A 56,579-nucleotide genomic window follows, 5' to 3' on the forward strand; every position below is an offset into this window, starting at 1 on the left:
AATCCACCCCTATTTAATCAAATTGTTCCCGTATTTCGCCTGAGCATGCTTGCATTGTTCAAACAAGCGCTTGGGGAAAGCAACAGCACTAGGTATTTTTCTAAATCGCTATGCAAATGAAGCACATACGTAACTTTTCTATCATCGCCCACATTGATCACGGTAAATCAACCCTCTCAGACAGACTTATTCAGCACTGCGGTGGCCTTCAGGCTCGTGAAATGGCTGAGCAAGTGCTCGATTCAATGGATATTGAACGAGAACGCGGTATTACTATTAAGGCACAAAGCGTTACGCTTAACTATGTCGCAAAAGATGGTGAAACCTATCAGTTGAATTTTATCGACACGCCGGGGCACGTCGACTTTACCTACGAGGTTTCTCGTTCTCTAGCGGCCTGTGAGGGTGCCTTATTGGTGGTTGATGCTGGTCAAGGTGTTGAAGCGCAAACCCTTGCAAATTGCTATACCGCCATCGAGCTCGAGATGGAAGTGGTTCCAATTATTAATAAAATTGACTTACCTCAAGCAGAGCCCGATCGCGTTGCTGCTGAGATTGAAGACATTGTCGGTATTTCAGCGATGAACGCAGTACGTTGTTCGGCCAAAACCGGTATCGGTATCGAAGATGTACTTGAGGTTATTGTTAATCAAGTCCCCCCTCCCGAGGGCGATGTAAATAAGCCATTAAAAGCCTTAATTGTTGATTCATGGTTTGACAACTACCAAGGCGTTGTATCGTTGGTGAGAATCATTGATGGGAAGTTGCGTAAAAACGACAAAATGAAAATCATGTCAAATGGCGTGGTGCATCAAGTTGATAAGGTTGGGATTTTCACACCTAAAGCCACCGATACTGGAGTATTAAGTGCCGGAGAAGTGGGTTTTATCATCGCCGGTATTAAAGAAATCCATGGCGCTCCCGTTGGCGATACCATCACTCTTGCTAAGGATCCTGCGGCTCAGGCTCTGCCTGGCTTTAAGAAAATTAAACCGCAAGTTTATGCCGGTATGTTTCCAATTAGCTCAGACGATTACGAAGACTTCAGAGACGCATTAAACAAATTAAGTTTAAATGATGCTTCTTTATTTTTTGAACCAGAAAGTTCATCTGCCTTGGGCTTTGGTTTCCGCATAGGTTTCCTCGGCATGTTACACATGGAAATTGTTCAAGAAAGATTAGAACGAGAATATAATCTCGATTTGATCACTACTGCGCCTACCGTTGTTTATGAAGTTGTGGATTCATCAGGTGAGATTATCTATGTTGATAATCCTTCAAAATTGCCGCCAGTTAATAATATTCAAGAAATTCGTGAGCCTATCGTTGAAGCCAATATACTGGTGCCACAAGAATATTTAGGTAACGTGATAACTCTATGTGTAGAAAAACGCGGCACACAAAATAACATGACCTATCATGGTAAACAGGTTGCTTTGAGTTATGACTTACCTATGGCCGAAGTCGTGGTGGATTTCTTTGACAGACTGAAATCTACCAGCCGTGGTTTTGCCTCTTTGGACTACAATTTTAAACGCTTCCAGGCGGCCAACATGGCACGCTTAGATATCCTAATTAACGCTGAAAAAGTCGACGCCTTGGCAATGATTACACACCGTGATAATGCACAAGGCCGGGGGCGCGATATCGTTGAAAAGTTGCGTGAAATTATTCCAAGACAGATGTTTGATATTGCTATTCAAGCAGCGATCGGCAACCAAATAATCGCCAGAAGTACCATTAAACAATTACGCAAAAACGTTATTGCAAAGTGTTACGGTGGTGATGTGAGCCGTAAGAAAAAGTTATTGCAGAAGCAAAAAGAAGGTAAAAAACGGATGAAACAAGTAGGGAACGTTGAACTACCTCAAGACGCATTTATGGCAATATTGAAGGTGGGTAAATAAATGGCAAATTATTTTTCTATCTTTTTAGTCGTATTAACTATTGGCTCTGGCTTAATCTGGTTACTCGACAGTTTGCTGTTTGCCGCTAAAAGACGTGAACGTATGGCGCTAGCTGGCACAATGCAAGGAGATAATGCAGGCCTTAAAGCCGATGAACAATTGCCGTGGCTGGTAGATACTGCACAACAGATATTTCCTGTAATAGCCTTTGTCTTAGTGCTGCGTTCATTTTTATACGAACCCTTTCAAATCCCATCAGGTTCAATGATGCCTACTTTGCTAGTGGGGGACTTTATCTTAGTTGAAAAGTTTACCTATGGCCTTAAAGATCCTGTCATGCGTAAAAAATTTGTGGATATTGGTGAGCCAAAAAGAGGGGATGTAGTGGTATTTAAATACCCCGTTGATACTCGTTTGGATTACATTAAACGTGTAGTGGGTTTGCCCGGTGATACGGTAATTTATCGTAACAAACAACTACAGATTAAACCTGCATGCAGTACCCCTGATAATTGCCCTGCTTTGCAAACGGTGGAGTTAAAATTTGAAAGTGTTGGTGAAGAATTCCAAAATTTTGCACCTCTTGAAAAGTTAACTGAACAATTAGGTGAAGTCAGTCATCAGATTTATCGCACCACCAGTAAAAGCAATCGGTCTAGCGAATACTACCAACAGCCAGGCACGCAGGTTGACGAATGGTTAGTGCCAGAAGGGCACTATTTTGTGATGGGCGACAACCGTGACAACAGTCTAGATGGTCGTTTTTGGGGATTTGTACCTGAAGAAAACCTAGTTGGTAAAGCAGTGGCTATTTGGATTAGTTTTGAGTTTGACCGTGTGCCAAGTAGTTGGGTACCGGGTTGGATCCCTACTGGTGTTAGATTTGAACGAGTGGGTGGCATTCAATAAATGCAACTTGTCGATCCTTATGTCAGTTTATATAAAAAGATTGGATACACGTTTAACGACCCCGCTAATTTAAAATTAGCGCTTACGCATCGCAGTGCTAATAAAAAGCACAATGAACGACTGGAGTTTCTGGGTGATGCCATACTGGGTATGGTTATCGCCAAAGAACTTTTTGAACGTTTTCCTTCGCAACCTGAAGGTAAATTGACACGCATGCGCTCTAACTTGGTCAAAGGTGATACGCTTGCCGCCTTAGCTAGAGAATTTGATTTAGGCGATTTGCTATTATTAGGTCCCGGTGAATTAAAAAGTGGTGGTTTTAGGCGAGACTCTATTTTAGCTGATGCAATAGAAGCTATTATTGGCGCTATTTATTTAGAGAGTGGTTTATCACAATGTGAACCTATCGTTTTGCAATGGTTTGCGACGCGCTTAGCTGAACTTGACCCGCAACTGGTTTCTAAAGATGATAAAACCCGTTTACAAGAATATTTGCAGGCCAGAAAATTACCTTTGCCTTTATACGAGGTAACTGAAATCGCAGGCCAATCCCATGAACAAATTTTTCACGTCGAATGCTCGGTAGTAGGATTAAGTCAAGCTACTGTAGGTAAAGGCAACAGTCGTCGAAAAGCAGAACAAAAGGCTGCTAGACAAGCCTTCGAGAAATTATCAAATGCAGGATAATACCTATTGCGGCATGATTGCTATTGTAGGCCGACCTAATGTAGGTAAGTCGACTTTACTCAATAAATTATTGGGACAAAAAGTCAGTATTACCTCACGTAAGCCACAAACCACAAGACACAGAATTATGGGCATCGACAGCGAAGAGCAATACCAAGCTGTCTATGTTGATACCCCCGGCTTACATATTGAAGAAAAACGGGCGATTAACCGTTTTATGAACCGTGCGGCCTCTAGTTCTATTGGAGACGTTGGGTTGGTGTTGTTTTTGGTCGAAGGCACAAAGTGGACGGATGACGACCAAATGGTCCTGACAAAAATACAACAGAGTAATGCGCCTTGTTGGTTGATCGTAAATAAGTCCGACAACGTTAAAGATAAAGAAACAATGCTGCCCCACCTAAAGTGGTTGGGCGAACAGCACACATTTCAAAAAATTATGCCTGTTTCAGCTAAAACTGGCAAAAATGTGGAAGAGTTACGCAAGCTAGTGCAACACAGTTTGCCTCCTAGTGAGTTTTATTTTCCAGAGGATTACATAACCGATCGCTCAAGCCGTTTCATGGCATCAGAGATCATTCGTGAAAAACTCATGCGTTTCACCGGTGACGAATTACCTTACTCAGTAACAGTCGAGATAGAGCAATTTTTACTGAGTGAAAATGGGATGTACCGGATAAACGGCCTAATTCTGGTAGAACGAGACAGCCAGAAAAGCATGGTAATAGGGAAGGGCGGTCAACGACTTAAGACCATCGGCGCCGAAGCGCGCAAAGATATGGAAACGCTGTTTGATGCTAAAGTATTTTTAGAGCTATGGGTCAAAGTCAAATCAGGTTGGGCCGATGACGAGCGCGCATTGCGGAGTCTTGGTTATGGTTTAGATAATTAATTAAAACAATTCCAAGAGGCATAACATGCAATCTATCAGTGATATCAGGCGAGACTACACCAAGTCTGGATTAGATACGGAAAATTTAACTGCTGACCCCTTGGAATTGTTCGATATCTGGTTACAAAATGCAGTAGATGCAAAATTAGATGATCCGACGGCAATGACGGTGGCTACCGTTGACCCCTCTGGACAACCATCACAACGCATAGTGCTACTTAAAGACGTTAACCAAGGTGGTTTTGTTTTTTATACCAACTTGGGAAGCAAAAAAGCGGATGACCTAAAACACAACAGTAAGATTTCCTTGCACTTTCCTTGGCACATGCTCGACAGACAAGTCAAAATATCCGGGACGGCAGAGCAGTTAAGTGTCGGTGATGTTGCTAAGTATTTTGTCTCACGTCCCAAACCAAGCCAAATTGCTGCTTGGGTATCAAAGCAAAGTCGACCTATCGCTACAAGACAATTACTAATGTCTCAATTCAATGAAGCGAAACAAAAGTTTATGCATGGTGAAGTGCCACTTCCAAGTTTTTGGGGGGGATACCGTGTCATTCCTCATAAAATCGAATTTTGGCAAGGGGGTGAGCACCGCATGCATGATCGCTTCGTTTACACCTTGGACAGTAATAAACAGTGGCAAACGCAACGTTTAATGCCCTAGCGCTCTCAATCATGCCAGCAATTATTAGCCAGTTAACTAGTCCCGATGTTAATTGACTCTCATTGCCACCTCGACTTTCCTTGTTTTGATTACGACCGTCAGAACGTGATTGAAAAATGTTCTGGTTTAGGCATCGATACCATTGTGGTGCCGGGCACTGAGGCTAGTTCGTGGCAAAACATTATCGCACTAAGCCGACAATTTACTGCTTTAAAACCAGCATTTGGTTTACATCCTTACTTTTTAGCTGGTTTTGAGGAATCTCACTTAGATGAGTTAGTCGTTTATTTAGACAAGTATAAAAGTACTGTCGTGGCCGTGGGGGAGATAGGCTTAGATAGGGCAATCTCGGTTGATATTTCATTACAAAAGAGGGTGTTTGAACGGCAACTCGATATTGCCCATGAGGCTGACCTGCCAGTCATTATTCATCATAGACGGTCTCACAATGATATTATTAAAACCCTTAAGCACCTGAAATTTAGCGGTGGCGGTATTATTCACGCTTTTTCAGGAAGTCTACATGAGGCGCTAACTTACCAAGATTTAGGTTTTAAATTAGGAGTTGGAGGGCTGATCACTTATCCCCGTGGTCAAAAAACCAGAAAGGTAGTGGGGCAAGTGCCACTTGATTTATTAGTATTAGAAACTGATGCGCCAGACATGCCTGTATTTGGCCAACAGGGCAAGCGAAATACGCCGGAAAACATTCCTATGATATTGGCTGAACTGGCGAGTTTGCGAGAAGAAAGTGCAGATGTTATTGCCTTACAATGTCGTCAGAATGTATTAGCCGTATTACAAAATATCACTACTGTGTAGTTTTTCTTTGAGTTTACGCCGGTATTGGCGGTACCTGATTGTGTAAAAAGCCCGAGTCAAAATGCCGCCGGCCACTGCTGCCAACAAAACTAAGACTTCAAATTGCTCGATCAATTGTTGTTGATAGTCAAAATGAAACTGCATGACCTTTTTTTCTGAAAGTATAGTTCGAAGATAACCTATCACTGCATTGTTAGTGGCGCGTATCTCTTGAACAAAAATAAGTGCTTGAGAGGATGGGTCACGAAAACGCAACACGGTGTTAGATTCACTGCCTTGCTGTTGTAATAACTGGCCTTTGAAATTATAGACGGCTACACCTTCAATGTAGGGGTCCTGCATTAGCGCCGCTATTTGAAGATTTAGTCCATTATCATCTTGTTCCGAAATGTTAACAGCCATTGCGTGCGCACTCAGTACTGTTAAACTTCTCCCTAGTTGATTGGCTTGTTGATGATACCAGTCAGCTTGTTGTTTGTGATGAACCAACCACAAGTTAATACAAATGATGATGCCAATAATGACCAAACTTAAGTTAAGCAAACGTTTGAAAATAGAAAAGTTACTAGCACGGCTTACATAAGGCTTTTGAACCGCTTGGCTTGTTTCTTCATTAGAATAAACAAGTTGAAAAAGTGAGGAGGCTTTAGGAATGTTCATGCTCTGACAATAATGCAGTTTGGTTAAATTGCCAAGGCAAATTCAATTACTTGCTGATTGTTACTGCCTACCTTAGTAAGGTGCGGCTCGTAAAATAGGATACCCACTGTTTGGTGCAAGCTTCTGTGGTACTGCATTTGAAATAGTTTTTTTATATGTTCTATCGTTTTTAAACGTAGTAGGCGAATTAAAATAACTGCCTTTGGTAACGATATAATGGCTTTTAACTTTCAGACCTATTGAAAATACGAGCGTTATCACCATATTTTGCTCAGTGTTTTCGATCATTTTAGGATAGTTATGATCTCGGTAAAAAACTTATACAAGTCCTTCGGTGATATGATGGCCGTTGATGATCTTAGTTTCGAAATAAAACCTGGAGATGTTGTTGGTTTCTTAGGGCCAAACGGGGCAGGGAAATCTACTACTATGAAAATGCTCACTGGCTTTTTACCCCAAAGCTCAGGTGAAATTTCGATTTTTGATATGTCGTTGAGTCAGCATCCCATCGCTATCAAAAAGAGAATTGGCTATCTACCAGAGGGTGCTCCCGCATATGGTGATATGACGACGCTTCAGTTCTTGAATTTTATTGCTCAAATTAGGGATTATTCGGGTAAAGAAAAACAAGAGCGTATTCAAGATGTAATTGAAAAAGTAGAGCTGCAAGATGTGCTCGATAAACCCATTGAAAATCTATCAAAAGGGTTCAAACGACGTGTGGGTTTGGCCCAAGCTTTACTTCATGACCCTCAAATTCTTATTTTAGATGAGCCTACAGACGGTTTAGACCCCAATCAAAAACATCAAGTTCGGCAACTAATTCAAAATCTTGCAAAAGATAAAATTGTGATTATCTCCACTCATATCCTCGAAGAAGTCAGCGCAGTGTGCAATCGAGTCATGATTATTGCCAATGGTAAATTGATGTTTAATGGCACGCCTGAGGAGCTAAATCGTAAATCCCGTTATTACGGAGCGATTACGCTGCGTTTTAGCTATAAAGCAGATACTTCAGAATTAGAGGAATTAGAAGGGGTTGCTGGCATGGAGGTTAATCCAGAAAATGGCGACATAACTCTGTTTGCTGAGCCTGACAAACAAATTTTACATTTGGTGACGGCTCTAATTCAGCGCTGTAAATTACCTGTTGATAGTCTGATGATTGAGCAGGGCAGGCTAGACGAAGTTTTTAGGGAAATTACTCAAATGGAGAAAGCAGAATGAGTAATGTGTTAATTCTACTCAAGCGAGAGTTTGCAAGTTTTTTTGCTACCCCAGTAGCGTATGTATTTATTGCTATATTTTTAATTTTATCCGGTGTTTTTGCGTTTTTTGTAGGTGGTCTGTACGAACGAGGTCAGGCCGATTTATTGGCCTTTTTTAATTTCCATCCTTGGCTATACCTTTTTTTAGTGCCAGCGATGGCGATGCGAACATGGTCAGAAGAGAGGAAAAGTGGCAGTATCGAACTGCTAATGACCCTTCCTATTAGCACTTGGCAGGCAATGATAGCTAAGTATCTAGCTGCTTGGTTGGTACTAGGCTTGGCATTGGTTTTGACTTTTCCGCTGTGGTTAACCGTAAACTATCTAGGCAATCCTGATAATGGCATTATATTGGCCGCCTATATTGGGAGTTGGTTTATGGCTGGTGCTTTTTTAGCGATTGGGATTTGCATGTCTGCCATGACTAAAAACCAAGTTATAGCTTTTATATTGTCGGTTGTGGTGTGCTTTTTGTTTGTGGTGAGCGGCAGTAATATCGTATTAGATATATTCAAAAATTGGGCTCCCAATCTTGTGATTGATACCATCGCATCTTTCAGTTTTTTAACGCACTTTGAGGCAATGTCTAAAGGCGTTATTGCATTAAACGACATAGGGTATTTTTTGTTGGTCACCCTGACATGGCTTTTTGCGGGTTTAATTATCATTGATCAAAAGAAGGCGGATTAGTCATGCTAAATAAAGTAACCGCAACGTTCAGTTTATTGCTTATCGCTATCGTTTTTTTTGCATTGGTGTTGATTAATAATCAATTATTGTCGCCTTTACGCTTAGATCTCACACAAAATCAAGTGTATTCGCTATCTACGGGCAGCAAAGAAGTCTTAGCTGAAATTGACGAGCCTATTAACTTGTACTTTTTCTTTTCAGACAAAGCCTCAAAAAATATGACCAGTTTGCGTAATTACGCTAATCGGGTAGAAAGTCTATTGAGGGAATACCAGACTATGGCTAATGGCAAACTAAGCCTTCAGGTAATTGATCCTCAACCGTTTTCTGAACAAGAAGATCAAGCTAACCAGTACGGTCTTACTGGGGCGACAATTGGTGCTGCTGGTGAAGCTATTTATTTGGGGGTAGCGGCAACAAATTCGATTGGTGAACATAAGGTCATTGCGTTTTTTGACCCTAAACAAGAGAGTTTTTTGGAGTACGAGATCAGTAAGCTTATTCACCAATTAAGCGATACTAAAGCAATTAAAGTAACGTTATTGACCGACTTAAATATTGCTGGTGGACAAAATCCAATGACTGGGCAAATGGAACCTGCGTGGACATTTTTTACTCAGTTACAGCAACTTAACGAAGTTGAGTTAGTCGGAAGTGACATCGTAACCCTACCGACTGATACCGACCTATTGGTGCTCGTTCACCCTCAACATTTAAGTGATGAGCTACTCTTTGCTATCGATCAATACGCGATGCAGGGAGGCAAAGTATTAGCCTTTGTCGACCCGCACAATGAGTCTGACCAACTGGCCATGATGGCCGGCTCAATGGGGCCGAATAGTTCTTCGCTTGACAAACTCCTGAGCGCTTGGGGTGTAGATTTTGACGGTGAACATGTATTGCTTGATGCGATGGCAGGCTTAGATATTCGTACTCAATCTGGCGGAGTGACACGTCATTTTGGCTTTGTAGGGCTTGGGGCTGAACAGTTAGACAGGGAAGATATCACAACTTCGAATTTAGACGTCATTAATGGCGCATCGTTTGGTACCTTTACTAAAAAAGCGGACAGCCAAGCGCGCTGGTTGCCACTGATGAAATCCACCGTAAATGCAGATCTTATCGACTCGGCTAGCTATGCGATGACCAGAGATCCCGATGAATTAGCAAGAAAATACCAAAGTAAAAATCGTCAATATACTCTTGCAGGGCGATTAACTGGGAAAGCCAATTCAGCATTTGATCAAGGACTCGATGCTGAACAAAGCACGGTTTTTATAGATTCAACCAAGAATTTGAATGTGATTGTAGTCGGTGATACTGACATACTCGCAGACCGGTTTTGGGTGCAGCAAGCTAATTTCTTTGGCCAAACGATTTTCACTCCTTTTGCCAATAATGGAGACTTTGTTACTAATGCAGTTGAAAACTTAAGTGGCAGTGACGCATTAATTAGTGTCCGTAGTCGTGGTACCTTTGTTCGTCCTTTCATTAAAGTGGATGAGCTAACCGTTCTAGCGGAGAAGAAATTCAGGGAGCAAGAATTAATCTTGCAACAGCAACTCGATGAGACTGAAGCGCAATTAATGCAACTGCAATCACAACAAGATGATGGAACTGCTTTAGTCATTTCTCCTGAGCAGCAGCAGACAATTGATAACTTCATGCAGAAAAAAATTGAAATTAGAAAAGCACTTCGTGAAGTTCGTCACCAATTAGACAAAGACATAGAGCAATTAGGCAATTGGATTAAATTTATTAATATCGCTGTTGCTCCCCTTATTTTGGTGATGTTATTGGCATTATTAGCAGCAATGTTGCGAACTCGCTCTAATGCATCACAACGTGAGCACGTTAAGGAGGCAAAATGAACAGGCAGATTAGCCTCTTAATTTTACTCGCTATAGCCGCGGTGGGTGGTGGAGTATGGTTAACCATGACTTCACAAACCAGTGATTTTTCAGTAGAAAAACTTTTCAGCTCAGGTGCATCTGATGCAGAATCTGTTGTAGAAATTACCTTAGAAAATAGTCAAAAAGTGATCTTGCAAGCGAGCTTAGAGGATGGAAACTGGCTAGCTAAGTTGCCTGATACGTATACAAGTTATCCCTTAGATAAACGAAAATTAGCAGGGTTTATACAAGCCATTGTAAACGCTAAATTAATAGAGGCTAAAACCTCGAAGCAGGAAAATTATCATCACCTAGGCGTTGAATCCATCGAAAATGTCGACAGTTTGGCCACGTTAGTGTCACTGAAAATGGCTCGCTCTGCCAAACCATGGCAAGTACTACTGGGGAATCGAGCTACTATGGGAGAAGGCATGTATGTTCGCTTTCCAACATCCTTGCAAAGTTGGTTAATTGACCATGAAATAGATGTGCCCAGTGATGAATTTGAATGGTTGCAGCGCCCACTGCTCACTGTTGAATCGGCAGAGATCGAATCTTTAAGTCGTACTGATGGCAAAGCGTGGCGTATTGTTAAAGCCAAGGACAATGACTTTAGTCTCAGCGATGTCGCTGATAATAGAGAGGTGCGTTATCCGGGCATCGAGAGTGCTTATGTCACGAGTCTTTTAGAACTTGATTTTGAACGAGTTTTGCCTCTAGATTCTGCACAGTGGCAACAAGCTCAAATTGTGGCAAAGTTTGACTATGTGCTCACAGATGCCAGACAGCTGCATATTGATATAGCGAAGCTCGAAACCGATTATTACCTGCAGGTCAGTTCTCAAACAATAGACGCCTATTATTTGCAATGGACCTATAAAATTAGCGCTTTTAGTGCGCAGCAATTATTGAAAACGAAGGAAGAATTCCTAGTTGAGCTTGCGCCGGTTAATGCAGCTAAAAGCGTGAAACAAAAAACAGATGAAGGTGAGGCCCCTTTTTAAAAGGCGGGTCGTGAGGGCTGTTACAACCCCCTTGTTTGCGGCGTTTATAACATTAAATTTTGTAGATAAGTCAATCCGAGCTCTCGCGCTTTATCGATGTTTCGTTGAGGGATTAATTCAGGATGCGGAAAATGACTTAATACGGATTCAAGACTTGATTCTCGCAGAAGATGTAGCATAGGGAAGGGAGAGCGATTAGTAAAATTCGCCGGATCACTTAATTCTTCCCCTTCAAAACAATACTCAGGATGAAAACTTGCGACTTGATAGATCCCCCGATACGCACTTTGTTCCACAAGTGAAGTGGCTAACTCGAGTAAATCAAGGTAATCATCAAATTTTTCAAAGGCGTTATCATAAATAATCAGGGTTGTCTCAACCTCGTGGTTAGCATCGAGTAAGCTTAATTCATCAATTAAACTGGCAAGAGCTTCAGTAGGCGAATTAGCTGAATCAATTACATAACGAATGCGTTGACGATCATATTCTCTTTTTGCAAAGGGACAGAAATTCAAACCGATGACCACTTTTTCAAGCCAGTGCTGTGTTCGTGCAACAATGGCTTTCTGTTGCGCTTGGCTACTCACTGTGCATCACTCAACACTGAAGCCACTTAAGAGTGATACTTAACATACGCTTCTAAGGTGTTCTCGATCAAACTTGCCACTGTCATGGGGCCAACACCACCTGGAACAGGAGTAATCCATCCAGCGCGCTCTTGTGCACTAGCAAAATCCACATCACCTCCCAAGCTACCATCAGCTTGGCGATTGATGCCTACATCAATAATAATTGCACCGGGCTTGATCCAATTACCCGGTATAAAATTCGCTTTACCCACCGCAACCACCAATAAATCAGCGCGTTCAACATGAGATTGCAAATTCTTAGTAAATTTATGACAACTTGTTACTGTGCACCCCGCGAGTAATAATTCCATAAACATAGGGCGACCTACGATATTAGATGCACCTACAATTACTGCGTCTAAACCTTTGATAGGACGTTTGGTTGATTCAATTAGCGTCATGATGCCTTTTGGCGTACAGGGTCTCAAAGCTGGGATCCGTTGGGCTAAGCGGCCGATATTATAAGGATGAAAACCATCAACATCTTTATGAGGGTGAATACGCTCTAAAACTTGTTCTTTATCTAGTCCCGCAGGTAGAGGCAATTGAACTAAAATACCATCAATTTCAACGTCCGCATTTAAGGTATCAATAACAGATAACAGTTCTTCTTGAGTCGTATGGGCTGGAAGGTCAAAAGATTTTGACAAAAATCCCACTTCTTCACAGGCTTTGCGCTTATTATTCACATAGACATGTGATGCTGCATCACTGCCAACTAATACCACAGCCAAACCGGGCGGACGTTTACCAGCGGAAACGATTGCACTGACTTGAGTGGCAACATTTTGGCGTATATGTTTGGCGATAAGACCGCCGTCGATTTTTTGTGCAGGCATAATGGCTAACATTTAGATAATGAGAAGGCTATTGTCACATAGCCTAATGTTACCAAGCAATTAACTTGCGTTAAAAAAACAAAATCGCCACTATTCTACTTTATTAATCTAAAAAATAACTAGGGCTACATTGTGCAACTATCTGGTGTTGAGATTTTCGGTTATTGTGCGTCTGCACTGATTGCTTTTTCGTTAACAAGAAGCTCTATTGTTAAATTGCGTTGGTTTAATCTGTTTGGTGCGTCGTCTTTTTGTGTGTACGGCATCATTATCAACGCGTATCCGGTAGCTATACTCAATGGCTTTATTGCATTAACCAATATCTTTTTTTTAACTCGGCTGCTGCTAAATACCCAGCAGCATTTCAATATATTAAAGGCTGCTCGCCCTTCAAATTATGTTGATTTTTTTCTGGATTATCATCAAAAAGAAATAAAACAGCTCTTCCCCCGATTTATGCGAGGCGCCATGAATGCTGAAAGAGAATATTATTTTTTAACTGAGCATACCGAGGTCATCGGCGTTTTAAGTGGCTATCGTTCCGAGCCTGGCACCTTTGTAGTTGATTTCGATTTTGTAATTCCTGCCTACAGAGATTGTCGACTCGGCCATTTCACTCTGGGCAAAGGGCAAGAATTGAAGAAAAAATTTGGTTTTGAGCACGTTATTGCATTAGCTGACAGCTACGAGCATGAAAATTACTTAACTAATATAGGTTTTAGTCCGAAAAAAAATGGGCGCTGGACCTATGATCAACCCAGTACCTAATACTTTTTTTAAAAATTGTGAGTAGTGTAAAAGCTATTTTTACTGATAGTTTGGGACGAATTAGCCTTAAAAATAGCCACATTGTTTTAAAAGTAGGCGCTTGAAATTTTTGTTTTAAAAAGTGTTTGACGAGCTTAAATCTAGTATGTAACATGCGCCTCCCGTAACAGATGAGAATGAAGTTACGGTTTAAGTCGGTGAGTAGCGCAGCTTGGTAGCGCACTTGGTTTGGGTCCAAGGGGTCGTAGGTTCGAATCCTATCTCACCGACCACTTTCTCATTATTACTTAAGATTCGTCAAGCGTTCGTAGCTCAGCTGGATAGAGCAACGGCCTTCTAAGCCGTGGGTCGCAGGTTCGAGTCCTGCCGAGCGCGCCATGCGATTCGGAAGGACAGAGTAATAAGTTGTATAGCACTGCATTAATACTGTGGTGGGCGTAGCTCAGTTGGTAGAGCCCCGGATTGTGATTCCGGTTGTCGTGGGTTCGAGCCCCATCGTCCACCCCACTCTCAGCGGAAGTGGTGAAATTGGTAGACACGCTGGATTTAGGTTCCAGTGCTTTACGGCGTGAGAGTTCGAGTCTCTCCTTCCGCACCATCATTAAGTTCTAGTCAGATATAATTCTTATTTTATTCTAATGTAAATTAAATCGATGTTTTAATCGTACAACGCTTTTTTAACTTTCGGCTCGACTTGCAATAAAGCTATCGCTATACTACTGCGTCTTTTTTATCTGGCATTTTTAAGTTGATCAGTTAGATCCGCGTTTGTTAGTGTTATTGCGGCAACATACAACTGATTGTTGCTACCAATATCCCGCCGATAAAAACTCCTTTGGTATTAATAAATGAGCGCGAGTAAGCGCCAAATTGAGGTAGAAGAATGCAAGTTTCCGTTGAGACGACTACAGGTTTAGAACGCCGTCTTACTATCACCCTTCCTGCTGCATCTATTGATTCTGCAGTTAAATCGCGCTTACAGCAATTGTCTAAAACCCAACGAATCAATGGATTTCGTCCTGGTAAAGTACCAGTGAACGTTATTCAAAAGCGTTATGGTCAAGCGGTTCGCGAAGAAATTGCTGGTGAAGCAATGCAGCGTAGTTTTTATCAAGCGATTACCCAAGAAAAAATTACGCCAGCTGGCGCCCCAAATTTTGAAGTAAAAACAGATGTGTTGGGTAAAGACCTTGAGTTTGTTGCTTCTTTTGAAGTTTATCCAGAAATTGAAGTTAAAGATAACGACAAGATTGAGGTTGAAAAAGCGGTTGTTGAAATTACAGATGCAGATCTTGATACCATGATGGATACGCTGCGCAAGCAACACGCTAGCTGGAAGGAAGTTAAACGTAAGTCTAAAAAAGATGACAAGTTAACAATGGATTTTGTTGGCACTATTGACGGTGAAGAATTTGAAGGTGGAAAAGCTGAAGACTTCGCACTGGAAATGGGTAAAGATCGCATGATCCCAGGCTTTGAAAAACCATTAGTGGGTGCCAAGGCTGGTGATGAAGTGATTGTTGACGTGACGTTCCCTGAAGATTACCACGCTGAAAAGCTAAAAGGTAAGGCCGCTCAATTCACAGTAAATGTTAAAAAAGTAGAAGCTTTAGATTTACCTAAGGTTGACGAAGAGTTTGCTAAATTGTTCGGTATTGAAGACGGCAGTATTGACGCCTTAAAACAAGAAGTTCGCAAGAACATGCAGCGTGAATTAGATCAAACCTTGAAAGCCAGCTTAAAAGAGCAAGTGATAAACGGTTTGTTAGCTAATAACTCAGTTGATTTACCGAAAGCCTTAGTTGACCAAGAAATCAATGCATTGCGTGAACAAGCAAAGCAGCGCTTCAGTCAACAACAAGGTGGTAACATAGACAACTTGCCTGAATTACCTGCCGATTTGTTTGCTGAAAACGCTCGTAAACGTGTTTCTATCGGTTTGTTGTTGGGCGAAATTATTCGCACTAACGAATTAAAAGTAGACAATGCTAAAGTTGACAGCTTGATCGAAACAGCCGCTTCAGCGTATGAAGATCCGCAAGAAGTAGTTGAATACTACAAATCGAATAAAGAGCTAATGCAACAAATGCAAAACGTAGCAATGGAAGAACAAGCCGTTGAACTACTGTTAACCCAAGCTAAAGTAACTGAAGTTACTAAAGCATTTGATGAGATCATGAACAAACAGGCTTAATTTGCTGATTGTTATTTGACTTGTCTAGTCTGCAACTGCTTAAATGCTCGGTATTCCCCGAGCATTTTTATTTGTGAAGAATTCTAAAATATGATTATAACTCCAAACGATACCAGTAATGCCCTAGTGCCTATGGTTGTTGAACAAACTGCTAAAGGCGAACGTTCGTACGATATTTATTCTCGTTTATTAAAAGAAAATGTCATTTTTCTAGTTGGCCAAGTAGAAGATCACATGGCCAACCTAATCGTTGCGCAAATGCTTTTCTTAGAAGCTGAAAATCCAGAGAAAGATATTTTTCTTTATATCAATTCACCTGGTGGGTCTGTAACGGCGGGAATGGCTATTTATGATACAATGAACTTCATTAAGCCTGATGTCAGTACAGTGTGTATTGGCCAAGCTGCGAGTATGGGGGCATTTTTGTTATCAGCAGGCGCTAAAGGTAAACGTTATTGTTTACCGAATTCGCGAGTAATGATTCACCAACCTTTGGGCGGTTTTCAAGGTCAAGCTTCTGATTTTGAAATTCATGCGAGAGAAATTTTGTCTATCAAAGAAAAGATGAATCGCCTTATGGCCAAACATACTGGCCAAGATTATGAAAAAGTTGCCAAGGACACGGATCGTGACAATTTCTTATCGGCAGCAGAAGCAATGGAATATGGTTTGGTTGATCAAGTTTTATCAAGCAGACCTGATGCAAGCCACAGCGATGTTAAATCAGGCAAGTAAACAATATTCTTGATATCGATCTAAAATTGATTGAAGTGAATCCTTCAACTCAGGTATGGTTCAGTTGAAGGGTTGTCTCGAAATAGGAAAAGACATCAGATGAGTGAGAAAAAGAGCGGAAGCGACGATAGTAAACTTCTCTATTGTTCGTTTTGTGGCAAGAGCCAACACGAAGTTAGAAAACTGATCGCTGGACCTTCAGTGTTTATTTGTGATGAGTGTGTCGATTTGTGCAACGATATTATTCGTGAAGAAATTAAAGAGATCGCACCGAAGAAAAAGAAAGACCACTTACCAACACCAAAAGAAATTCATACCCATTTAGATGATTATGTGATTGGCCAAGAACACGCTAAAAAAGTGTTAGCGGTGGCTGTGTATAACCATTATAAGCGTTTACGTAACGGCGATGTGCATGAAGGCGTAGAATTAGGTAAGAGTAATATCTTATTGATAGGTCCCACTGGTAGCGGTAAAACATTACTCGCTGAAACTTTAGCGCGTCTATTAGACGTGCCGTTTACAATGGCAGACGCTACCACGCTAACAGAAGCAGGTTATGTGGGTGAAGATGTTGAAAACATCATTCAAAAGTTATTGCAGAAGTGTGATTATGATGTAGAGAAAGCTCAGCGCGGCATTGTTTACATTGATGAAATAGATAAAATTTCACGTAAGTCCGACAATCCCTCAATTACCAGGGATGTGTCTGGCGAAGGTGTGCAGCAAGCGTTGTTGAAATTGATAGAAGGCACAGTTGCATCCGTTCCGCCACAAGGTGGTCGCAAACATCCGCAGCAAGAATTTTTGCAAGTTGATACCTCAAAAATTTTGTTTATATGTGGCGGTGCTTTTTCAGGTTTAGATAAAGTCATTGCACAACGTGCTCATACCGGTACAGGTATAGGTTTTGGCTCTGAAATTAAAAATGTCAATAACAAAGCCAAAGAGGGTGAGCTGTTCAAAAAGGTTGAGCCAGAAGATTTAGTTAAATATGGTCTTATTCCTGAATTTATTGGCCGTTTACCTGTTCTTACCAGCTTAGAAGAGTTAAGCGAAGAGGCCCTTGTACAAATTTTACGTGAACCTAAAAATGCGTTAACTAAACAATACTCTGCACTATTTGGTATGGAAAATACTGAATTAGAGTTTAGAGAAGATGCACTTCAGGCCATAGCTAAAAAGGCAATGAAGCGTAAAACTGGTGCACGTGGTTTGCGGTCAATTGTAGAAGCAGTGCTACTAGATACCATGTACGACTTACCGTCGATGACGAATGTTAGCAAAGTGGTAATTGATGAGGCTGTTATTAAAGGCGAGTCAAAACCTATTTTGATTTACGACAATTCATCTGATAAAAAAGCCGCGTCTGAGTAAAACGAATCAAGGTCCCTGCATGGGGCCTTTTTTATGGACCCGAATAACTCTTTGAGTTGCCATCTTTGTGTTTACTGAGTAATTTTTATTTGAACTTTATCTGACCATCCCCATATAGATTTAAATTACTCATCATTCATTATTAGTACGAGATTAAATATGACAAAAACGCGAGAAAATACCATTGAAATGCCGGTGCTAGCATTACGCGATGTCGTTGTATACCCGCATATGGTGATCCCGCTGTTTGTTGGGCGCGAAAAATCTATTCGTTGTTTAGAAGCGGCAATGGATAAAGACAAACAAATATTTTTAGTTGCACAAAAGGATGCTGGTGTTGATGAGCCAAGTACGAAAGACATTTATACCTTTGGTACGGTAGCCACTATTCTGCAATTACTGAAATTACCTGATGGTACTGTCAAGGTGTTAGTCGAAGGTAATCAGCGCGGTGAAATTGACGTATTTACCTCCACTGAAGATTTTTTTGTTGCAGAAGTTGTTAGTAAAATTGATGAAGAGTTGGCAGAGAACGAACAAGAAGTGTTAGTTCGTTCAGCAATTTCTCAGTTCGAAGGTTATGTAAAACTCAATAAAAAGATCCCGCCTGAAGTATTGACCTCATTGAGCGGTATAGAACAAGCCGCGCGCTTAGCTGATACGATGGCCGCTCATATGCCGCTTAAATTGGTAGAGAAGCAAAAAGTATTAGAAATGCTCAGTGTGACTGAACGTTTAGAATATTTAATGGCTTTGATGGAAAGCGAAATTGATTTACTGCAAGTGGAACGAAAAATTCGTACCCGTGTTAAAAAGCAGATGGAGAAAAGTCAACGTGAGTACTATCTCAATGAGCAAATGAAAGCCATTCAGAAAGAATTAGGTGAGTTAGATGACGCACCTGACGAATTCGAAACGCTTAGTAAAAAGATCGAAGATGCCAAAATGCCAGAAGAGGCCAAGAAAAAAGCCACTACTGAGCTCAATAAATTAAAAATGATGTCTCCAATGTCAGCTGAAGCAACAGTTGTGAGAAGCTATATCGATTGGTTGACCAATGTACCTTGGGTAAAAAGAAGCGTCGTTAAAAAAGACTTAGCCTTAGCTGACGAGGTCTTAAATGCAGATCATTATGGTTTAGATAAAGTCAAAGAACGAATTATAGAGTATTTGGCGGTGCAACAGCGGGTAAAAAAATTAAAAGGTCCCATTTTGTGTTTAGTAGGCCCTCCCGGTGTAGGTAAAACCTCATTAGGTCAATCCATCGCTAAAGCGACGGGGCGGAAATACGTACGCATGGCCTTAGGTGGAGTGCGAGACGAAGCGGAAATCCGCGGTCACAGACGTACTTATATTGGTTCTATGCCCGGTAAGATAGTGCAAAAGATGGCCAAGGTAGGGGTGAAAAATCCGCTATTTTTGTTAGATGAAATAGATAAAATGTCATCCGATATGCGTGGAGACCCGTCCTCAGCGTTATTAGAAGTACTCGATCCAGAGCAAAATGGCGCGTTTAGTGATCACTATTTAGAAGTCGACTATGACTTATCTGATGTCATGTTTGTGGCGACTTCAAATAGCATGGATATCCCAGGACCCTTGCTTGATCGTATGGAAGTGATTCGTTTATCAGGTTACACCGAAGATGAAAAACTAAACATTGCAAAAGGTCACTTAATAGACAAACAAATATCGCGTAATGGTTTGAAAGCGTCAGAATTAACCATAGAAGAAGACGCGATAGTGGGGATAATCCGCTATTACACCCGTGAAGCTGGCGTGCGAAGTCTTGAACGCGAAATATCCAAAATTTGCCGCAAGGCAGTGAAAAAGATATTACTTGAGAAAGACACTAAAAAAGTGGTCGTAAACCAAAGAAATCTTAATAAATTTTTAGGTGTACAGCGCTTTGACTATGGCAAGGCTGACAGTGAAAATCAAATTGGCCAAGTTACGGGTTTAGCGTGGACACAGGTCGGTGGGGAGTTACTGACCATTGAAACTCAATCCGTGGTTGGTAAAGGTAAAACAACTTTTACTGGTTCATTGGGTGAGGTGATGCAAGAGTCAATTCAGACCGCCATGACAGTGGTTCGTAGTCGAGCTGATAAACTGCGAATTAACCCTGATTTTCATGAGAAACGAGACATTCACGTACACGTGCCAGAAGGTGCGACACCCAAAGACGGCCCAAGTGCGGGTATTGGAATGTGTACTGCCCTTGTTTCGGCGTTAACGGGTAATCCTGTACGCTGTAATGTAGCGATGACGGGTGAGATTACCTTGCGCGGTGAAGTGTTAGCCATTGGTGGCTTGAAAGAGAAATTATTAGCCGCGCACCGTGGTGGTATAACAACCGTCATTATTCCTAAAGACAATGAAAGAGACTTGGAAGAGATTCCAGATAACGTCAAAAAAGATTTATCCATTCATCCAGTGCGCTGGATTGATGAAGTCTTATCTTTAGCGCTGGCTGAAGATCCGGAGAGATTTTCACCAGTAATCTCGGAAGAGGCGAAAAAGTAACCGCTAAAGCTAAGTTTTTTTAATTTTTTTAGGTGAAAGGGCTTCACTATGTAAAAAGTTATGGTAGCCTTTCAAACAGATTCGCTTTAAGCCTTATCACAAAAGGGATGGAGACGATTCATAAAAGTTAATTATTTGTAAATATATGCTTGAAGTTAGAATTCAAGCTTGCTATAACACTTCGGCTTCGTAATTTGCGAGCCAACAGTATAATAACAATTGAAGGGGTTCATATTGTGAATAAGTCTCAACTTATTGATTCTATCGCTGCAAGTGCAGACATTTCTAAAGCCGCAGCAGGACGTGCACTTGACGCACTAACTGATGCAATTACATCAGCACTTAAAGACGGTGACCAAGTAGCATTGGTTGGTTTCGGAACTTTCGCTGTTCGTGAGCGCGCTGCTCGTAGCGGTCGTAATCCGCAAACTGGTGAGACTATCCAGATTTCTGCAGCTAAAGTACCTTCGTTTAAAGCAGGTAAAGCATTGAAAGACGCTTGCAACTAAGCGACACAAAAATCAGAAAAGGCGATGATTTATCATCGCCTTTTGTTTATCTGCGGTTTGTCAGCAATAACTTCTTATTTTTATCTGAACGGGGCTAATCCCGTGTTAATAAATCTAATTGATTGATATATAATCCCGCGCGTTTGTCATTAAGTCGGTTTTTGGATGGTAGCTATCCAAAACGTCCGCTTCAAAGAGAACAGCCTTACAGTATGAACTCTTAAGCAACCCGTCGGGTTTAAACAGTAGTTGCTACACTGCCTTATCAATAACAACTCATTTTGGAGTTTGGAACATATTATGTTGGAAAGAATTAGAGAAGGATCACAAGGCACTTGGGCCACCGTTATCCTAGGATTAGTCATATTTAGTTTTATTTTTGCCGGTGTTGGCAGCTATATAAATTCGTCGATTAATTCTGCTGCTGCCACCGTGAATGGCCAAGATATTAGTCGTGATGCTTTAGAAAAAGCATATCAAAATGAGCGTTCGCGGATGGAGTCTCAATATGGTGAAGCCTTCGCTGCATTAGCAGGTGACGAAGCCTATTTAAAAGAATTTAGAAAAGGTGTGCTTGACCGCTTAATCAGTGAAAAGCTTATTGATCAAGCGGCTTTAGAACTTGGCTTAAGGGTAAGTGATGCTCAGATCAAACAAGCCATTGTACAAATGAGCGAGTTTCAAGTTGACGGTAAGTTTGATAACGACAGATATCTTATTGTATTGCGTACCGCAGGCTTTCAACCAAATGGTTTTAGAGATTATATGCGCATTGATATGGTACGCAGACAATTGTCTCAAGCGTTGATTGGAACTGAGTTCGCTTTAAGCGGCGAAACTAAACGAATTTATGATCTTCAAGCGCAAACCCGAGATGCAAAATATCTTACTGTTAAAACAGATGATTTTGCTGAGCAGGTGAGTGTTACTGATGAAGAAATCAATGCCTATTATCAAACCAATATAGCGAGCTTTGACACCGAACAAAAAGTCAGTGTGGCCTATGTAGAGTTGACATTAAACGACTTACTCCCCGCCATTGAAGTGACAGAGCAAGAATTAGAAGATGAGTATCAAGCGTCTTTAGCGGATTTTAAAACGGATGAAGAGCGCAGAGTTTCTCATATATTAATCGAATTTGGTGATGATGAAGCAGGCGCAGAACAGCAAGCTGAGGATATTCTTACCCAAGTAAAAGCCGGAAAAGACTTTGCTGAACTTGCAAAAGAATACTCTGCTGATACTTTCAGTGCAGAAAAGGGTGGCGATATTGATTGGTTTGGTAAAGGTATGATGGATCCAGCGTTTGAAGATTCTGCATACTCCTTAGCTACTGTTGGTGAAGTAAGTGATGTAGTCAAAAGTGATTTTGGTTTTCATATTATTAAATTAACTGATATCAAGCCTGAAAACGTGACACCTTATAATGATGTCAAAGAGCAATTAACAACGACGGTAAAAATACGTAAAGCGGAAACCGAGTTATATGCATTACAACAACGTATGGCTGAAGTTGCGTTTGAAATTCCTGATCATTTGGATGAAGTTGCTGCAGTAGCCAATAAACCCATCGTTACCACTGAACTATTTTCGCGAAACGACGTGCCAGTGGCTTTATCATCTGCCAAAGCAACGAATGCTGCTTTTGACGCTGATTTGATAGAGCAAGGCGTTAACAGTGATGTACTAGACTTAGGTGACAACCGGTTAATGGTATTACGTGTCGTTAACAGTGAAGCAGAAAGAACCAAGGAGCTGGCAGAAGTGTCTGACTCAATTAAACAAATCTTGGTTAAAGAAGCCGCTGTTGTTGCCGCACGACAGTGGACTCAAACGCTTGCGAATAGTTTAAAATCAGGCGCAGATATTACTGAAGAATTGGCGAGTCAGAACATTGCTTGGCAAGAAAAGCAAGCGATTGCGCGCACTGACGCCCAATTAGGCCAAAATGTACTTACTGAGCTGTTTAAGCTTGGAGAAGGTGAGAGTAATAATACTGCGGTAGTCGATACTATTTCTGGTGACGTAACCTTAGTGCAACTTCTCAAAATTAACTCTCCAGTAGAACCTGAATCAATGCTTTTGGACAACTTCCAACGCCGTTTAGCGTCAAATAAAGCACAAGTCTTGTACAGTGAGTTATTAGATTCATTAAAAGCCTCTGCGGATATTGAAATCTATAATTAGATTGGCTGTAAATTAATAGTTAAAAAAGGGAGTCTATGACTCCCTTTTTTTATAAACGAGTCAACCACATCATCAATGTATAAAATACCGCAATAACGCTAGAAACCATGAGAATGTAAACAAACCCTTTTCTGCCTTGAGCGAGGCTGTAACCTCTTATTTTTAGGTAGCCAAACCAAAGTGAACACAGACATAAAGGCAATAAAAATAAAAATTTGATCAATGGGTTTCTCCTATTAACAGCTAAAAGTAGCGGTGAGTACTTTTGGCATAATATTTAACAGATTTTGCCGCAAGTATAGAATTTTCACTACAAATCCTACCAGCGGACGGTAAGTTTCAGAATAAATTACCAAGTTATTGAATGACTTATTAAAAATCCGTGTGATTCATTAGGCATTTAAGCACATTTTGCATATAATCCGCGCGAAAATTTTGTCTACCTCCTTTACGAGGTACTTTTACTTATTATGGAGTCCAGAAAATGGCTTTAGAGCGCACTTTCTCAATTATCAAACCAGATGCTGTTGCAAAAAATGTTATCGGCGCAATATACAATCGTTTCGAGTCTGCAGGTTTACGCATTGTTGCAGCGAAAATGTTACATTTAAGCAAAGAGCAAGCAGAAGGCTTTTATGCTGAGCACAGTGCTCGTCCATTTTTCGGTGCATTAGTCAGTTTCATGACGTCGGGTCCTGTCATGATACAGGTGCTAGAAGGTGAAAACGCCGTACGTAAAAATCGTGAGATCATGGGCGCAACGAATCCTGCTGAAGCTTTTGCTGGTACACTACGTGCTGACTATGCAGCATCAATTGATGAAAACGCTTGTCACGGTTCAGATGCAGCAGAGTCTGCAGCTCGTGAGATTAATTACTTTTTTACTGACGAAGAGTTGTGCCCACGCACTCGTTAATTCTTTTTAAGTACTAAGTTAAAAGGGAGCATTGGCTCCCTTTTTTGTATTATGTATCGGTATAAATCAATATCGACTTCGACTCGCTCGAAATGTATGGGCCAACTGTTATACAATTGGAACCATACAAAATCACTTTATAGAGGTTGCTTGTGTCTGCTGAATTACAGTCTGTTAAATCCAATAAGATAAATTTGCTCGATTTTGATCGCGCTGGTTTACGTGCTTATTTTAGCGAAATAGGTGAAAAGCCGTTTCGAGCTGATCAAGTCATGAAGTGGATTTACCAGCAAGGTATTGCTGATTTCGAGCAGATGACTAACCTGAATAAAGTGTTACGTGCAAAACTTATTGAAAATTGCGAAGTACGTGCACCTGAAATTGCCTATCAGCAAAATGCGACCGATGGCACGATTAAATTTGCATTGCGTTTGGATGGTGGGCAAGAAGTTGAAACGGTTTGGATCCCTGAAACCGATCGAGCCACGCTTTGCGTCTCGTCTCAAGTAGGCTGTGCATTAGAATGCACTTTTTGTTCTACCGCTCAGCAGGGCTTTAACCGTAATTTAAAAGTATCCGAAATTATTGGTCAAGTATGGCGAGTTGCCACAACGATTGGTTTGACAAATGATTCTGCTCGCAGACCTATTACTAACGTCGTCATGATGGGCATGGGTGAGCCGCTATTAAATTTAAAAAATGTTGTTCCAGCAATGAACTTGATGATGGATGACTTAGCATTTGGTTTGTCTAAACGTCGAGTCACCTTAAGTACTTCCGGGGTGGTGCCGGCTCTGGATTTATTAGGTGATCAAATTGATGTAGCTTTAGCTATATCTTTACATGCTCCAACCAACGAGCTTCGTGATGAAATTGTCCCCGTTAATAAAAAGTATCCTATAGAGGTATTTTTAGCCGGAGTTCGTCGCTATTTGAGTAAGTCCAATGCCAATCAAGGCAAGGTTACTGTTGAATACGTCATGTTAAATGGCATAAACGACAGTACTGATCAGGCGCATCAATTAGCTAAAGTGTTGGCCGATACCCCAAGTAAAATTAATCTAATTCCGTTTAATCCGTATCCTGGATCGCCTTATACTTGTTCTAGCAATTCACGTATCGATCGCTTTGCAAAAGTGCTCATCGGATACGGCTTTGTGGTAGTTGTGCGTAAAACTCGAGGTGATGATATTGACGCGGCGTGTGGTCAGTTAGTCGGCGATGTTGTTGATAGAACAAAAAGAATGTTGAAAAAACAACTTAAGGGCGAGAATATTTCAGTAAAGATGGCACAATAGCTTTTTGATAAAACGAATGAGCACCATGAAATATACCATTACTCTTTTTTGTTTTTTAGTCATTACCCTCAGTGCATGTACCAGCCAGACAAGTCATCCCAGTTTTGGGGATAACTTTGATCAACAAAAAGCAGCCAAAACGCGGGTTTCCCTTGGTTTAACGTATCTAAAAAACGGTAATTTCAGTCAGGCCAAGTTTAATTTAGATAAAGCATTAGAGTTTGCCCCTCGCTCTGCGGATGCCCATTATGGTGTAGCGTATTATTATCAGACTGTTGGTGAGTTTGCTTCGGCAGAAAAGGCTTATCAAGCGGCAATGGATTTTGCACCTAATAATGCCGATATTGCGAATAGTTATGGTGCGTTTTTGTGCCAGCAAGGCAATTATCCCAAGGCAAAAGAGTATTTTTTAAAAGCGATTAATAATAATAGTTATATTTCGAGTGCAGAGACTTACGAAAACTTGGCGTTATGTAGTCAGAGTCAAGGGTTTCAAGCAGAGGCCACCGAGTATCTCCGCAGTGCCGTTAATCATCAACCTGGTCGAGCTAAAAGTCTATTTTTGCTCACTCAATCTCTGGTAAAAGAAAACAATTGGCTAGAAGCCCGCGATGCATTGCGAAGGTACGAAAAAGTCGCACAGGTGAGTGCCGATACCTTGTTGATGTCGAGTCAAATTGAGCGGAAGCTAGGGAACATGGCCGTCGCGGCAAGTTATGGCGATATGCTGTTAAAAATTTATCCTGATTCTGCAGCAAGTTTGGAATACAGAGAGTCTTTATTAGCAGAAAATAAAACCCAAGCTATTGCGCGTAAATCTTATAAGGTTGAAGAGATACAAAAACCAGTGGAGCCAGACCAAGCTACATTACCCGATACCATGCCAAAGGCCCTAGGGGAGAGCATGCAGCAACAAGAGGATAAAGAGCCTCTTTCAGGGCCAGTCAAAGCTTCACCTGTTCCTGTTTTTCATGAAGTTATGGCGGGTGAAAATTTGTATCGTATTTCATTGCAATACAACATTAAAATGCAACGTCTGATAGAATGGAACGACTTGAAAAACGCATCTGATATCTATGCAGGTAAAAAGTTGCGACTTGTGGCGCCTGCCCCCGATACTGCCAGCATTGAAGAGTAAAACAATAATATGAGTGAAGAAATCCAAGAGCAGCCACAGATTAGTCCAGGCTTGTTACTAAAAACAGCGCGAGAAGCGCTTAATCTGAGTACGCAAAACATTGCGGACAGACTCTGTCTCAAAAATAGTATGGTAATCGATATTGAAAATGATATTTATGATCAGAATATCTCCCTAACCTTCATCAAGGGGTATTTAAAGTCCTATGCTAAGTTTGTGGGAGTGCAAGAACAGACGGTAATAAGCGCATTTGATGAGCTTAAAACGCAGAAAAAAGAACCCGCTAAATTACAGAGCTTTTCAAAACGCTTAGCGCATCAAGCCCATGATGACAAATTGATGTTAGTTACTTACTTAATTGTCGCATTAGTCATTGCCTTAGTGGTAATTTGGTGGTTGCAACAAAGTGAATCGACTAGCGCAAGTACCCCTGTGAAAGCGCAAGTCAATACATCGACAGGTGACAATACCAGCACGAAAATGCCATTTACCAACGACTCCGTCGAGAGTGCTTTGGCTTCTGAACCCGAACCTGAACCCAGTCCACAAGTTGAAACAAATCTGCAAACCCTGAATGAACTTGATACCCAAGCACCATCGATAAGTGAAGAGAAGGGCGAAGAGCCAGAGACTCAGGCCGACTTTGAATTGTCTCCAAGCCGTCAACAAAGCTTAACTGAAGAGGTATTACCCCTTGCAGTGGTAGAAATTGTGTTTACCTTTAAGAGTCAGTGCTGGATGAAGCTGACGGATTCTACTGGTGAAGATGTTGCTTACGGCACGAAAGCAAAAGACAGAGTGATGACTGTATCTGGAGTACCGCCTTTTTCAGTCATTCTGTGCGCGCCTGAAGCCGCTGATATTCTTTTTGCTGGACAGTCTGTGGATTTATCCGGCATGCGAGCCGGTAGCACCGCCAAATTCACCCTACCTATTACAGAATGATTGAGGTTTAATAAATCTAATTATGTTTGCTGAATCACCGATTAAACGTCGTAAGTCGACCCGTATTTATGTTGGTAACGTGCCCATTGGCGACGGTGCACCGATTGCTGTTCAATCAATGACTAATACCTTAACGACAGATGTTGCAGCCACTGTTGCACAAATCAAGCGTATCCAAGCTGTTGGGGGCGAGATTGTCAGAGTATCAGTGCCAACCATGGATGCCGCCGAAGCATTCAAACTGATAAAAAAACAAGTCGATATTCCGTTAATTGCGGACATACACTTTGACTATCGGATTGCCTTAAAAGTGGCTGAGTACGGGGTTGATTGCTTGCGCATTAATCCCGGCAATATTGGTAGTATGGATCGAGTTAAGTCGGTAGTCGACTGTGCCCGTGATAAAGGCATTCCCATTCGAATTGGGGTTAATGGCGGTTCTTTAGAAAAAGATCTTCAAGAAAAATATGGTGAGCCCACACCGGCAGCCCTGGTTGAATCAGCCATGCGCCACGTTGACATTTTAGATAAGCTTAATTTTAACCAATTTAAAGTGAGTGTAAAAGCGTCTGATGTATTTTTAGCCGTAGGGGCGTATCGTGAGTTAGCTAAGCGTATCGACCAGCCTTTACATTTAGGTATTACTGAAGCCGGCGGTTTGCGTGCGGGCGCGGTTAAAAGTTCAGTGGGCCTTGGTATGTTATTAGCTGAAGGCATAGGCGATACAATCCGGATCTCATTAGCCGCAGATCCCGTTGAAGAAATCAAAGTGGGTTTCGATATTCTTAAGTCGTTAAGAATTCGTTCAAGAGGGATTAATTTTATTGCTTGTCCAAGTTGTTCTCGCCAAGAGTTCGATGTAATCAGTACCGTAAACGCGTTAGAGCAACGTCTGGAAGATCTCCTCACGCCGATGGATGTGTCAATAATTGGCTGTGTTGTTAATGGCCCAGGTGAAGCTGAAGTATCTGATATCGGTTTGACGGGGGCGCGTAATATGAGTGGATACTATGTCGATGGTCAGCGTCAAAAAGAGCGTCTTGCTAACGATGATCTTGTTGAACAGTTAGAAAAACGAATCAGAGCGAAAGCCGCGCAAATCGACGAAAAGAATCAAATAAACGTCAAAGTACTCAGTTAATTCCAAAACCTCGCTTAATAAGGCAATTAGCGTACCTTTTTTACGCCGCATTATTTTACGTTTGAATCCAAAGCCCCTATAATGCGGGGCTTTTTTGTTATAAGGGGTTTTATAAAGTTGTTATTTATCAGTTGGTTAATTAGTTTTTGTGGATGATTTTTAATTAATCCTTAAATTTGGGAACGTTTCGAGAACGATAAGCCTAAAAATTTAAAACCGTTTAATTTCTTGTGAATGTTGTCCAATGCCATTAGCTTTAATAGACTGTAACCACCAGTTAATAATCATTAACTCATAAACAAGGAAAGTACATGGGAACGTTTAACACTAAAGTTGCTGGCGTTAAGCAGAAAAACCAAGATGGAACTGAGCGACAAAAATACATAATAAAATATTGTAAAGAGGGGATGCCCTTAACGCTCATACCTGAGCCAGACAATGCTTATGATCCAAATGCTATTAGTGTCTGGATAACAGCTAAAAGCTTTTTCTCAAGCAAGAGTTATCAAATAGGTTATATATCTGCTGAAATTGCCGATCGCTTATCCGGTGAAATGCAAAGAGGCAAAAAAGTACAAGCGTTTATCAAAGATATTACTGGCGGTAATTCTGACAAAGCATATGGTGTAAACATTACCATTCACGCCTAACACAATAGCATGAAATAAAATTGGTAACGTTACGGGAATAGTAAAGGCTAAGGTTTGTTCTTGATAAAATAATTGTGATTTATAGAGGACATTAATTGCTAATAATACGCGCGGCTTCATTAAAAAGTCTGTCACACGTTTTGAAGATATCTTCATAAGTGATTTGATTATTTTCACAAAGGTCAAAAACATTTTGTGCTTTTATCTCATAACCTTTGCCATGATCAGGATATTTACCAGCCCAATAAATAAAGTGGGACAAACATTCCAGTACTGCACTTTCTTTTTTATTTACTGGAATATGCTGCTCAACTAGCCAAGTTAATTTGTGATTGTGATAACTTCTTTCCTTTTCGGTGTATCTTTCAATACCAAGTTTATTTATTGCTAATGCTTTAAATAACACTTCCACACTATAACCAACAAGCAGCAACGCACCGCTAAAATATTGTCTGTGTAAAATTGATATTAAACTAGAGGGCATACTAGAAAAATCAGGATCTGATTTAGTAAGTGTTACTGCAGCAACAGACAATGCCTTTGCTTGGCAAAGCCAAAGAATAGGGTCTTTTAATTCATTAGATGTTGGATTTAGCTCAGCTACATAATCAAGACAATTAGCAGCTTGTATGTTCGACCATTCATGCCAAGCCGTTAAACAATATCTAAAAGGGTCTTTCGAAAACTTCTTTTTTTCTAATAATAACAAAGTTAATTCCTTTTTAATTTAATCCATCTCGTTTCCTGCATTATGGATAATATTAAAAATTAATTAAAGCCCGTATTTTTTAGTGGAACTTATTTTTGTTCACTTTCTACTAATTTGGCTTTTATTCTGCTTTCAGGTGTCAATCATAGATCTGACGCAATACTTTTTAATTGCTCGAGTATTGGTTGTCGACGGTTGTTGCTTTATCGCCTTATAAAATCACACTTTCGTTAATTTTAAACAACAACCTTGATCGAAAATGGGTCATAAATAGTGAAGCCTTGCGCTGCTGCGTACCCTCCTGGCTCGATATGGCTGGGAAGTACCTTTTTTGTTTTAACTGTGGATAAAATAAGCCGTGACTGCGCATCAACGTTCTGTAAGGGTGGCAGCTAACATACTAATGCCGGAGTAAACCAATAGTATTAAAAGCGTTAAATACTGTTGGTCCATTAGCCGTTAGCCGCCATTGTTTACAAAAGGTTATTATTCATGTATCGCCGTAAATACTGCTGTGGTCATTTTTCTAGACTCAAAGTCCTCTTCTCTTTTACGAACTGATAAGTAATATTCTTGATCTGGAATGGTGTTTATTTTGATATCCGCTATCTCTTCAATGCTGAACTCTTCAGGTAATTCGATCGTTTTACTTTGAATCGTTATTGTTCCAACGTTGACAAGCTCCTCTACCAAAATACTTAACTGCTTTGATTTGGCTTTAATTTTAATTCCGCCATCTTTACGATGGAAAGGTCTTGGCTCTAACGTCTCCATGTTTCTTACTATTCCTGTACCGAAAGTAGAAATAACTTTTCTTGCCTTAGCTCTGGGGGAAAATACGTACATAGTATTTATGCTCTCTTTTTAATTGTCAGTAAGCGATTAAACATGAACCGCGGTAAATATGACTTTAATGTCTTTGTAAGCTACTGATTCACAATCTCTCTTTTTTACCGTAGCGTGGTAAAATTGATTAGGTATTGTGTCAATATGGATCTCGGGTATGTCGTTTACATCAACATTTTCAGCCAACTCAATGGTTTGACCTTCAATCGTTATACTTCCAACGTTTTCTACATCTTCAACTAACAGCCTTAACTTATTAGTCATAGCTTTGATTCTTACATCGGTCTGTTTATGGTGAATCGGACTAGGTGCTATTGTTTCCATGTTCTTACCTGAGTAAATTCCAAAAATAGACTCCTTCTTACCTTCTGCAATTAATTTGCTTGCCTTGGGCATGGGTGAAAATACGTTCATAGGGTTTGTTCCTCGTTGTTGGTTAAATAAGATTTTATAATTTGTCCGACTGGGACAAAGATATGTTGTTTAGAACATGGCTGAGCGGCCTTTGTAGCGCTTTCAAAGAATTTACAGCTCTTACCCTTCCCGAGTTCACTTATGACGATAACGGCTTGCTGGTTAAGTTTTCCAGCGTGTTTTAATCGTTCAAACAAATGCGTTAACGTTTGAATGTAAAGTTTGCGATTCTGCCCGGTGTGATATGCAAGCAAGCGGCAAAAAGCGACCACTAAAATTGAATATTTAGCCTTGGTTTGTTTCACCAATTTAAACCCTAAGTCACTTCTAGGTATCAAGCCTCTTACCATCCAGTTATTAAACTGAGCGCTTGAAATCCCCGACATTTTCAAGACTTGGCTTTTTGAATATTTGGGCTCTGTTAGCGTCATAATTTCTAGTGATTGTAAATTTATATTCACTTTATAGCGCTATTAAATAACTACGTCAAACACTTAAATCATTGATTTTAAACGACTTGTTTCTACTTAGTGCTACTAGTTGCTATATGTTCTACCAGACATAAAAAAGCCGGAAACTAATCCGGCCATTTAAATAATTATTGAGGTTTAAACCAATTCACTGAATGTTTGATGTGATTCATTGACCAAATCAAATGCGATTGAAGTGACATTATCAACATCGTGAGCGAACAAAGTTTGATCATCTGCTTCATGGTAACTTGATAGCATTAAAAGCAAGCTCTTTGCCTTAATAAGTTGCAGTTTTGCATTTTCAATTCTGGCTGAGTTTGAATTATCTTTTTCCATAATTACATTCCTGAGGTGAGTGGTTCTGGCTCAATGCTTTGAACAGGTACTATGCCTTTAAACCCTGCTCTAAGTTTTTCTTTTGCTTCTTGTACCATTTGGCGAGACGCGTATATTACTTGTACGACTTCTTCATGCGATTGAAATTCCGTTTTACCTTCTCCGGTTTCAGCAAGTATGTTCAACATTGCTGATACTTGGCTAAGGTTAATTGATGCTTGCTCGAAAGCTTCACTGTCTAATTTATAAATGCTTTCGCTCATTGGCTTTTCTCCATTCTTTCTTCTTCTAAAAATTCTTCCAATGTATCAACGAAGATCGCTTCTTCTTTCGATAGCTCATTACAAGCTCTCAGCACATCGTGAAGCAAACCTTCAGCCGCCCACAATGCATTGTCATATTCTTTCAATAGGTCGTCTGTAGAGCCTATCTTGATGCTCTCTTTAACCATCGCAATAATACCAAGCGCTTTGGGTATGTTGTTGTCAGCGGTATCAATAACGCTTAATGTTTTCTTTGTATAAAGTCTTTTACGTGATGCCATGTTGTAAATCTCCGGTTTTAAATTTAAAGGTTTGGCAAGATCGTCATCTTGGTTTAACATGGTGCGCACCGAACAACAACAATATAGTACGGGTGCGCACCCAAATGCAAGAAGATAATAAAAATAATTCTCCAAGGTCTGATAAGCGAACTACTTCGACTAAAAAAAATATGCGTTTTGAAAATGATTTAGTTGAACAAATCGACGCAGACAGGAAAGAACAACCTTTCGCTGAGTGGGTAAAAGATGCTTGTAAGAAGAAGCTAGGAAAATAAAACATTATGCCGCTCTTTGGCGGTAGCTTGGCCAGTCAAAGACAATCGTACCTGCTCGACCCTCTTTCACCCGGTCAATTACTCTTTCACCGATTAAATGCGTGATCTCGTTTTCTGGTAAGTTTGAAATAAGAATGGTCGGGTGCTGATATTCATATCGAGCATTAATTATTTCAAATATGATATTGCGCTCGTTCTCGGTTCCTGCCTGAACACCAACTTCATCGATGATTAATAATTTAGGCTTAGTCAGTTTCCAATAAAGCTCTGATTCGTCAATATCTCTGTCATTCCAAGAGGCGCGGATCGCTTTAATAACCTTTGCCAAGTTTACATACATAGCTGGTATTTTGTTTGTAACTAACGTTTTGCCGATTGATATTGCTAGGTGCGTTTTACCAGTGCCTAAGCCACCAACTAACAATAAACCACCTCCAGCCTTGGATAGTTCGTTAAAGTTGTCTGCGTAGTTCCTACAAGCTTTTAGCGCTGCCTTTTGCCCGGCATTAATTGCCTTGTAAGTCGTGAAGTCCTCATTTTCATATCTCTGCGGAACTTGTAAAGCTCTTAATAATATTTGCGCTTGCCTTTTCTCCTCCTCGATTCTTTCTAATCGCTCCTCCTCTGTTCGCTTGGCTTGGTCTATTTCTCTTTTACACTCAATGCAAGAGTGGGCGCTTGCAGGTCCATAAGTTCCATCGTCTGAGTGAGTCCATCTAACGAGGCTTTTTACTTCACCATGTTTTTCACAATTAAAAATTTCTTCTTCAAAATACATAATCAGTTACCCCATAAAAGTGCTTTTGCCATAATCTTTCTGGGCAAAGTTTTCAGGTTTTAAATTTGGTTTTTTAGTGTTTGGTGTAAACTTGCCTGTCATCCAGTTTTGCCATGCTCGCTCTGGTTCTGCGAATCTTGAATCTTTGGCTATGTGGTGATTAATGAATCTTTGTGTTTCATCAGTGATTGAAAATTGAAATCCTTTTTTACTAAACCAATCCTTCATTGATTGAGTTATTTCAAAGTCATCAGAAATAGGTTTTTTAGACTTACTTTTTGGTGATTTTTTACCAACAGGTTTAATGACAGGTTCATTGACAGGTTGAATGACAGGTTTAATACCGTCTCGCGGTACTTGATGATACCGTCTAACGGTATGACAGTTACCGTCTGGCGGTATATCAGATACCGTCTTACGGTAATTGATAGAATCATCTAATTTGTTTAAATTGATAATGTAATCGTTCGAACCGTAAAGAGATCCGCCTAACTTCCTTGTCCGGGCTTTCTCAATAAAACCATTAGCGATCAACCCATCAATACAGTTTTGAACAACGCTTCTACTAACCTGTGCTCGCTTGGCTATTTCATCAAGTGAAGGAAAACATTGCTGCCCGTCCTCACTGGCACGATCAAGCAACAAGCAATAAACAAGTTTCATTATTGAAGTAGTTACACCTTTGTGCGGCGGTATCTCCGTATTGAAACCACGCACAACTAATCTGACAGCCATATAGCCCCCTTAAAAAGCCCCGAAGGGCTAAGCTATTAAGCTATCAATTAGGTAAGGATTGCCGCCTAAGTATGGTGGTAAGCCTCTTTTTTGGCGTAGGTGGTTTAAGCTGTCTACGGCTCTCAGAATGGCTTCGTCATCGGCCAACCAGTAAAGAGAGAATGCAGTTTTCCCACCATCAGAATTTAAATGCATGATTGTTTTTCTAGCAAACATGATCCCCTCATTCTGAAAGTTGCTTACAACCGTATGAAGGCAAGTAGTTTGAAAGGTTTTGTAAGCCGTAATTTGATAAAAACCTGATTCACCAGCTAATAAAAAAGCCTCGAGGGTTTTTTCCTTTTGCGTCTTACGTTTGTTGCTGCTAACCTTTTTCGTGTCTAGTGAAATAGGGTCGTTGCTTGATTGAGTGACGGCCTTATCCATTACGCAGCCTCCGCTTCATTCTTGTTGTTCGTCTCCATCCATTCGACTATATCCTCAAGCGTATATTTGACTGTATAGCCTAGTTTGATATGGCGCGGGGCAGGGAGACCAAAAAGATAACCTGTTGATCTAGATTTTCTTAGCGTGTCCTCAGTACATCCAAAAATATAGGCCGCTTCCTTTGAGCCGCTACGAGGTTTTATTCCATAGGTGTCTTGATAATATCTTAGCGTTGCTGGTGCGATTTTTGTGATATGACTCAATAATTTGGTTGCAGTTGATACTTTGGTTGTTGCTTGCTTGATGTTTGTATTTGCTCTCATTTGCGAATCTCCGTGGTTAGTTGAGGTTCCCAAGATAGAGCATTAAAAAACACTAAAAAATAATGAAAGCGCGCTTTAACTAGTAAGAGCGCGCTTTTATTACTTAAATTTAACTAGAAAATCAAGGTTGCTATTTTTGCCCGGTCCCCTTCTGGGCTTGTTAGAATCAGGCTTATATTTTCTCAACCAAGTTTTAATAGTATCAGCCGGCGGCATTTCATAGTCCCCCCTAGCGATTGCATCGTTAGAGTATTTAGCCTCAAGGTATTTGGCAATATCTGTTAATGAGGGGTTAAATCCATCATCGTCTTTTAGGTTAAATAATGAACAAGCTATTTTCTCTGTTTCAGAAATACAAATAGGGAATTTTTGCGCGTTTTTAATGTTTCTTTCTTTTAACTTCAGAAGTTCATTTCTTAAATTCTCGTAATCTTGCATAGAAGTTTCATCATTGGCAGACATCAAAAGGCCGAATGTCAAATGTGCTGCTGCGGATCCTCCTCCCGCGTACGCTAACTCCTTTAGCTCTAATTCATCACCCGTTGTTCTGTTAATAATCAAGGTTCCAGCATTTAAAAACATTGAGGAAATCGAATAAATAAAAGACAGGGTTAATATCCTGCATGTAACTGATTCTGATAAATTACGAGTTTTTATCAACTCCTCATCTACTGGATTGTCGGAGGATGAAGGATCTACTCCATAAAAATGCAGCTCTCTAAGACAGAACATTCTAATAGACATGTAATCATCGCTTGGTTCCCAAGTTTTTAAATTTAATACAAGTTCTTTAACTCTTTGCTTGTAGTCTTTACTCATTTGGCAACCTCATTTTTTTATGTGCATTATTAGCAAAGTCACCGGCTATCAGTGATAAGGCTTCGGCCGCGGCTTTAGGCAACATATGATGATAATGCTTTTCTATCATCCTAGTTGTCTTATGGCCCGCAAGTTTGGCAACTGTTGAAAGTGGAACATTGGCCTGTAATAGCTTGCTTATGAAATTGTGACGCAATGAGTAAAAATCTAATTCACCATCAAAACCACCAAGTTCTAATACTCTTTTCCAGTGCTGTAGGTGAAGTGTGTTTGTTATTTCTCTGCCAGTTTTAGGGGAGGGGAACACTAGCCCTGTTTGCGGCTTACCTATACTGCTATGCCATTCTTTGAGCAATTCAGTAATATCATTATCCAAAGGTAAAACCACTTCTACAGGGTCGTTGTGGTGCCTTGTTTTATTTGGATGCTTTCTAATTACTTTGAAATTAAGGTTTAACTCTTGCCAAGTCATCGAGTAAATATCACCGGGTCGCAAACCTGAATATTCAGCAATGCGGAAAAACGGAAAAAACCAGCCCGGTGCTTCACTATCTAAAGCATAACGCTCCAATCCAAGCTTAATACATTGCTTTTCTTCATCGGTTAGCATTCTGCGTTTGGCTATTTCTTCGCTGCTCAAATCTCTGTCTGTTTCTTGTGCGCTTCGTTTTGGTATTTTGAAGCCCTTAGTCTTAACCTCGCTAATAACGCCATTGTCTTTAGCATGGTAGAGCATAGCCCTAAGTGCTGTAAAAGAACGCTCAACTGTTGTCGTTGCTCTGTTCTCAGAATAGCGCTTACACCACGTTTTAAGCTCGTTAACGGTTATCTCGTCCATTGGCAAGACTTCAAGCTCTTTAAAGGCTGAATGTAGCGTTGCGAGTGTCTTTTTACCGCCTCGCTTGGTCATTTGGTAAGGTGTGTAAAGTTCTTCTAGGTAGGTTTTAAATAGACGCGAATTTCTAGAGGCTTCTTTTTCTGCGTAGTCTTTCTTTTGTTGCTGAATATTAGCTGCGGGATCAATACCGGCTTTTAATTCGTTGCGGTATTTAATAGCTAATTCAAAAGCATCTGTGCGGTCCTTAGTACCATCAACAAACTTTCCAAGAGGTAATTTTCTACGCTTTCCAGCAAAATCGGTATAGCGTAAACGCCATGTACCGCCCTTATTAGTTTTTATAAGATGGAAGCCAATAATCTTCTCGCAAGTCAACTCTGACGTTGCTTTGGCTACCCGTAAATGGTTTAATGCGTCCGTTTTTGAAATCGTCGTTTCACTTGTCTTTGCCATAACTAGATCCGTTTTGTAATAGGGAACGTTTCGAGAACATTATGGGGTAACAAGAGAACACAAACAAGCACAAGAAAGCACACAAGTAAAAGCTGCTTTATTGATAAAATCCCTTAAAAAACAAAGATCTTTAGTGTTTTTCTGTGGTTTATTGTGCTTAGATTAATTAGCTATTTGCCCCTATAATGCGGGGCTTTTTTAAATCAGTTCAAAGAGATTACTGTCAGTGTCAAAACAAATTCAGGCTATTCGAGGAATGAATGATTGTCTGCCGAGTCAAACCGGTTTGTGGCAATTTGTTGAATCCGTCATTCGTCAGGTGGTAGCGAGCTATGGCTATCAAGAAATTCGTACGCCTATTGTTGAAAGTACCTATTTGTTTAAGCGCTCAATCGGTGAAGTGACCGACATTGTTGAAAAAGAAATGTACACCTTTGAAGACCGCAATGATGAAAGTGTTACTTTGCGCCCTGAAGGGACAGCTAGTGTTGTGCGAGCAGGTAATGAGCATGGTCTTTTATACAACCAACAACAACGCTTGTGGTATATGGGGCCGATGTTTCGCTATGAAAAACCTCAGAAAGGGCGTTATCGCCAATTTCATCAATTTGGTTTAGAGGCGTTTGGCTTGGCTGGACCTGATATTGATGCTGAAATTATCTTATTAAGTCATCGTCTATGGCAACGCTTTGGTATCAATGAACACGTTACCTTAGAAATCAATTCATTGGGCTCAAACCAAGCTCGCGCTGATTATAAAGAAAAACTGGTGGCATTTTTACGTACTCATGAATCACTACTTGATGAAGATAGTTTACGACGTTTAGACAGTAATCCATTGCGCATACTTGATAGCAAAAATCCACAGGTACAAGAAATTGTTAAAGATGCGCCCAAATTGATAGATTGTTTAGACGAAGAATCTGCGCAACATTTTGCTGCATTGTGTGAACGATTAGACAGTTTTGGTATCGAATACCGAGTTAATCCAAGCCTAGTACGTGGATTAGACTATTACAATCGTACTGTGTTTGAATGGGTGACCCAAAGTTTAGGCGCCCAAGGTACGGTATGTGCTGGCGGCCGCTATGATGGATTAGTCGAACAGTTGGGTGGTAAATCAACGCAGGGAGTTGGATTTGCGATTGGTTTAGAGCGTTTAGTCTTAATGTTACAAACGTTGGAACTCGATAAAACCATCGCTTCGCCAGTTGATATTTATGTCACTGCGCTTGAAGCCTCGGTCGAGACTTATGCGTGGCAGATTTCTGAACAGTTAAGAGATGTACTACCCGATATTAGGATAATGAATCACTGTGGTGGCGGAAATATCAAAAAACAGATGAAAAGAGCCGATGCCAGTGGCGCTAAACTCGCTCTCGTGATCGGTGGTGGTGAAATGCAAGAACAGACGGTGACAATTAAATATTTGCGTGAGCAACAAGAACAGGTATCTGTGGCTCGCGCCGACATTATTGAATTTATACAACAGACTTTTTAAGTCCGTTGTGCAAAATGACGTATTAAAATAACAAGGCTTTTAATGAGCCCGCGTAGTAAGAGGAATTTTTGATGGAACGTTACGAAACAGAAGAACAACAAGTCGAAGCAATCAAACGTTTTTGGAAAGAGAATGGTATGGCCTTGGCAATAGGCGCCATTATCGGCTTGGGTGGCTTATACGGTTGGCGTTATTACAACGAGCAACAAATTAGCGCACAAGAAAGCGCTTCATTAGCTTACGAGGAAGCTGCTACTCAATTATCTTCTGACGAAAAAGGCTTCAGCAAAGCACAAAATTACGTCTCAGAACATGCTGACACAGGGTACGCCTATTTAATGTCTTTAGAACTGGCGCAAAAAGCCATTGAACGTAAAGATTTGGATGAAGCGAATAAACAATTAAGTTTTGTTGCAAACAATGCAGACGTTGCGGCTATTAAGGCCATTGCTAGTATTCGTTTAGCTCGCGTACAAATTGAACAAGGTCAATTGGCTGAAGCATTAAAAAGTGCTGAGCTAGTCTCTGATGATGCGTTTTCTGGCCAAGTCAATGAAGTAAAAGGTGACGTGTATTTAGCCCAGCAATTATTTGATAAAGCGCGCGCAGCCTACAGTGCCGCTCTTGAAAAAAACAGTAATGATGGTGCATTAAAAATGAAATTAGACAATTTGGCGCAGGCTACCGCCCCAGCGGCAAACGGATAAGGTGAATACATTGAAAATGCGTATTTATTCATTGGCTGTTGTGTGTACCGTTCTGTTGTCTGGTTGCTCGACTATTTCAGATTGGTTTTCAGATGAAGAAGAAATAGCAGTTCGTCGTTTACAGCCTATTGAACCCTTATTTACTCCCACTATATTATGGGAGGATGACCTCGGCAGTGGTGTGGGTCATTATTACTCAAGACTGGAGCCTGCCTTGGCCTACGGCAATGTTTATGCTGCCAATAGACAAGGTTTAGTGGCTGCCTATGATCAAAAGACAGGCAAAGAAGTATGGTCACGGAACTTCGCAATTTATCCTGATACTGGCTTAACTTCTGGCCTAAAAAAACTATGGTCAAATGGTTTACCCGCTAAGATTTCGGGTGGCGTTAGTATCGCCTATGAAACGGTATTTATCGGAACCGAAAACGGTGAAGTAATTGCTCTCGATGCTAAAACAGGTGAGCTAAAGTGGCAAGTGAGTGTCAAAGGTGAAGTGATTGCTGCCCCTGCTATTGATGAGGGCGTTGTGGTGCTTAATACCGGGTCCGGTATGGTGTTTGCCCTAGATGCCAGCTCAGGTGAAACGGTGTGGACCTACGAATCAGAAGTGCCACCTTTGTCACTAAGAGGTGTGTCTTCTCCTGCTGCTATTGGTGGTGGTGCAATTATCGGTACTGCTACAGGTAAATTGGTTGTCAATATTCTAAGCAGCGGACAAACTGCATGGGAACAGGTTATTACCTCTGCCAGTGGTGTTACTGAATTAGAACGCATTGTCGATATCGACAGCCAACCTTTAGTTGCTGCAGGTACGATATATGTGATTACTTATGATGGTTCTTTAGCGGCCGTTGAAATGCGCAGTGGCCGCGTTATTTGGAAACGTGACTATAAGTCATATCGCCGTCTTACCATGGCGGGCTCGACCCTATTTTTAGTTGACTCCAATAGTAATGTTTATGCACTTGATGCGAGAAACGGGGTTGAGCTGTGGAGTCAAGGTAAGCTAAAGCAGCGTTTGCTCACTTCCGCGGTTCCGGTTGGTGAGTATCTAGTTGCAGGTGATAAATATGGGTTTTTACATTGGTTCAATCAATCCGACGGCAAGATAGTATCTCGTATTGCGGTGGGTGATGATGATGAAGATGAGAGTATATATAGTGCGCCAGTAGTTGAAGGCAATGTCATCTATACTCAAACCAGAGACGGCAAATTAGTGGCAGTACAAACACCCTAAGTTTGTTGTAACAGTCGATTTTCGACTTATAATTTTAAAGTTTTTAATTGGCTTGGATCCCTATCCGAGCCTTTTTTGTCTATAGGATAGTCATTTATGTTACCCGTTGTTGCCCTAGTAGGTCGTCCAAATGTTGGAAAATCGACGCTGTTTAATCGATTAACACGTACGCGTGATGCCTTAGTTGCAGATTTTCCTGGTTTAACTCGCGACCGAAAATATGGTCAAGCAAAATACGAAAGTTTGCAGTTTATTGTGGTCGATACAGGCGGTATTAGCGGCAACGAACAAGGTATTGATATGGCCATGGCTGAACAGTCATTGTTAGCCATTGTTGAAGCAGACGTAGTGTTGTTTTTGGTCGATGCACGTGTTGGTATGACGGGCGCGGATCAAGCCATCGCCAATCATTTACGCAAGCAAGATAAACCCGTTTATGTTGTGGCGAATAAAGTAGACGGCATTGATGGTGACAGCGAAAGTGCAGATTTCTATGCGCTAGGTTTAGGTAACGTCAGTCAAATAGCAGCCGCTCATGGTCGAGGTATGTCTCAACTACTCGATTTGTCGTTAAAGCCCTTACAAGACCGCTTTCCTGACATGATCATCCCTGAGGTTGAGGAAAACCAAGAAGAGATTGATGCCGAAGAGCAATTAGCTAAATTACAAGCCCTACCTATTAAATTAGCCTTGGTAGGAAAACCCAATGTGGGTAAATCCACCCTGACCAATCGTATTTTAGGTGAAGACAGGGTCGTGGTGTACGACGAGCCAGGCACCACCCGAGACAGTATATTTATTCCGATGGAAAGAGACGGACGCGAGTATGTGTTGATTGATACGGCTGGAGTCAGACGTCGTAAAAATATCTCTGAAGCCGTTGAAAAGTTTTCAATCGTTAAAACCTTACAGGCTATCGAGCAAGCAAACGTTGTATTGTTGGTGGTGGATGCACAAGAAGGTTTAACTGACCAAGATCTGAGCTTGCTGGGTTTTGTGTTAAATGCGGGTCGTTCATTGGTTGTTGCTGTCAACAAATGGGATGGATTGTCTAAAGATATTAAAGAAGAAATTAAACGCGAACTTGACCGGCGATTAGGTTTTATTGACTTTGCACGTATTCATTTTATTTCAGCGCTACACGGTACAGGTGTTGGTCATTTATTTGAATCGGTGCAAGAAGCTTATGAGTCTGCCACAAAACGGATTAATACTGCGATGTTGACCCGTATTATGGATATGGCACAAGAGGATCATCAACCACCTATGGTGCGCGGCCGTCGTGTGAAAATGAAATATGCTCATGCTGGTGGTTACAATCCCCCCTTAATTGTCGTGCATGGTAATCAAGTAAAAGACTTGCCAGACGCTTATAAACGTTACTTGATCAACTATTTCCGTAAGTCATTAAAGATCATGGGAACACCTATCAAAGTTGAATTCCGCGAAGGTGCGAACCCCTTTGAAAATAAACAAGACTTTATGACAGACTCACAGCGGCGCAAACGAAATTTATTAATGCGTATGCATAAGAAAAGTAAATCCTCTCAGTAGCGCAGTTGATTAGGTTAGTCTTTTATACCGAAAGCCCAGCATAGATGTTGGGCTTTTTGCTATGGTAATTTCGCTTAAGTTGCTTTACCTTCAGTTGAACATCGTTCTATCTCAGTTATGGTTGGCGAATTAGTTAAAAAGGGAGTAGGCCTCCTCTGTTATAAAGAATCAAGTTGCTATGCTAATCGCATCTGCATCGATTTAAACGTATCGTTTGATCCTGTTAGGAACACTCAAGAGACACATTGGAGGTTTATGTGGTGTTACTAGTTACGTTCAAGGCAGTGACCGTAAAGCTTACATGGACGGTTTAAATAGCCTGAAGTAAAGATAGAACTTTACCAAACGCGGCACTATCAATGTTTTACCGCGCTATGTCTTTGGTAAAAGCATTGCAAAATATTGTGATTCTTTCAACGCTGCTCATCTGGCTTTAGATTATGTAGCCTATGCTCTATCTAGAAAATTAGAGACGTATCAGAACGGTAGGGGCGTGGTGTATAGATAAAATCCAGCCATCCGTCTAAAGCTTTGGTTTACTCGATGCTGTGCTCGCTGGTTTTATCACCTGTCCGTTTTTGTTTGACTGGCTAGTGTTGAAGCTATTACCCCGTTTTTGCTCTAATGTCCGCAGTCATTCTCATCGTAACCTATTCGGGGTAAGGCAAATAGGTGAGCCCTTAGCATATTATTGCTCTTATGCATTCACAGGGTAAGTAACGCTGACGATAAATTAAAAATAATGGTATATTTTTACTATTCGATGAATTTTATTCATGTTAATTAAATACAATGGATGACATTAATCAATGTTAGAGCGTAATCATTTAACCATAGTGCAGACTATTGCTGAAGTTGGCACTATGACTGCCGCAGCAAATCAATTATGTTTGACGCAATCCGCCTTGAGTCACGCTATCAAAAAGTTAGAGTCACAACTTGGCGTTGCCATTTGGGTAAAAGAGGGACGTCGTTTGCGATTAACTCAAGTAGGTCAAACTATCTTAAATTTAGCTGATCGGGTTCTACCGCAAATAGCACACAGTGAGCAATTGATTGCTAAAATGGCGGAAGGAAGCCAAGGCAGTTTGCGCATCGGAATGGAATGCCATCCATGTTATCAATGGTTATTGAATATTGTAGGTCCCTTTTTAACTCGTTATCCAAAGGTTGATTTAGATGTACGCCAACGTTTTCAATTCGGGGGAGTTGGCGCTTTACTGGGGTTTGATATTGATGTGCTTGTTACTCCAGACCCTTTATATATAAGCGGATTAGAGTATTTACCCGTTTTTGGCTATGAACACGTATTAGTGGTTGCAGGTTCACATCGTTTGGCAGAAAAAGTCTATATTGAACCCCATGACCTTAGCTCTGAAAATGTGATCACTTATCCCGTTGAACCATCACGTTTAGATATTTTTAGTCAATTTTGCAGTCCAGCTGGTGTTGCAGTTAAAAAACATACTCAAATAGAGACCACTGAAATTCTCTTACAAATGGTGGCCTGTGAACGCGGAGTGGCGGCGTTGCCACGTTGGTTGGTCGAAGATAACCAGCAAAAATTAAACATTGTGCCAATCAGATTGGGCGAAGAAGGGATATTTAAAACGATTAATTTGGGTTTTAGAATGAACGAAGCGCGTCCTACCTATCTCAATCATTTTATCGATTTAGCACGTGAAACGATGCCTAACACCACACGTTGACATACATCCAACCTGCGTTTTTAAGGCTTATTTATTGAAGAGCTACACGCATAAAGAGGGATAAAATTTTATGATGAAGTGGTTTTTTATATTGAGTTGTTATTTTTGCTCCTTGTCGGCCCATGCACTTTCATACACGGTGACGATTTCACAAGATGAATTGCAATCGAGGGTCGAAGCGTTAATGCCCATTGAAAAAACAAAAATGTTTGTCACAGTGCTGTTGTCAAACCCTAGAGTTGAATTGTCAGAGCACACAGATCAAATAGAACTTTTTTGCCATATTACTATTTCAGCACCTGGTGGATTAGGCGGTCAAGGATCAGTTAATTTAATTGGCTCGTTACGCTATGAGAGCGAGCAAGGCGCATTTTTCTTGATTGAGCCACAAATACGTTCGATTGAATCAAAAGATGTGGCAGAAAAACATTTAGCTAAAGTCCAACAAATAGCGCAAATAGCCTTAGAGCAATGTTTATCCGCCAAGCCTATTTATCGCTTTAAAGATAATAAGATGAGAGATAAATTGGCTAAAGCTGTGTTGCAGTCAGTAACTGTTGAAAATAAACAGTTGTTAATAGAACTAGGCATGTTTTAAGGCTTTAATTAGGGAGTACTCGCCCCAATATTGCTAATAAAACCAAGAGACAAAAGCCCTCTATATGATTAACTTTTCATTACTGGATCTCGCGCCAGTCAATCAACATGGTTCGATCGCACAGGCACTAGAGAACAGCAAAAAAATGGCCATCGCCGCAGAAAACCATGGTTATCACCGAGTGTGGTTGGCAGAACACCATGGTATGCATGGAATAGCGAGCTCTGCTACCTCATTAGTGATTAGTCATATTGCAGCGGCCACTACACGTATTAGGGTGGGTTCCGGTGGTATTATGTTGCCAAACCACGCACCGCTAGTCATTGCCGAGCAGTTTGGCACCCTTGAGGCGCTTTACCCACAACGTGTAGACTTGGGATTAGGGCGAGCGCCAGGCAGTGATATGGCGACTGCGAGAGCATTACGGCGTGACCTCAATTCATCAGTGGATGATTATCCGCAGAGCATTCGAGAGTTGCAGGCTTTTTTAGGGCCTCAGCAGAGACCTCCGGCTATTAATGCCATACCTGGTCAGGACAGTAATATACCAATTTGGTTGCTCGGTTCTAGCCTATACAGTGCAAAATTAGCCGCAGCTATGGGCTTGTCTTATTCATTTGCGTCACATTTTGCTCCAGAGCAACTGCATGAGGCTTTGAGTCTTTACCGCCATTATTTTAAAGCATCAAAGCAAAATCAAGGTCCATATGCTTCTGCGGGATTAATGGCGGTGGTTGCTGATAGCGACGAACAAGCACACTATTTATTTACCTCGGTTCAGCAACAATTTGTAAACTTACGCCGAGGAGCAAACCACCAATATCCCCCACCAGTGGATTCCATAGTAGGACTGTGTTCTGAGCCGGAACGACATATGATAAATCACACGTTGCAGTATGCCTTAGTGGGTAGTCCAGCGACGGTAAAAGCAAAGTTGTTGCGATTTTTAGCTACAACAGATGTAGATGAAATTATTGTATCAATGCCTATCTATGATATCGAGGCTAGACTAAAAAGCGTCGAGCTGTTTGCCAACTGTGTAGCGTAAAGACTCAGCTTGATTATTTCGTTTTAGCGGGGTGGGGGGCAATAGCGGATGGATAGGGATTCATCGGTGGCTAAAGAAGGCGTTTTTTCCTTAGCACACCTCTTTGAATAGAGATTCGTCGATAATAGTGTTGTCTATAATACTTTGCGCCATTTCAACACAACGACCGCACTGACTACCAACACCCAGGTGCAGTTTTAACTGGCGCATATTACCAATGCCATTTTCACGAACGGCTTGTTTAATTGCTTTGTCGGTAATGCCATGACACAAACAAACGTACATAGTTGTTCCTCTAATCTTTATGTAAATAATAATAATTGTCATTTACATAAAGATCAAGTGTTATATTGCTGAATTAATAAGCAAAATAACGTCGGTGTAAAACTAAAAGTAGTTTAGTTAAATTAGTTGTTAGTAAATAATTGATTTTTATATAAACGTACCAACATCATGGATTAGTAAAGTGCTGCTAGTAAAAACAGCGATACTAACAAGAATTAGTTAACCCAAAAAAGGAGAATAAAATGAGTGTATTAGTAAGCCGCCCTGCACCAGATTTTACTGCCGCAGCCGTACTAGGTAGTGGTGAAATTGTTGAAAACTTCACTTTAAGTGAAGCTATTAAAGGTAAGAAAGCCGTTATTTTCTTTTACCCTTTAGATTTTACTTTTGTATGCCCTTCTGAATTGATTGCTTTTGATAAGCGTTACGACGAATTTAAAAAACGAGGTGTAGAAGTCATTGGTGTATCAATTGACTCTCAATTCAGCCACAACGCATGGCGTAACACTGCTATCAACGATGGCGGTATTGGTCCAGTTAAATACACCTTAGTAGCCGATGTTAAACACGAAATTTGTCAGGCCTATGATGTTGAACATCCTGATGCGGGCATCGCTTTCCGCGGTTCTTTCTTGGTAGATGATAAAGGTGTTGTACGTCATCAAGTAGTGAATGACTTACCTCTTGGCCGTAATATTGATGAAATGTTGCGTATGGTTGACGCGCTTAATTTCCACGAAGAACACGGTGAAGTTTGTCCTGCGGGCTGGACTGAAGGTAAAAAAGGTATGGTTGACAGTCCTGCTGGTGTAGCCAGTTATTTGTCAGAAAACGCTGATAGTCTTTAATGAGTAATTGAATAAACCGCTGAATTTTTCAGCGGTTTTTTTTGGCTAGATTTTGACGAAGCAGGCTTTAAAGATCGAGGGCGAGACCGCCTAAAGATTTCCATTTGTTGACAATAAAACAAAATAACTCTGCTGTTTTTTGCGTATCGTATAAGGCTGAATGGGCCTCTTTTTGATCAAAGGCAATACCTGCAGCCATACAGGCTTTTACTAATACGGTTTGGCCTAAAGCGAGTCCGGCTAGGGTAGTCGTATCAAAAGAAACAAAAGGATGAAAAGGCGTACGTTTTATGTGACTTCGTTCGATTGCGGCATTCACAAAACTTTGATCGAAGGCGGCATTGTGGGCAACGATGATTGAGCGCTGACAGTCTGCATCTTTTTGCTCTTTGCGCACATTTTTACATAACTCTTTCATGGCCTCTGATTCATTAATAGCGCCCCGTAAAGCGCAATAAGGGTCGATACCGTTAAATTCGAGGGCCGCTTTTTCTAAATTAGCGCCTTCAAAAGGTTCTACGTGGTGGTGAAATGTTTTATCAGGATGTAAAAAGCCTTTTTCGTCCATTTTTAAAGTAACTGCCGCAATTTCTAACAAGGCATCGGTTTTTGCATTAAACCCAGCAGTCTCTACATCGACCACCACTGGAAAATATCCCCGAAAACGATTTTTTATTAAACAGTGTGACTCAGACATGTAAACCTATTGCAGTATGAAGTGGCGCGATTATGTCAATTAACAGGCGAGGGTGCTAGTGTAAAAGCCTTTTACAAGTGATAAATACTCAGCCAAACTAAGTAGTTCAAGGCACTTGTTGCGTAATTATAGTTAAATAAAAAGTGTCTTTGGCCGATAAAAGAGCATTGTAGTGAGGATGTTAACCACATGAAAATGAATACTCATAAAAGTATACTTTGGCTTTGTATTGCGCTGTTGCCGTTAAATTCGTGGGCTGCTTTGCGCCAATATTCTGCAAAGGTTGAGACCTCAAGTTGGCAGCTTAAAAATCCTAATCGACTTCAGTGTTCGTTAAGCCATGAGCTACCAGGATATGGGAAAGCGATTTTCACTAGTATGGCTTCCAAGCAACTAAATATGGAATTTGAGTTAGACATGTTGCAGTTGCCAAAAAACTATGGTGTCGCCGCTGTTTACTCGGTTCCACCTAAGTGGATGCCTGGTCAAGCCTCAAAGACGATCGCCGACATGACGATACGTAAACAGTATAATGGCGATTTGCCTGAACAAGCTGCTTGGACAATGTTATCCGAGTTGGAAAAGGGCTACTGGCCCACTATTTATTATCAAGATTGGTATAACCAATATGATCAGGTCGCCGTGGGGCTTAATGCCAGTAATTTTACTGTGGCATACCACGAGTTTGCTCAGTGTGTGGCTAATTTATTACCCTACGGTTTTGACGATATCGCCTATACCGTTCTTAATTTTAATTTTGGTTCAACTGAATTAACAAAGTATTCAAAGCAGCGTTTAAGTATGATCGCCGAATATTTAAAAGAAGATCAAGATTTAGAGTTAGTGTTGGTAGATGGTTATACTGACAGTTACGGCGCGCCAGGGGTGAATCAAAAAGTTTCGGTTGAACGGGCAGTAGAAGTTAAAACCTTCTTTAGTGAACTGGGCGTAGCTTCTGAGCGTATTGATGTCACTGGGCATGGTGAGCGCAGACATATTTCACCCAATACCAATGAATCGACTAGAGCCTTGAACAGACGCGTAGTGGTGCGTATGTCAAAGCCCTAAATTAGTAACAGCGAGCAACGTAAAAAATCCTTTAACTGGGATTTTTTGCTTTCTGCTTGGCAAGAAAATTTACGACAGTGTCGGTGAAATCAGTAAATAGGCCATCGACTTTGACTTGCTGAAACAATATTGACAAAATTTGCTCGCTTGATACACCTTCAGGTAGGGCATCTTGTCTAAATGTGTAAGGATGTACCTGTAAACCCACATTATGAGCATTTTTAACCAAACCAGTGGGCTTACCTACTTTAAGGTCAAACACTTGAGGTAACCAAGGGCCAATCCCTTGAGCGTATTTTGCTATTTCTGCTAACATTTTTGGGGTTTGCAGGGCAGTATAATCTGTGTCTGCTTCACCCCAACTATTGTCGCCAATCAATTGGATTAATTTAACGTTGGCCCCAAGTTCTAAACGAAGACGTTTAAGTTCTGCAAAGTCAAAACACTGCACATAAATGGCTTTGTTGGGGTCATCTAAACTATGTTCACGCAATATAGTCAATACAATTTTGCTAATATCTACCCCTTGTTGTTGATGCCATGCTGGAGATTTAATCTCAGGGTAGTAGCCGACTTGGCGATTAAACTGTCGATTTAATTGGGCGATGAGTTCTAGCTCTTCAACAAAGGTCGCTATTTTAAAAGATGCCTTACCTTGGTAGCGATGAGGAAAGACTTGCTTGCCATTTAGTTCGCTTCTTTCATGTATGTCTAAGGTTTTAAGTTCAGCAAGAGTAAAGTCGAGGGCATAATAACGGCCGTCATCTCGATGACGGCTCGGATATTTATTTGCAACGTCACTTACCGTATCTAAATGAATATCGTGCAATACCACAGGCACTAAATCTTTACTTAAAACGAGATCTTGCTCGATGAAGTCAGCACCCTGTGCATAGGCTAGAGTGACAGCTTCTAGTGTATGCTCAGGCAAATAGCCTGATGCGCCGCGGTGAGCAATAACTAAGGGCTCGGCAATACTTGTTGATATAATCCCCGACGCTAAAAGAAAACTTAAAAGTTGCAGCTTCATAGAATATCCTTTTTTAATCTGCAATGAGTTCAATAGCATAGCCATCAGGATCGCGCACAAAGGCGATAACTGTATCGCCACCAAGCACAGGCCCCGGTTTTCTGTAGACCTCAGCACCTTTGGCTTCTAGTTTGGCACAGATGCCATAAATATCGTCTACTCCAATAGCAATATGACCATAGGCATTACCCAAATCATAAGACTCAGTGCCCCAATTGTAGGTAAGCTCTAAGACAGTATTAGCATCTTCTTCTCCATAGCCAATAAAGGCCAGAGTGTATTTGTATTGGGTGTTATCACTTTGACGAAGCAATTTCATGCCTAACAACTCGGTATAAAAAGTAATTGAGCGCTCGAGGTTTCCGACGCGCAGCATTGTGTGAAGTAAACGCATAACATTCCTATAGTGTTAACTTGAAAAGTATCTAAGCATCGCATTTTTTGTATCTTTTTGCGATGTTAGGTAGGATTAAACGCATATTTGTACAGCAAAATTGTGACAAATACGCGTTAATACGAAAGAAAGAAGTGCGCTTAAAGTTGGCTTTACTCTAAGACACTGTGCCTGGTGAGATACTACGAGTCAGTCTGTTAAAAAGGTGCCAATACTGTTAGCAACCCAATTAAGCCACCGAATACTCCGCCCCATACCACTAGCCAGCCTAAGTGCTGTTTGATCATCTTTTGCACTATTTCTTTAACAATTTGCGGAGTGAGTTCGTTGAGGCGTTGCTCAACGATATTGCTTATCTTAACTTGTAGTTCATCTTGCACATCTGCTTGTTTGAGTTCCTCCCTTACCAAAGCCATAAAAGCCGGATCGTCGGCAATCTCTTGTAGCGAGTGCAACATTTTATCCATAAAAGGCTGTTTTAGTGGTTCAAGGGCTTGCACGCCACCAAACATACCTAACATTTGGCCAAAAGACGACGCTTGGATAACCGCCACCAATGAATCAAAAGTTGGAGCCAAATCGACTTTTTGCAAAATGGGCTTAAAGTTAAGATTTGCGGAATGACCGCTATCAGCCATAAAGCGTTGGATGTTTTCAGCAGTAAAAAACTGCTCCATGATTAGATTACGGATACCGTTTTTAAAATCCTCGAAGTGCTGGGGTATAACCCCTGAACCATATAGCCCCGGTACTTTTTCAAACAGCATATGGATAGCTAACCAATTAGTTATTGCCCCTGACAGCGCAAATAAACCCATCGTTTTAATCACGTCATTATTAAAACCAAACCCTATTAGCGTCATCAGTAGCGCTAAACCATTTGTAAGAATATTTTTATTCAAGATGTTGTCCTTTTACTGACCTAAAACCTAGGCGACTTATAACAGTAAAAATCTACCTGTCAACGACTTAAGATAAATATTCACTGTGTGAAAAACTTACAATGATACTGAAAAAAGCGCAGTAATTCACCCAAGAAAAAGTGAGCTTAGATGGCAGACTAGCAAGTGAATAAAATGCTGTATTGCTTGGTTTTTAAGGGATTGACTCTGCAGCTCAACTTTTGGTTTGTCTTTTGCAATCTTCGTTATTGACAAACTCGGTACCTGTTTTGTTGTCATCACAATACAACTATTTTTAATAGAAAAAGGAGATGAATATGCAAGCTGAAATCAAACAAGTTGAGAAAGTAACGGATATTATTAAAGTCTTAAACGGCGGCATTAGTTTTTACGAAGAAGCATTGGAAAAAGTCGACTCTCAAAGTCTTAAAACAATGTTTGGCCGCCTGATATTGCAAAAGCGTCATGCTGTAGCGATGTTGCAACCCTTCGCAATTGAAGAGCAGGGGGAAGTTGAAAAAGATACGGCCATCACCATCGATATAAGAAAGCTTTACACTAAACTACTTGGGGCGATGTCATCTGACACTGATCACACCTATGTTGAGCAGTTAGAAGAAGTAGAAGATAAAACATTGGAAGTCATTAGAGATGCCCTTGAACACGAGCAGCCTCTTGCAGTGAAACAGCTACTGCTTGGTGTGTTAAAAGATGCAAAAATGTCACACGATGAGATGAAAACATTACAAGAACTGACGTCTTAACTCCCTAAAAAAAGCCGCTGAAGTTGGTATTTGAGCGGCTTTTTTTCACATGAAAGGCTCACGACATATAAATGGATTACTACGCTAAAAAAGGCGAACGCTTTTCTAAAGTGGATATCGACAGAGAGCTTTAATATGTTCCATTCAATGTTTCTATCAGTAATAATATACTGCCTTATCGGCACTGTTTAATTTGCACATTATGGCCAAACGACCACTTCTTATCTTATTTTCGATATCCTTTTTCGTGATTGCCACTTTTGTTATTAACTCTATTTATACCTTGTACAGTAAAAAGCAAATATCAGTGGATCCTAAACTCCGTGAAATATCAGGTATTGAATTTGATAAGCACCAGCGCCTGTGGGCAATTAATGATGGCGGAGATGAGCCAAAACTGTATCGATTAAATAAGAATGGCAGAGTTGAAAAAGAGATATTGATTACCAATGCTAAAAATATAGATTGGGAAGATATGACGCAAAATAAATCAGGGCATTTCTTCTTAGGTGACTTTGGCAACAACGATAATCAACGTAGATGGTTGACCATCTACAAAATAGAAAATCCAATTTACATCAAAGCAAACACAACCGAAGCTGAAATTATTAAATTTACCTACCCAGAACTCGGCACCGATCCCTTAAAACCGAATCAATATAACTTCGACTTAGAGGCCTTTGTGGCTTTTGGTAGGCACCTCTATTTATTTACCAAAAACCGCACAGAGCCATTCGATGGCATTACTAATTTATATAAAGTAGGGGATCACGCTGCCAATTTTGATGCCGAACTTATTGGTTCCTTTAAGACGTGTACCACCATGGAAAAATTATGCTGGATAACATCAGCTGCATTAAGTCCAGATAACAGTAAGTTAGTTTTATTAGATTCTACTAGCATTTGGCTCTTCGAAAATTTTAAAGGGGATCAGTTCTTCTCTGGAGATGTATCTCGAATCGACCTCGGTATTGTCACTCAAAAAGAAGCGGTGACGTTTTATGATAACAATAACATTGTATTCACTGATGAAGAGTTTAACGGTATTGGCGGAAACACTTATGCTATTAATATTGAGCAAGCAGAAAAAATTCTGATAAAAAAAGCAAAGCATTAAGATAGGCAGCTAACTTAAAGCATATTTCTCAGCCGTATTCTTATCGTTAGGCAATCGCACAAACACACCATCTAAACAAGTTAAAGTGCCAAGCGATTAAAATTGTTACTTAGCTTTTTAACGTTCTTAATTAAAATTCAGAGACATGTGCTACTGATGTGTATCAGTAAACATAAAAAACAGCCTATTTTGATTAAGAATAAAGATTAGTGAATCGGCCTGCAGGCCTTGTTTTTAAATGGTTTAAATGCTTTTAGGTTAACAAGGGTATATGGTGATAATGTAGAATGGCGTCCCCACCTGGAATCGAACCAAGATCTAGCCCTTAGGAGGGGCTTGTTTTATCCATTAAACTATGAGGACGCAGTTGCGCGAAGCATTATGTAACACGCTAGCGCTTATTTAAACCTTTACCTGCGAGCGACAAAGTCGTTTGCTTGAATATTAGGCAATGGGGCGCCTGATTGAGAAGCAACGACAGCGGTATTTGTATAGGCTTGCTTAACTATTATCGCCTCTGGGTGCAGTAAATACTGCTGATGGATGTTGCCGGCAGTGTCAAAAAATTGGTTCATTTGAAATAAAGTCAGTCGGTCTCCTTTTTTAACACCATTTTGTTGGCCAAGATTAATATTAATTTGATCATTATTTACATAGAGAACCCGCCCATAAGCCGGTATGCAAGCTAACGTTGAATCTATTTCGTTGGTAAATGTTTGTAACATTGACTGTAACTGTATGCCAAATTCCGACTGCCATAATTGTGAGCTACTTTGATCTATGGTTTGGTGTGTGTCAAAGTCCCAACTCGTCGTCATAGATTTCTGTTCATCAAATATGTGCTCGCCCGTGTTACCGTCAAACACGGAAAGAGACAGCGTAAAGTCCCGGCTAAATTGTCGACTTTGCCAAAACATCAGATTATTGCCAGTGGTTTCGATGGTCGAAAATTCGAGGATTTCACCAACCAGTACGTATTGTGAATTTGTCTTTTTGGCCAATTCAATGGCCGAAGTTCCTCGATTGTTTAAAGATAAATAATAGGGTTCAACACGGGTGATAAGAGTACTGTGGGCTTGTTGATTAAATTGCCGTTGAAACTTGTTCGCCACTTCTTGGCCGAAGTCAAAAAGTTGGCCAACAGCTGCTTGCTGACGATGTTTAATGGGATACCATGCTGTTGTGATGGATTTTTGATAGTCAGCTGCTCGGCAATTAATGGTTTGAGGAAAAATATCAGCACGAATACTAACAGTAAGAATATCACCGTCGTTTTTTTCATCAATAAGTTCAATGTTTTCCACTTCGCCTGAGCTTCTTATCTCAATACTGTCGTCCAGCAGTAATCCATTGGTTAGTCGTTGCACACTTTGAATAGACGCACCGGCGAATAACAGCGCTTGTTTAATTGCTTCTTGTGTCGCTGCATGACGTGCTTGGTGTAAGTCTCCGTTTCTGATTACTGCCTGGCCACTGCTTTCATACCAAGTTGCTTGACTTGTTAGGCTAAAAAACAGTGAGCCAATTAACATTGTTAGTTTGCGCATAGGGGTCCTGAGCGTATAGGATTTATGTTACATAAAATCGGAATTGCAAGTAACAGCCGATTGATATCGCCATAGTTAACGATATTTAGCTACATGTAGTATTAAGCACAAATCATACCTTTTTTACCCTAGTTTTTTGGCAGAAAAAAACAGTCACGTATTTTCTTGAATTGGGTATACAACTTGCAGTTAATTTATCCTGTTCGGACTTGCGACAAACTATTGGCAGTTACATTTAAATCAAAATGGCCATGTTTACGCATGCCATTAGCTTTAATGGAAACACTATGAATTACTACCTTAAAATCACCGCTGTAGTTTTGGCTGTATGCACTGCTTCCTGTTCCAGTTTTTTGACTAAACAGGTTGAATGGGAAACGATCGAACCTACTGAATATCCGATTATTAAAGCGGTTGGCTATGCGCCTATATCGGCGCAAAAAGGGCAAAACGAAGCGAATAAAATGTTAATGGCACTTAAAGCTTCTAAATTAGATGCGTATCGCGAATTAGCTGAACAGGTTTTTGGTCAAAAAGTGGATGGAGAACAACTTTTGGCGAACCTTGTGCTGGACGATGCTAGGTTGAGCAGCTCGGTGCAAGGAGTGATTCGCGGGGCTAAAGTCATTAAAAGCTATCCAGTGGGAAACGATACGTACGCCACAGAACTGGAGCTAGACTTTAAATTAGTGCACGACATCTATTTATCAACTGCCAAACCACAGCGAGTCAAAAAAGTTCGTTATTACTAGGGCGTGATGACCTTTGGGTTGAACCCTTCGGGTCCGTAACGGATGTTAAGCGTTTGTGCAGCATTTTTACTGCTTCATCACTCGCTCATGTAGAATAACTACACCGCGCTCGTGCTTTATTGTATAAGTACCGCACAACCCGCTGCAAAAACACACACCAAAAGTCAACACGCCCTAGTCAGGTGAAGCTCGTAAAATGCCAATAAGGTATTTGGCATTTCGTCAATTTAGTGACTGAAAAAACTAGGCGTTAATGCCTTTTCCTGAACTGCCACCTCTTGTACGTCCACTTTTGTCGTAAGTTAATGACTCTTTAGCCCTTGATTCTAACAATAAAGTCCGTAAATGTTCGAGACGAAGCTGCCCTTGTTCAACGGCAGTCTGATTGATAGAAGTGCGGTATTTACATTGATTGACCATGTTCTTAGCTATATCAAACAATTGCGTGAGGGACGCTTCTTGCTTCTCCTCATCGCTTAACTTGCCGTATAAGCGCGCGATAACACTGTCTTGCTCTTGAATTGCGTCTAGGAGAGATTCTTTTGTCTTGAGTAAGTTAAGTAAAGACTCGGGATCGCGCGTGCTTATCAAATGAAGTTCATTCTCAAGTACAAGCTGAAGTTGTTCAAGTTGACTGTTCTGGACTGATATTGCTTCTTTTATATTATTCATCGGCCTTGGCGCATTGGTTTCATTGAAATTTTATTATGAAGCCATTACGCCTTAGTACCAAATAATTCTGATTCCATGTTAGCAATCTTTTTTGCCAAAGCTTCAGGATTGACACTATATTGACCACTTTGGATCGCTTTCTTGATTCGATCAACTTTTTCTTGGTTAATAGGTGCCTCGGTCCCTTTGCGCTGCACTTGCACTAATTGCTGAGCGGATTGCGTCAACGAAACAGAATCTTGACGGTTAGTCGCGCTGGCCGCTTTCTGGCTTTCAGCTTGATTAGTCGTGTTGTTGAGTGTTTGTTGTTGACTCAACTTTTGATTATCGATGGGACTTTTTACGCCACCGTTATTCACATTATTAATAGCCATAACTCTATTTCCCCATTTACCTTAACCTTTCCTCATCCATTGTATCGACTGGTAAGAGGGTTTCTTTAGTAATTATTTACGATAATAACGTATTTAGTGTATGTGCACCTAGAAGCTTTATCGGCACCAAGCCAAAAAACTATAAATTAACCCGTACCTGATTAGTTGTAACTACTTGAGCAGTTAAGTTTATGTTTGAGTGGCTGTTTTTAACCCTGATGGTTTCGCCAATATTGCCGTCTTCTAAGGCTACACCATTGGTTTTTATTTCCATGTTAGCTAAACCAGCGCTAATTACCACGCTATCACCTTCACACACAAAACATAAATCATTAGGCTCAATGGGGCGACCAGACATCAATCGGCGTTTTACTCTAGCGCCTACTAGACTTGATATATCGGTAAATGTGGTGCTTCTCATGCGTTTTTTATCCATTTCAACGACTTGCAAATTACCTTCATTTAACAAAGTGCCAGGGCTAAGTGCACTGGTAACTACAACGACGGGTTGAATTTCAGTCGCTTTGACCATCAAAAACATATACCAATTACT

At 40.7% G+C, this 56,579-nt stretch carries 60 protein-coding genes and 5 tRNA genes (1 of these 65 running past the window's edge); 40 read left to right on the forward strand and 25 right to left on the reverse strand.

Going from position 1 to position 56,579, the window contains the following annotated elements; all coding sequences use genetic code 11:
• Positions 1–116: 116 nt before the first annotated feature.
• The 6 genes from lepA to ACEN2L_RS17625 are packed head-to-tail and all read left to right on the forward strand — an operon-like array spanning position 117 to position 5,884.
• A complete protein-coding gene (lepA, locus tag ACEN2L_RS17600) occupies positions 117–1,907 on the forward strand; it encodes a translation elongation factor 4 (protein WP_441745408.1) in 1,791 nt (596 codons plus the stop codon).
• Positions 1,908–2,816, forward strand: a complete 909-nt coding sequence (gene lepB / locus ACEN2L_RS17605) for a signal peptidase I (protein WP_441745409.1) — start codon at positions 1,908–1,910, stop codon at positions 2,814–2,816. It begins immediately after the preceding gene.
• Positions 2,817–3,503 carry a ribonuclease III gene (rnc, locus tag ACEN2L_RS17610; protein WP_306019951.1) on the forward strand — a complete coding sequence of 229 codons (687 nt, stop codon included), beginning with the start codon at positions 2,817–2,819 and terminating at the stop codon, positions 3,501–3,503. It begins immediately after the preceding gene.
• Positions 3,493–4,395: a GTPase Era gene (gene era, locus ACEN2L_RS17615; protein WP_306019952.1), complete on the forward strand. Its 903-nt coding sequence runs from the start codon at positions 3,493–3,495 to the stop codon at positions 4,393–4,395. The genes rnc and era overlap by 11 nt, the downstream gene beginning before the upstream one ends.
• Before the next feature lie 25 nt (positions 4,396–4,420).
• Entirely contained in the window at positions 4,421–5,062 is a 642-nt protein-coding gene (gene pdxH, locus ACEN2L_RS17620; RefSeq protein WP_441745410.1) for a pyridoxamine 5'-phosphate oxidase, read from the forward strand.
• 45 nt (positions 5,063–5,107) lie between these two features.
• A complete protein-coding gene (locus ACEN2L_RS17625) occupies positions 5,108–5,884 on the forward strand; it encodes a TatD family hydrolase (RefSeq protein ID WP_441745411.1) in 777 nt (258 codons plus the stop codon).
• On the opposite strand, the gene ACEN2L_RS17630 is transcribed toward ACEN2L_RS17625, so the two are convergent.
• Positions 5,861–6,544, reverse strand: coding sequence for a hypothetical protein (locus tag ACEN2L_RS17630; protein ID WP_441745412.1), 684 nt, complete (start codon positions 6,542–6,544; stop codon positions 5,861–5,863). The genes ACEN2L_RS17625 and ACEN2L_RS17630 overlap by 24 nt on opposite strands.
• Before the next feature lie 342 nt (positions 6,545–6,886).
• On the opposite strand from ACEN2L_RS17630, the gene ACEN2L_RS17635 reads away from it, so the two are divergent.
• From ACEN2L_RS17635 to ACEN2L_RS17650, 4 genes are read left to right on the forward strand one after another with little or no spacing between them, the layout of a single operon-like run.
• Complete coding sequence (locus ACEN2L_RS17635) at positions 6,887–7,771, forward strand: ABC transporter ATP-binding protein (protein ID WP_441745413.1); 885 nt, start codon at positions 6,887–6,889, stop codon at positions 7,769–7,771.
• Entirely contained in the window at positions 7,768–8,502 is a 735-nt protein-coding gene (locus ACEN2L_RS17640) for an ABC transporter permease (protein ID WP_306019958.1), read from the forward strand. The genes ACEN2L_RS17635 and ACEN2L_RS17640 overlap by 4 nt, the downstream gene beginning before the upstream one ends.
• 2 nt (positions 8,503–8,504) lie before the next feature.
• Positions 8,505–10,373: a GldG family protein gene (locus ACEN2L_RS17645; protein WP_441745414.1), complete on the forward strand. Its 1,869-nt coding sequence runs from the start codon at positions 8,505–8,507 to the stop codon at positions 10,371–10,373.
• The gene (locus ACEN2L_RS17650) at positions 10,370–11,398 is read left to right on the forward strand and encodes a DUF4340 domain-containing protein (protein ID WP_441745415.1); all 1,029 of its coding nucleotides are present in this window, start codon (positions 10,370–10,372) and stop codon (positions 11,396–11,398) included. The genes ACEN2L_RS17645 and ACEN2L_RS17650 overlap by 4 nt, the downstream gene beginning before the upstream one ends.
• A 44-nt stretch (positions 11,399–11,442) precedes the next feature.
• Here the strand turns inward: ACEN2L_RS17650 and ACEN2L_RS17655 are convergent, their stop codons facing one another.
• Both ACEN2L_RS17655 and folD read right to left on the reverse strand, forming a co-directional pair.
• On the reverse strand, positions 11,443–11,985 hold the full coding sequence (locus tag ACEN2L_RS17655; protein ID WP_441745416.1) for a DUF1415 domain-containing protein: 543 nt from the start codon (positions 11,983–11,985) through the stop codon (positions 11,443–11,445).
• Between the two features lie 26 nt (positions 11,986–12,011).
• Positions 12,012–12,866: a bifunctional methylenetetrahydrofolate dehydrogenase/methenyltetrahydrofolate cyclohydrolase FolD gene (gene folD, locus ACEN2L_RS17660; protein WP_306019962.1), complete on the reverse strand. Its 855-nt coding sequence runs from the start codon at positions 12,864–12,866 to the stop codon at positions 12,012–12,014.
• 132 nt (positions 12,867–12,998) lie between these two features.
• Here folD and ACEN2L_RS17665 point away from each other — a divergent pair, with 132 nt between their 5' ends.
• The 17 genes from ACEN2L_RS17665 (at position 12,999) to ACEN2L_RS17745 (ending at position 29,250) form a co-directional block, all read left to right on the forward strand.
• A complete protein-coding gene (locus ACEN2L_RS17665) occupies positions 12,999–13,634 on the forward strand; it encodes a hypothetical protein (protein WP_306019963.1) in 636 nt (211 codons plus the stop codon).
• A gap of 195 nt (positions 13,635–13,829) precedes the next feature.
• A tRNA-Pro gene (locus ACEN2L_RS17670) sits at positions 13,830–13,906 on the forward strand.
• Positions 13,907–13,935: 29 nt separating this feature from the next.
• Positions 13,936–14,012, forward strand: a tRNA-Arg gene (locus ACEN2L_RS17675).
• A 53-nt stretch (positions 14,013–14,065) separates the two neighbouring features.
• Positions 14,066–14,141, forward strand: a tRNA-His gene (locus ACEN2L_RS17680).
• Positions 14,142–14,147: 6 nt separating this feature from the next.
• A tRNA-Leu gene (locus ACEN2L_RS17685) sits at positions 14,148–14,232 on the forward strand.
• Positions 14,233–14,517: 285 nt separating this feature from the next.
• Positions 14,518–15,828, forward strand: coding sequence for a trigger factor (gene tig / locus ACEN2L_RS17690; RefSeq protein ID WP_306019964.1), 1,311 nt, complete (start codon positions 14,518–14,520; stop codon positions 15,826–15,828).
• A 90-nt stretch (positions 15,829–15,918) separates the two neighbouring features.
• Positions 15,919–16,563, forward strand: coding sequence for an ATP-dependent Clp endopeptidase proteolytic subunit ClpP (clpP, locus tag ACEN2L_RS17695; RefSeq protein WP_306019965.1), 645 nt, complete (start codon positions 15,919–15,921; stop codon positions 16,561–16,563).
• A 99-nt stretch (positions 16,564–16,662) separates the two neighbouring features.
• Positions 16,663–17,940 (forward strand): ATP-dependent protease ATP-binding subunit ClpX, encoded by a 1,278-nt coding sequence (gene clpX / locus ACEN2L_RS17700; protein WP_306019966.1) that lies wholly within the window; start codon positions 16,663–16,665, stop codon positions 17,938–17,940.
• 159 nt (positions 17,941–18,099) lie between these two features.
• Positions 18,100–20,466: an endopeptidase La gene (gene lon / locus ACEN2L_RS17705; protein ID WP_441745417.1), complete on the forward strand. Its 2,367-nt coding sequence runs from the start codon at positions 18,100–18,102 to the stop codon at positions 20,464–20,466.
• A 236-nt stretch (positions 20,467–20,702) separates the two neighbouring features.
• Positions 20,703–20,975 (forward strand): nucleoid-associated protein HU-beta, encoded by a 273-nt coding sequence (gene hupB / locus ACEN2L_RS17710; RefSeq protein ID WP_068377879.1) that lies wholly within the window; start codon positions 20,703–20,705, stop codon positions 20,973–20,975.
• Positions 20,976–21,275: 300 nt separating this feature from the next.
• Positions 21,276–23,162, forward strand: a complete 1,887-nt coding sequence (locus ACEN2L_RS17715) for a SurA N-terminal domain-containing protein (protein ID WP_441745418.1) — start codon at positions 21,276–21,278, stop codon at positions 23,160–23,162.
• A gap of 484 nt (positions 23,163–23,646) precedes the next feature.
• Positions 23,647–24,078 carry a nucleoside-diphosphate kinase gene (gene ndk, locus ACEN2L_RS17720; RefSeq protein ID WP_306019969.1) on the forward strand — a complete coding sequence of 144 codons (432 nt, stop codon included), beginning with the start codon at positions 23,647–23,649 and terminating at the stop codon, positions 24,076–24,078.
• Positions 24,079–24,230: 152 nt separating this feature from the next.
• Positions 24,231–25,376 carry a bifunctional tRNA (adenosine(37)-C2)-methyltransferase TrmG/ribosomal RNA large subunit methyltransferase RlmN gene (locus tag ACEN2L_RS17725; protein ID WP_306019970.1) on the forward strand — a complete coding sequence of 382 codons (1,146 nt, stop codon included), beginning with the start codon at positions 24,231–24,233 and terminating at the stop codon, positions 25,374–25,376.
• A 25-nt stretch (positions 25,377–25,401) separates the two neighbouring features.
• Positions 25,402–26,514, forward strand: a complete 1,113-nt coding sequence (gene pilW, locus ACEN2L_RS17730) for a type IV pilus biogenesis/stability protein PilW (RefSeq protein ID WP_441745419.1) — start codon at positions 25,402–25,404, stop codon at positions 26,512–26,514.
• A gap of 9 nt (positions 26,515–26,523) precedes the next feature.
• Positions 26,524–27,459 carry a RodZ domain-containing protein gene (locus ACEN2L_RS17735; RefSeq protein WP_441745420.1) on the forward strand — a complete coding sequence of 312 codons (936 nt, stop codon included), beginning with the start codon at positions 26,524–26,526 and terminating at the stop codon, positions 27,457–27,459.
• A gap of 22 nt (positions 27,460–27,481) precedes the next feature.
• Complete coding sequence (ispG, locus tag ACEN2L_RS17740; protein ID WP_441745421.1) at positions 27,482–28,600, forward strand: flavodoxin-dependent (E)-4-hydroxy-3-methylbut-2-enyl-diphosphate synthase; 1,119 nt, start codon at positions 27,482–27,484, stop codon at positions 28,598–28,600.
• Between the two features lie 311 nt (positions 28,601–28,911).
• Positions 28,912–29,250: an HIRAN domain-containing protein gene (locus ACEN2L_RS17745; protein WP_441745422.1), complete on the forward strand. Its 339-nt coding sequence runs from the start codon at positions 28,912–28,914 to the stop codon at positions 29,248–29,250.
• A gap of 91 nt (positions 29,251–29,341) precedes the next feature.
• On the opposite strand, the gene ACEN2L_RS17750 is transcribed toward ACEN2L_RS17745, so the two are convergent.
• From ACEN2L_RS17750 to ACEN2L_RS17775, 6 genes are all read right to left on the reverse strand, one after another.
• The gene (locus tag ACEN2L_RS17750) at positions 29,342–29,959 is read right to left on the reverse strand and encodes a hypothetical protein (RefSeq protein WP_441745423.1); all 618 of its coding nucleotides are present in this window, start codon (positions 29,957–29,959) and stop codon (positions 29,342–29,344) included.
• Between the two features lie 486 nt (positions 29,960–30,445).
• Entirely contained in the window at positions 30,446–30,805 is a 360-nt protein-coding gene (locus ACEN2L_RS17755) for a hypothetical protein (protein ID WP_441745424.1), read from the reverse strand.
• Positions 30,806–30,841: 36 nt separating this feature from the next.
• Positions 30,842–31,129, reverse strand: coding sequence for a hypothetical protein (locus ACEN2L_RS17760; RefSeq protein WP_441745425.1), 288 nt, complete (start codon positions 31,127–31,129; stop codon positions 30,842–30,844).
• Between the two features lie 698 nt (positions 31,130–31,827).
• Entirely contained in the window at positions 31,828–32,028 is a 201-nt protein-coding gene (locus ACEN2L_RS17765) for a hypothetical protein (RefSeq protein ID WP_441745426.1), read from the reverse strand.
• Positions 32,029–32,030: 2 nt separating this feature from the next.
• Positions 32,031–32,291: a hypothetical protein gene (locus ACEN2L_RS17770; protein WP_441745427.1), complete on the reverse strand. Its 261-nt coding sequence runs from the start codon at positions 32,289–32,291 to the stop codon at positions 32,031–32,033.
• Positions 32,288–32,632, reverse strand: a complete 345-nt coding sequence (locus tag ACEN2L_RS17775; protein ID WP_441745428.1) for a hypothetical protein — start codon at positions 32,630–32,632, stop codon at positions 32,288–32,290. The genes ACEN2L_RS17770 and ACEN2L_RS17775 overlap by 4 nt, the downstream gene beginning before the upstream one ends.
• A gap of 44 nt (positions 32,633–32,676) precedes the next feature.
• Between ACEN2L_RS17775 and ACEN2L_RS17780 the strand changes: the two genes are divergently transcribed.
• Positions 32,677–32,847 (forward strand): hypothetical protein, encoded by a 171-nt coding sequence (locus ACEN2L_RS17780; protein WP_441745429.1) that lies wholly within the window; start codon positions 32,677–32,679, stop codon positions 32,845–32,847.
• A 4-nt stretch (positions 32,848–32,851) separates the two neighbouring features.
• Here ACEN2L_RS17780 and ACEN2L_RS17785 read toward each other — a convergent pair whose 3' ends face one another.
• The 6 genes from ACEN2L_RS17785 to ACEN2L_RS17810 form a co-directional block, all read right to left on the reverse strand.
• Positions 32,852–33,625 carry an ATP-binding protein gene (locus tag ACEN2L_RS17785; protein ID WP_441745430.1) on the reverse strand — a complete coding sequence of 258 codons (774 nt, stop codon included), beginning with the start codon at positions 33,623–33,625 and terminating at the stop codon, positions 32,852–32,854.
• A 6-nt stretch (positions 33,626–33,631) separates the two neighbouring features.
• Positions 33,632–34,360 carry a helix-turn-helix domain-containing protein gene (locus ACEN2L_RS17790; protein ID WP_441745431.1) on the reverse strand — a complete coding sequence of 243 codons (729 nt, stop codon included), beginning with the start codon at positions 34,358–34,360 and terminating at the stop codon, positions 33,632–33,634.
• Between the two features lie 27 nt (positions 34,361–34,387).
• Complete coding sequence (locus tag ACEN2L_RS17795) at positions 34,388–34,786, reverse strand: hypothetical protein (protein WP_441745432.1); 399 nt, start codon at positions 34,784–34,786, stop codon at positions 34,388–34,390.
• Positions 34,786–35,109: a hypothetical protein gene (locus ACEN2L_RS17800; RefSeq protein WP_441745433.1), complete on the reverse strand. Its 324-nt coding sequence runs from the start codon at positions 35,107–35,109 to the stop codon at positions 34,786–34,788. The genes ACEN2L_RS17795 and ACEN2L_RS17800 overlap by 1 nt, the downstream gene beginning before the upstream one ends.
• Before the next feature lie 99 nt (positions 35,110–35,208).
• Positions 35,209–35,928 carry a hypothetical protein gene (locus ACEN2L_RS17805; RefSeq protein ID WP_441745434.1) on the reverse strand — a complete coding sequence of 240 codons (720 nt, stop codon included), beginning with the start codon at positions 35,926–35,928 and terminating at the stop codon, positions 35,209–35,211.
• A complete protein-coding gene (locus tag ACEN2L_RS17810; protein WP_441745435.1) occupies positions 35,921–37,219 on the reverse strand; it encodes a tyrosine-type recombinase/integrase in 1,299 nt (432 codons plus the stop codon). Before ACEN2L_RS17810 ends, ACEN2L_RS17805 begins: the two co-directional genes overlap by 8 nt.
• Before the next feature lie 226 nt (positions 37,220–37,445).
• Between ACEN2L_RS17810 and hisS the strand changes: the two genes are divergently transcribed.
• From hisS to ACEN2L_RS17845, 7 genes are all read left to right on the forward strand, one after another.
• A complete protein-coding gene (hisS, locus tag ACEN2L_RS17815; protein ID WP_306019974.1) occupies positions 37,446–38,720 on the forward strand; it encodes a histidine--tRNA ligase in 1,275 nt (424 codons plus the stop codon).
• 71 nt (positions 38,721–38,791) lie between these two features.
• Complete coding sequence (locus ACEN2L_RS17820) at positions 38,792–39,427, forward strand: YfgM family protein (RefSeq protein ID WP_441745436.1); 636 nt, start codon at positions 38,792–38,794, stop codon at positions 39,425–39,427.
• Positions 39,428–39,443: 16 nt separating this feature from the next.
• Positions 39,444–40,667: an outer membrane protein assembly factor BamB gene (gene bamB, locus ACEN2L_RS17825; protein WP_306019998.1), complete on the forward strand. Its 1,224-nt coding sequence runs from the start codon at positions 39,444–39,446 to the stop codon at positions 40,665–40,667.
• A gap of 96 nt (positions 40,668–40,763) precedes the next feature.
• Positions 40,764–42,221 (forward strand): ribosome biogenesis GTPase Der, encoded by a 1,458-nt coding sequence (der, locus tag ACEN2L_RS17830; RefSeq protein ID WP_306019976.1) that lies wholly within the window; start codon positions 40,764–40,766, stop codon positions 42,219–42,221.
• Between the two features lie 809 nt (positions 42,222–43,030).
• Positions 43,031–43,930, forward strand: coding sequence for a LysR family transcriptional regulator (locus ACEN2L_RS17835; protein ID WP_306019977.1), 900 nt, complete (start codon positions 43,031–43,033; stop codon positions 43,928–43,930).
• A gap of 70 nt (positions 43,931–44,000) precedes the next feature.
• Positions 44,001–44,528: a DUF1439 domain-containing protein gene (locus ACEN2L_RS17840; protein WP_441745437.1), complete on the forward strand. Its 528-nt coding sequence runs from the start codon at positions 44,001–44,003 to the stop codon at positions 44,526–44,528.
• 64 nt (positions 44,529–44,592) lie between these two features.
• Positions 44,593–45,576 (forward strand): LLM class flavin-dependent oxidoreductase, encoded by a 984-nt coding sequence (locus tag ACEN2L_RS17845; protein ID WP_441745438.1) that lies wholly within the window; start codon positions 44,593–44,595, stop codon positions 45,574–45,576.
• Between the two features lie 90 nt (positions 45,577–45,666).
• Here ACEN2L_RS17845 and ACEN2L_RS17850 read toward each other — a convergent pair whose 3' ends face one another.
• Positions 45,667–45,861, reverse strand: a complete 195-nt coding sequence (locus ACEN2L_RS17850; protein WP_306019983.1) for a bacterioferritin-associated ferredoxin — start codon at positions 45,859–45,861, stop codon at positions 45,667–45,669.
• Positions 45,862–46,103: 242 nt separating this feature from the next.
• Between ACEN2L_RS17850 and ACEN2L_RS17855 the strand changes: the two genes are divergently transcribed.
• Positions 46,104–46,709, forward strand: coding sequence for a peroxiredoxin C (locus tag ACEN2L_RS17855; protein ID WP_306019984.1), 606 nt, complete (start codon positions 46,104–46,106; stop codon positions 46,707–46,709).
• 67 nt (positions 46,710–46,776) lie between these two features.
• Here ACEN2L_RS17855 and rnt read toward each other — a convergent pair whose 3' ends face one another.
• Positions 46,777–47,406: a ribonuclease T gene (gene rnt / locus ACEN2L_RS17860; RefSeq protein ID WP_306019985.1), complete on the reverse strand. Its 630-nt coding sequence runs from the start codon at positions 47,404–47,406 to the stop codon at positions 46,777–46,779.
• Positions 47,407–47,595: 189 nt separating this feature from the next.
• On the opposite strand from rnt, the gene ACEN2L_RS17865 reads away from it, so the two are divergent.
• Positions 47,596–48,474: a flagellar protein MotY gene (locus tag ACEN2L_RS17865; protein ID WP_441745439.1), complete on the forward strand. Its 879-nt coding sequence runs from the start codon at positions 47,596–47,598 to the stop codon at positions 48,472–48,474.
• Between the two features lie 31 nt (positions 48,475–48,505).
• On the opposite strand, the gene glpQ is transcribed toward ACEN2L_RS17865, so the two are convergent.
• The 3 genes from glpQ to ACEN2L_RS17880 all read right to left on the reverse strand — a co-directional run bounded on the left by glpQ (position 48,506) and on the right by ACEN2L_RS17880 (position 50,800).
• Entirely contained in the window at positions 48,506–49,504 is a 999-nt protein-coding gene (gene glpQ / locus ACEN2L_RS17870) for a glycerophosphodiester phosphodiesterase (RefSeq protein WP_441745440.1), read from the reverse strand.
• Between the two features lie 13 nt (positions 49,505–49,517).
• Positions 49,518–49,898 carry a lactoylglutathione lyase gene (gene gloA, locus ACEN2L_RS17875; protein ID WP_441745441.1) on the reverse strand — a complete coding sequence of 127 codons (381 nt, stop codon included), beginning with the start codon at positions 49,896–49,898 and terminating at the stop codon, positions 49,518–49,520.
• 197 nt (positions 49,899–50,095) lie between these two features.
• Positions 50,096–50,800: a hypothetical protein gene (locus tag ACEN2L_RS17880; protein ID WP_441745442.1), complete on the reverse strand. Its 705-nt coding sequence runs from the start codon at positions 50,798–50,800 to the stop codon at positions 50,096–50,098.
• Positions 50,801–51,117: 317 nt separating this feature from the next.
• On the opposite strand from ACEN2L_RS17880, the gene ACEN2L_RS17885 reads away from it, so the two are divergent.
• Complete coding sequence (locus ACEN2L_RS17885) at positions 51,118–51,564, forward strand: PA2169 family four-helix-bundle protein (protein ID WP_306019992.1); 447 nt, start codon at positions 51,118–51,120, stop codon at positions 51,562–51,564.
• A gap of 307 nt (positions 51,565–51,871) precedes the next feature.
• Positions 51,872–52,681 carry a hypothetical protein gene (locus ACEN2L_RS17890; RefSeq protein ID WP_441745443.1) on the forward strand — a complete coding sequence of 270 codons (810 nt, stop codon included), beginning with the start codon at positions 51,872–51,874 and terminating at the stop codon, positions 52,679–52,681.
• 288 nt (positions 52,682–52,969) lie between these two features.
• Here the strand turns inward: ACEN2L_RS17890 and ACEN2L_RS17895 are convergent.
• Positions 52,970–53,044 (reverse strand) — tRNA-Arg (locus tag ACEN2L_RS17895).
• Positions 53,045–53,091: 47 nt separating this feature from the next.
• Positions 53,092–54,228, reverse strand: coding sequence for a flagellar assembly protein T N-terminal domain-containing protein (locus ACEN2L_RS17900; protein WP_441745444.1), 1,137 nt, complete (start codon positions 54,226–54,228; stop codon positions 53,092–53,094).
• A gap of 287 nt (positions 54,229–54,515) precedes the next feature.
• Here ACEN2L_RS17900 and ACEN2L_RS17905 point away from each other — a divergent pair, with 287 nt between their 5' ends.
• Entirely contained in the window at positions 54,516–54,980 is a 465-nt protein-coding gene (locus ACEN2L_RS17905; protein ID WP_441745445.1) for an LPP20 family lipoprotein, read from the forward strand.
• Positions 54,981–55,223: 243 nt separating this feature from the next.
• Here the strand turns inward: ACEN2L_RS17905 and flgN are convergent, their stop codons facing one another.
• The 3 genes from flgN to flgA form a co-directional block, all read right to left on the reverse strand.
• The gene (flgN, locus tag ACEN2L_RS17910) at positions 55,224–55,652 is read right to left on the reverse strand and encodes a flagellar export chaperone FlgN (protein ID WP_306024098.1); all 429 of its coding nucleotides are present in this window, start codon (positions 55,650–55,652) and stop codon (positions 55,224–55,226) included.
• 44 nt (positions 55,653–55,696) lie between these two features.
• Positions 55,697–56,026, reverse strand: a complete 330-nt coding sequence (gene flgM / locus ACEN2L_RS17915) for a flagellar biosynthesis anti-sigma factor FlgM (protein ID WP_306024097.1) — start codon at positions 56,024–56,026, stop codon at positions 55,697–55,699.
• Between the two features lie 139 nt (positions 56,027–56,165).
• Positions 56,166–56,579: the 3' portion of a flagellar basal body P-ring formation chaperone FlgA gene (gene flgA / locus ACEN2L_RS17920; RefSeq protein ID WP_441745446.1), read on the reverse strand. Its footprint extends 297 nt past the window's final position; the window shows 414 of its 711 coding nt (coding positions 298–711); its start codon lies beyond the right edge, outside the window — the gene reads right to left on this strand; the stop codon is at positions 56,166–56,168.

It is taken from the genome of Flavobacterium sp. W21_SRS_FM6, from assembly GCF_052119645.1.
Lineage (GTDB): Bacteria > Pseudomonadota > Gammaproteobacteria > Enterobacterales > Alteromonadaceae > Paraglaciecola.

Excerpts from the sequence above, each read along its gene's own strand:
- ACEN2L_RS17865 (WP_441745439.1), top strand. The coding sequence starts at position 47,596 with ATGAAAATGAATACTCATAAAAGTATACTTTGGCTTTGTATTGCGCTG.
- rnt (WP_306019985.1), bottom strand. The coding sequence starts at position 47,406 with ATGTCTGAGTCACACTGTTTAATAAAAAATCGTTTTCGGGGATATTTT.
- ACEN2L_RS17625 (WP_441745411.1), top strand. The coding sequence starts at position 5,108 with ATGTTAATTGACTCTCATTGCCACCTCGACTTTCCTTGTTTTGATTAC.
- ACEN2L_RS17845 (WP_441745438.1), top strand. The coding sequence starts at position 44,593 with ATGATTAACTTTTCATTACTGGATCTCGCGCCAGTCAATCAACATGGT.
- ACEN2L_RS17645 (WP_441745414.1), top strand. The coding sequence starts at position 8,505 with ATGCTAAATAAAGTAACCGCAACGTTCAGTTTATTGCTTATCGCTATC.
- ACEN2L_RS17810 (WP_441745435.1), bottom strand. The coding sequence starts at position 37,219 with ATGGCAAAGACAAGTGAAACGACGATTTCAAAAACGGACGCATTAAAC.
- ACEN2L_RS17640 (WP_306019958.1), top strand. The coding sequence starts at position 7,768 with ATGAGTAATGTGTTAATTCTACTCAAGCGAGAGTTTGCAAGTTTTTTT.
- ACEN2L_RS17715 (WP_441745418.1), top strand. The coding sequence starts at position 21,276 with ATGTTGGAAAGAATTAGAGAAGGATCACAAGGCACTTGGGCCACCGTT.
- ACEN2L_RS17630 (WP_441745412.1), bottom strand. The coding sequence starts at position 6,544 with ATGAACATTCCTAAAGCCTCCTCACTTTTTCAACTTGTTTATTCTAAT.
- folD (WP_306019962.1), bottom strand. The coding sequence starts at position 12,866 with ATGCCTGCACAAAAAATCGACGGCGGTCTTATCGCCAAACATATACGC.
- ACEN2L_RS17785 (WP_441745430.1), bottom strand. The coding sequence starts at position 33,625 with ATGTATTTTGAAGAAGAAATTTTTAATTGTGAAAAACATGGTGAAGTA.
- lepA (WP_441745408.1), top strand. The coding sequence starts at position 117 with ATGAAGCACATACGTAACTTTTCTATCATCGCCCACATTGATCACGGT.
- tig (WP_306019964.1), top strand. The coding sequence starts at position 14,518 with ATGCAAGTTTCCGTTGAGACGACTACAGGTTTAGAACGCCGTCTTACT.
- der (WP_306019976.1), top strand. The coding sequence starts at position 40,764 with ATGTTACCCGTTGTTGCCCTAGTAGGTCGTCCAAATGTTGGAAAATCG.
- ACEN2L_RS17855 (WP_306019984.1), top strand. The coding sequence starts at position 46,104 with ATGAGTGTATTAGTAAGCCGCCCTGCACCAGATTTTACTGCCGCAGCC.
- pilW (WP_441745419.1), top strand. The coding sequence starts at position 25,402 with ATGAAATATACCATTACTCTTTTTTGTTTTTTAGTCATTACCCTCAGT.
- ACEN2L_RS17770 (WP_441745427.1), bottom strand. The coding sequence starts at position 32,291 with ATGAGCGAAAGCATTTATAAATTAGACAGTGAAGCTTTCGAGCAAGCA.
- ACEN2L_RS17780 (WP_441745429.1), top strand. The coding sequence starts at position 32,677 with ATGCAAGAAGATAATAAAAATAATTCTCCAAGGTCTGATAAGCGAACT.
- ACEN2L_RS17835 (WP_306019977.1), top strand. The coding sequence starts at position 43,031 with ATGTTAGAGCGTAATCATTTAACCATAGTGCAGACTATTGCTGAAGTT.
- ACEN2L_RS17905 (WP_441745445.1), top strand. The coding sequence starts at position 54,516 with ATGAATTACTACCTTAAAATCACCGCTGTAGTTTTGGCTGTATGCACT.
- pdxH (WP_441745410.1), top strand. The coding sequence starts at position 4,421 with ATGCAATCTATCAGTGATATCAGGCGAGACTACACCAAGTCTGGATTA.
- ACEN2L_RS17735 (WP_441745420.1), top strand. The coding sequence starts at position 26,524 with ATGAGTGAAGAAATCCAAGAGCAGCCACAGATTAGTCCAGGCTTGTTA.
- ACEN2L_RS17790 (WP_441745431.1), bottom strand. The coding sequence starts at position 34,360 with ATGGCTGTCAGATTAGTTGTGCGTGGTTTCAATACGGAGATACCGCCG.
- ACEN2L_RS17650 (WP_441745415.1), top strand. The coding sequence starts at position 10,370 with ATGAACAGGCAGATTAGCCTCTTAATTTTACTCGCTATAGCCGCGGTG.
- ACEN2L_RS17900 (WP_441745444.1), bottom strand. The coding sequence starts at position 54,228 with ATGCGCAAACTAACAATGTTAATTGGCTCACTGTTTTTTAGCCTAACA.
- clpX (WP_306019966.1), top strand. The coding sequence starts at position 16,663 with ATGAGTGAGAAAAAGAGCGGAAGCGACGATAGTAAACTTCTCTATTGT.
- ACEN2L_RS17760 (WP_441745425.1), bottom strand. The coding sequence starts at position 31,129 with ATGGAAACAATAGCACCTAGTCCGATTCACCATAAACAGACCGATGTA.
- glpQ (WP_441745440.1), bottom strand. The coding sequence starts at position 49,504 with ATGAAGCTGCAACTTTTAAGTTTTCTTTTAGCGTCGGGGATTATATCA.
- ACEN2L_RS17795 (WP_441745432.1), bottom strand. The coding sequence starts at position 34,786 with ATGGATAAGGCCGTCACTCAATCAAGCAACGACCCTATTTCACTAGAC.
- ACEN2L_RS17885 (WP_306019992.1), top strand. The coding sequence starts at position 51,118 with ATGCAAGCTGAAATCAAACAAGTTGAGAAAGTAACGGATATTATTAAA.
- ACEN2L_RS17745 (WP_441745422.1), top strand. The coding sequence starts at position 28,912 with ATGGGAACGTTTAACACTAAAGTTGCTGGCGTTAAGCAGAAAAACCAA.
- ACEN2L_RS17840 (WP_441745437.1), top strand. The coding sequence starts at position 44,001 with ATGATGAAGTGGTTTTTTATATTGAGTTGTTATTTTTGCTCCTTGTCG.
- lepB (WP_441745409.1), top strand. The coding sequence starts at position 1,908 with ATGGCAAATTATTTTTCTATCTTTTTAGTCGTATTAACTATTGGCTCT.
- rnc (WP_306019951.1), top strand. The coding sequence starts at position 2,817 with ATGCAACTTGTCGATCCTTATGTCAGTTTATATAAAAAGATTGGATAC.
- gloA (WP_441745441.1), bottom strand. The coding sequence starts at position 49,898 with ATGCGTTTACTTCACACAATGCTGCGCGTCGGAAACCTCGAGCGCTCA.
- clpP (WP_306019965.1), top strand. The coding sequence starts at position 15,919 with ATGATTATAACTCCAAACGATACCAGTAATGCCCTAGTGCCTATGGTT.
- era (WP_306019952.1), top strand. The coding sequence starts at position 3,493 with ATGCAGGATAATACCTATTGCGGCATGATTGCTATTGTAGGCCGACCT.
- ACEN2L_RS17820 (WP_441745436.1), top strand. The coding sequence starts at position 38,792 with ATGGAACGTTACGAAACAGAAGAACAACAAGTCGAAGCAATCAAACGT.
- ACEN2L_RS17755 (WP_441745424.1), bottom strand. The coding sequence starts at position 30,805 with ATGTACGTATTTTCCCCCAGAGCTAAGGCAAGAAAAGTTATTTCTACT.
- flgN (WP_306024098.1), bottom strand. The coding sequence starts at position 55,652 with ATGAATAATATAAAAGAAGCAATATCAGTCCAGAACAGTCAACTTGAA.
- ACEN2L_RS17850 (WP_306019983.1), bottom strand. The coding sequence starts at position 45,861 with ATGTACGTTTGTTTGTGTCATGGCATTACCGACAAAGCAATTAAACAA.
- lon (WP_441745417.1), top strand. The coding sequence starts at position 18,100 with ATGACAAAAACGCGAGAAAATACCATTGAAATGCCGGTGCTAGCATTA.
- bamB (WP_306019998.1), top strand. The coding sequence starts at position 39,444 with ATGCGTATTTATTCATTGGCTGTTGTGTGTACCGTTCTGTTGTCTGGT.
- ACEN2L_RS17805 (WP_441745434.1), bottom strand. The coding sequence starts at position 35,928 with ATGAGTAAAGACTACAAGCAAAGAGTTAAAGAACTTGTATTAAATTTA.
- ACEN2L_RS17765 (WP_441745426.1), bottom strand. The coding sequence starts at position 32,028 with ATGGAAAAAGATAATTCAAACTCAGCCAGAATTGAAAATGCAAAACTG.
- ndk (WP_306019969.1), top strand. The coding sequence starts at position 23,647 with ATGGCTTTAGAGCGCACTTTCTCAATTATCAAACCAGATGCTGTTGCA.
- ispG (WP_441745421.1), top strand. The coding sequence starts at position 27,482 with ATGTTTGCTGAATCACCGATTAAACGTCGTAAGTCGACCCGTATTTAT.
- flgM (WP_306024097.1), bottom strand. The coding sequence starts at position 56,026 with ATGGCTATTAATAATGTGAATAACGGTGGCGTAAAAAGTCCCATCGAT.
- ACEN2L_RS17635 (WP_441745413.1), top strand. The coding sequence starts at position 6,887 with ATGGCCGTTGATGATCTTAGTTTCGAAATAAAACCTGGAGATGTTGTT.
- ACEN2L_RS17800 (WP_441745433.1), bottom strand. The coding sequence starts at position 35,109 with ATGAGAGCAAATACAAACATCAAGCAAGCAACAACCAAAGTATCAACT.
- ACEN2L_RS17775 (WP_441745428.1), bottom strand. The coding sequence starts at position 32,632 with ATGTTAAACCAAGATGACGATCTTGCCAAACCTTTAAATTTAAAACCG.